Consider the following 55,320-nt stretch of genomic DNA (forward strand, 5'->3'; position numbering starts at 1 on the left):
TTGAGCTGGGTTTTTTGTTTGTTCAAGAACGATAAAATCAAACAAATACAAACACCGACAGCTTATATAGCCCATATACTGATTTCAAGTTTCAAAAAGATCTAAATAGTGTATACAATATACGATTTAAGGGAAGGCTAATTGTACGGAGGTGGGAACGATTGGACGAAACACGTAAACCTAATCATACATGTGTGATTTGTGATCAAGAGAAGAATAGAGGCATTCATCTTTATACGAAATTCATATGCTTAGATTGTGAGAGAAAAGTAATTTCTACATCAACTTCCGATCCTGACTATGCCTTTTATGTAAAAAAATTAAAAAGCATTCATACACCGCCATTATATTCTTAAGACCTGAAAAGGTCTTTTTTTATACTCTTTCATAAAGATATTGGTAATAAAGAGAAGATGAAACTTGTTTAGGGATTGAACGTAGTAGATAATAATATTAAAACTGAGAATATACACAGGAGTCGATGATCTCATGCAGAGATTTTTTCACTTTTTAATATGGAGTTTAACGAGCAGTGCGACTTTTGTTTTCATAGGGATATTGAGCTTTTTCGGTTTAAATCAGCCGCTTTTTTTATCTTTTGTTTATGGGTTCGCTTCAGGAGCAGTCGTATATACAGCTGGCATTTGGAATTCGAGACGGTTATTTCTTAAAAAGCATGCGCTGACAGGAAGAGAATATGCCTATATTAAGAAAAACCTAGAGGAAGCAAGGCAGAAAATCATACGCCTTCGAAAAGCTTTATTTCAAGCAAAAAGCATTCAAATGTTTAAACAAAATGCAGAAATACTGAGGCTTGTCAGAAGGATTTATATCCTCACCAACAAAGAGCCGAAGCGGTTTTATCAGGCTGAGCGATTTTTTTACCAAACGCTCGATTCAGTTGTTGAACTGACGGAGAAGTATGCCTTTTTATCATCTCATCCGAAAAAAAGCAAAGAGCTGTCGATGTCACTGAGTGAGGCGCGTATCACACTTGCTGAATTGACAAAGCGTTTAGAGGAAGATTTAACTCAATTAATGGGTGATGATATTGACGAACTGCAATTTGAATTAGATGCGGCGAAACATTCATTAAAGAAATAATGGAAGGAGGGTAAGAGCGATGAACAGAGATCAGAGCGACCTTCATATCGATGAGTTGTTGGCGGACCCTTTTGGAGAAATAGAGGCGGAGGCTGTAAAAGCAGAGAAGCAGCAAGTACGCCTTGTTGATGTTCTTCCTGAGGAAAACAAGGAAAAAGCAATTCAGCTCGCTGAACAGATTGATCATAAAAATATGCAGAGCATTGTCTTATACGGTTCACAAGCTCAGTCGAAACTGCTGAATTTTTCTCACACTATGATTGATCATGTTCAAAAGAAGGATGTCGGGGAGATTGGCGAAATACTTGGAGAGCTGATGAAAAAGCTGGAGCAAGTAAATCCTGATGACCTTCAGTCTAGGAAAAAGGGTTTTTTGGCGCGTGTGTTTGGAAGAGTATCGAATTCTCTTCAGGAGGTGCTTTCTAAATATCAAAAGACCAGCGTACAGATAGACAGAATCAGTTTGAAGCTGGAACACTCTAAAAATGCTTTAATCAGTGACAATAAGCTGTTAGAGCAGCTATACGAAAAAAATAAAGAGTATTTCACCGCCCTGAATGTTTATATTGCTGCAGGGGAACTGAAGCTGGAGGAATTAAAAACAAAAACAATCCCTGAACTGAAGCAACAGGCTGAATCAGGCGAGCACAATCAAATGGCTGTTCAAGAAGTAAACGATTTGGTTCAATTTGCTGACCGTTTAGATAAAAGGATGCACGATTTGCTGCTGAGCAGGCAAATTACAATTCAAAGTGCTCCGCAAATCAGACTGATCCAGAATACAAACCAAGCGTTAGCTGAAAAAATCCAGTCATCCATTGTGACAGCAATCCCGCTTTGGAAAAACCAAGTTGCGATTGCGCTGACGCTTTTAAGGCAGCGCAATGCAGTGGATGCCCAACAGAAAGTAACTGATACAACCAACGAGCTTTTGCTGAAAAATGCGGAGCTTTTGAAGACCAATACAATTGAAACTGTGCGGGCGAATGAACGAGGCCTAGTTGATATCGATACTTTAAAAAAGGTGCAGGAAAGCTTAATCAGCACGCTTGAAGAAACGCTGACCATACAAGAAGAAGGACGAGTCAAACGCCGTCAGGCAGAAGAAGAACTCATGGTGATGGAAGACGATCTGAAGCACAAGCTGCTTACGATGAAGGAAAGGTAGTTACCAGTAAGTCTTATCTTTAAGTTCTGTCAGAGGAACGATATAATAAAGTGTAAGAAAACATATTCAAAGGATTGTTTTAATGAACACACCTTTATATACAGCATTGATTCAGCACGCGAGAAGAAATTCTCATTCATTTCATGTTCCGGGACATCACAATGGAGATGTCTTTTTTGATGACGCTAAGTCGATATTCAATCCGCTGCTCACTATTGATGTAACTGAACTGACAGGGCTGGATGACCTCCATCATCCTTCTGGGGTGATTAAGGAAGCACAAGAGCTTGTCAGTCAATTATATGGATCGGCGGAAAGTTTTTTCTTGGTGAATGGAACAACTGTCGGAAACTTAGCGATGATTTTATCTGTTTGTGAACCGGGTGATATAATTCTGATTCAAAGAAACTGCCATAAATCTGTCTTTCATGCTGTTGATATGGCTGGTGCTGAACCGGTTTATCTCGCACCTGACATTGATGCAGCGATGCATGTGCCTACGCATGTTCCGCTAAATACAATTCAAGAAGCCTTGGCAGCGTATCCAGATGCGAAAGGCTTGGTGCTGACCAATCCGACATATTACGGGCATAGTGCTGATTTGACCGAAGTCATTTCAGAAGCTCATCATTACGGGATTCCTGTTTTAGTGGATGAAGCGCATGGCGCACATTTTGTTTTAGGGGAGCCTTTTCCGCCCTCAGCTTTAAAAATGGGGGCAGATATCGTTGTTCAGTCCGCTCATAAAACGCTGCCTGCCATGACGATGGGTTCTTATTTGCACCTTAACAGCAGCAGAGTTGACAGGAATCGGGTGGCAGAGTTTTTAAACCGATTACAAAGCAGCAGTCCGTCTTATCCGATCATGGCTTCATTAGACATTGCACGCGCTTATGTACAGCGTATGATAGAAGAACATAAGCTTTCTGACATTCTGCAACGTATACAATCATTTAAACAAACGTTTGATTCACTTAGAAATGCAGAAGCAGTCAAACCGGCAGATCCACGTACGATAACGGATCCGCTGAAACTCACAATTCGATCAAAGCGGGGGCATTCTGGGTATACGCTGCAAAACATATTAGAGCGTGCTAACATATTCACTGAGCTTGCGGATGAAAATCAAGTCTTGTTCGTTCTTCCATTGGGAGGAAATCGCAGAATAAACGCTGAAATAATGAAAACCATTGATGCAGAGGTTGAAAACACGCCTCCAGATCAGAGGTTTGCCTCTGCAGAATGGGGATTGCGGCCTGTTACTGTCTTGCCTTATCAAAAAAAGGTCTTACAAACGTTTAAGAAAGAATATGTGGACTTTAATGAAGCGGCAGGCCGGCTGAACGCTGAGGATATCATACCTTATCCTCCAGGTATACCGATGATCATGGCGGGAGAAAGAATAACGAAAGAAAGTGTGCAAAAGCTCAGCCGCTTGATCAGCATGAAAACGCATGTTCAAGGGAATACGAAAATCAAAGAGAAACAACTACTTGTTTATATAGAAGAGGAGAAATCATGAGCGGTTTATTTATTACATTCGAAGGTCCTGAAGGTGCGGGGAAAACGACTGTTCTGCAGGAAATCAAAAACATACTGACAGCAGAAGGCCTTCAAGTTACAGCAACTCGAGAGCCGGGCGGCATAGATATTGCAGAACAAATACGAGAGGTTATTCTGAATGAAAACAACACATTAATGGACCCAAAAACAGAAGCTCTCTTATATGCGGCTGCAAGACGCCAGCATTTAGTTGAAAAAGTAAAACCAGCATTAGAACAAGGGCAGGTTGTTCTTTGTGACAGATTCATAGACAGTTCGCTCGCGTACCAAGGATACGCAAGAGGGCTTGGGATTGATGAGGTTCTGTCGATTAATGAGTTTGCCATCGGCGATATGATGCCCCATGTAACGGTTTATTTTTCAATTGATCCGGAAGAAGGGCTGAAGCGAATTCATGCAAACGGCTTACGGGAGAAAAACAGGCTTGATTTAGAAAAATTAAGCTTCCATACAAAGGTACAGGAAGGTTATCAAGAGCTGATGAAGCGATTCTCAGAAAGATTTAACTCAGTTGATGCCAGCCAATCCAAAGATCTTGTTGTTCAGGACGTCATGAAGGTAATCAATGAAGCGTTGAAAAAAATTCAATTGTGACCTGTTTCCCGATAGTTGATATAATAATGTAAACGAGATCATTGTTGTTTCTAATCTAAAGGAGGCCTTCACAGATGAAATTGATAGTGGCAGTTGTACAAGATCAGGACAGCAACCGGCTTTTGAAAACCTTAACGGATCACAACTTTAGAGTTACAAAGCTTGCAACGACGGGAGGATTTCTTAAATCAGGCAATACAACGTTTATGATTGGTGTCGAGGATATACGCGTCGATAAAGCATTGAGTCTCATTAAGGAAAACGGACAGAAACGTGATCAGATGATTGCCCCTGTATCTCCGATGGGCGGGAATGCTGATTCATATGTCCCTTATCCAGTCGAAGTTGAAGTTGGCGGAGCGACAGTATTTGTCCTTCCAGTCGATGAATTTTATCAATTTTAAGGATTTGAAACTGTGAAAATTAATAAAGATATACGTACATTTATAGATAATAAGCAGCTTCCTTCTGTGAAAACATCTGAGATCACAGCGTCGTTTAAAACATCAATGGAAAATCAAAGCAGCAAATTGAAATTTGATCAGCTCACCAGGCTGTTATCGGATATAGAGGCGTTTGGAAAAAGGCTGACAAAATCCCGGAATTTTAAAGACTTAGCGAGATTCAAAGGACTTGTGAAACGTTTTGTCAAAGAAGCCGTAGACAGCGGCCTTTCACATGAAACGTCGCAAAGCTTTGACCTGTACGGAAACAGCAGAACGCTAGGACTTGTAAAAGAAATAGATGACAAATTGATACAGCTTACGGAAGAGATGATGGATCAGGAAAAACCGGCAATTGATTTGCTGGAGCGTATTGGCGAAATAAAAGGTTTATTAATTAACCTTTACACATAGAGAGTGATACAATGGCAATATCTTGGAACGAAATGAACGAGCTTCAGCCCAGAGTGATGAAGCTTTTATATAATAGTATTGAGAAGGACAGACTATCACACGCTTATTTGTTTGAGGGAAAAAAAGGAACAGGAAAGCTTGATGCCGCGCTGCTTCTTGCGAAAAGCTTTTTTTGCCTGGAGGACGGCGCGGAGCCTTGTGAGAGCTGCCGAAATTGTAAACGGATAGAGTCAGGGAACCACCCTGATCTCCATCTTGTTCAGCCTGATGGTTTATCGATCAAAAAGGCGCAAATTCAAGCGTTGCAAGAAGAGTTTTCGAAGACAGGGCTTGAATCGCATAAAAAGCTGTATATTATTTCGCACGCAGATCAAATGACAGCTAATGCGGCGAACAGTCTGCTGAAATTTTTAGAAGAACCGAATAAAGATACAATGGCCATCCTCATCACTGAGCAGCCCCAAAGGTTATTGGATACCATCATCTCAAGATGCCAAACCCTTCCTTTTCAGCCTTTGCAGCCCAAAGCAATTGAAGATAGACTAATCGAACAGGAAGTCTCGCCTCATATGGCAAGGCTTCTCGCCAACATGACCAACAATGTAGCAGAAGCAGTCGAATTAAGTCGAAATGATGAGTTTGCAGAGTCTAGAGCGAAAGTGATAAAATTGTATGAAGTCCTACACCAGCGGAAAGGACATGCTTTTTTCTTTATTCAAGATCAATGGATGCCCTTTTTCAAAGAAAAAACCCATCAAGAAATGGGTCTTGATATGCTCTTATTGATATATCGCGATGTGTTGTCCATCCAAATAGGAAATGAAGATAAATTGATTTATCAAGACTTATTCCAATCAATAAAACAGCATGCGCTACAATCAACACAACAAAGCGTTACGAATCAGATTCTTGCTGTTTTAGAAGCAAAGAAACGGCTTCATTCCAATGTGAATGTACAAGGATTAATGGAGCACTTGGTGTTAATGTTGCAGGAGGGATAAGCTTGTACAATGTAATTGGAGTCCGCTTTAAGAAAGCGGGTAAAATATATTATTTTGATCCGAATGGATTTCATATAGAACATGACAGTTGCGTAATTGTAGAAACTGTCAGAGGCGTTGAGTACGGTCAGGTCGTGATTGCAAATAAACAGGTGGATGAGCATGATGTCGTGCTGCCCCTTCGAAAAGTGATACGTGTGGCTGACGAGCGTGACCTTCTCATCGTAGAAGAAAATAAACAGGAAGCTTTATCAGCATTTGACATCTGCCAAAAGAAAGTGGTTGAACATGGCTTGGATATGAAGCTGGTCGATGTTGAATTCACGTTTGACCGCAATAAAGTCATTTTTTACTTCACTGCTGACGGCCGAGTAGATTTTAGAGAGCTTGTAAAAGATTTGGCTTCTATCTTTAAAACAAGAATTGAGCTGCGCCAAATCGGAGTAAGGGATGAGGCGAAAATGCTTGGAGGAATCGGTCCTTGCGGAAGAATGCTTTGCTGTTCAACGTTCCTTGGAGATTTTGAACCTGTTTCCATTAAAATGGCCAAGGATCAGAACTTATCTTTAAATCCTACGAAGATTTCAGGTCTTTGCGGACGCTTGATGTGCTGTCTAAAATACGAGAATGATGAATATGAGACGGCAAAAGAGCAGCTTCCTGATATAGGAGAAATGATTACGACAGCAAACGGCCCTGCGAAGGTCGTCGGACTTAATATTCTGGAACGGGTGCTTCAGGTGGAACTGATAAACCGTGAAAAAGTGATAGAATATACTTGGGAAGAGCTCTTGGAAGAGGGCGTCGTATCCGCACAAACCACAGATTAACGAGGTGTGGAACCTTGGATAAAAAAGAGTTATTTGATACCGTCATTAACTTAGAAGAACAAATTGGCTCACTGTACCGACAGCTGGGGGATTTAAAGCAGCATATTGGTGAGATGATAGAAGAGAATCATCATTTGCAGCTTGAAAATAAGCATTTGCGCAAACGGCTGGACGATACGACGCAGCAGATTGAAAAGTTCAAAGCTGATAAAAAAGAATCAAAAACACAGAAGACAGAGCAATCTGATATAGGCGAAGGGTATGATAATCTGGCACGTCTGTATCAAGAAGGGTTTCATATCTGCAATGTCCACTATGGAAGTGTTCGAAAAGAAGATTGTCTGTTCTGTTTGTCATTCTTAAATAAAAAATAAGGAAAAGGCTTCCGCATAAGACGGGAGCCTTTTTCAAAGGTACTGAAAGGATAAGAAGATGGTTTCATTACGTGATGATGAAAGATTAGATTATTTGCTGGCAGAGGACATGAAAATCATACAAAGTCCAACAGTTTTTGCCTTTTCATTGGACGCTGTGCTTCTCTCCAAATTCGCATACGTTCCGATTCAAAAAGGAAAAATCGTTGATTTATGCACGGGGAATGGCATTGTGCCACTTCTGCTCAGCACAAGATCAAAAGCAGACATTATTGGAGTTGAAATTCAAGAAAGGCTTCATGATATGGCTGTTCGCAGTGTGGAATACAATAAGCTTCAGGAACAAATTCAGATGATACATGATGATCTGAAAAACATGCCGGAGAAGCTGGGACATAATCGATATGATGTTGTCACCTGCAATCCGCCATATTTTAAAACACCGAAACAAACTGAACAAAACATGAATGAGCATCTCCGGATCGCAAGACATGAAATCCACTGCACACTGGAGGATGTCATTTCAGTCAGCAGCAAGTTGCTTAAGCAAGGAGGAAAGGCAGCCCTTGTTCATCGGCCGGGCAGGCTTTTAGAGATTTTTGAGTTGATGAAGGCTTACCAAATCGAGCCGAAGCGTGTGCAATTTGTCTACCCGAAACAAGGGAAAGAAGCAAATACCATTTTGGTTGAAGGAACCAAAGGCGGACGTCCGGATTTAAAAATTCTTCCCCCTTTGTTCGTTTATGACGAGCAAAATGAATATACAAAAGAAATCAGGACCATTTTATATGGAGACAAATAACCATTTTTTCTACGTCGTGAAATGTAGAGACAATAGCTGGTATGCCGGGTACACCAACAATCTGCAGAAACGGGTAAACACACATAATGATGGAAAGGGCGCAAAGTATACAAAAGTAAGACGTCCGGTTGAATTGATTTTTGCCGAAGCTTTCACAACGAAGCGGGAAGCCATGCAGGCGGAATATTATTTCAAAAAACTGACTCGAAAGAAAAAAAAGCTTTATATAGAAGAAAAGCGGAACAGCAAGGAGGCTGTATATGTTAAGGCGCCAAATGAGCTTTAATGGAAAGTCAGACATGGGAATTCTTTATTTGGTCCCAACACCAATCGGAAATTTAGAGGATATGACATTCCGGGCGATCGACACGCTAAAATCAGTGGATGCGATTGCTGCGGAAGATACGAGACAAACGAAAAAGCTTTGTCATGTATACGAAATTGAAACACAGCTTGTCAGTTATCATGAACATAATAAAGAAAGCAGCGGCCACAAAATCATTGAATGGCTGAAATCCGGAAAAAACATTGCCCTTGTCAGTGACGCTGGGCTGCCGACGATTTCTGATCCGGGAGCGGAAATCGTGAAGGATTTTAGCGAGATAGGCGGTTATGTTGTTCCGCTGCCGGGAGCGAATGCTGCATTAACGGCTCTAATCGCTTCAGGTATTGTACCGCAGCCTTTCTTCTTTTACGGTTTTCTGAACAGGCAGAAAAAAGAAAAGAAGAAGGAGCTTGAAAGTCTTAAAAAACGGCAGGAAACGATTATCTTCTATGAAGCGCCCCACAGACTTAAGGAAACCTTGTCGGCGATGGCCGAGATTTTGGGAGATCGGGAAATTGCTGTAACGCGCGAGCTTACTAAGAAATATGAAGAGTTTATCAGAGGCACGATATCTGAGGTCATCGAATGGGCAAACGAGGATCAGATACGCGGTGAGTTTTGTCTTGTAGTAGAAGGCAATAAAAATGAAGAATCAGATGAGGAAGCACAATGGTGGGAAACCCTCACGCCTAAAGAACATGTCGAGCATTACATTGCGAAAGGTGCTACTTCTAAAGAAGCCATTAAAAAAGCTGCAGTCGATCGCAATATTCCAAAGCGTGAAGTGTACGATGCTTACCATATTCAGCAATAAAAAAAACGTTCTTGTGTCGTAACAAGAACGTTTTTTGTAAAAAGTATTATTTTTGGTTTTGAAGCTGCTTTTGGATTTCGCTGATGATTTGCTCAGCGCCTTCTTGGCTAAGAACCAATTTACCGCCAGCAAGTTTAAGGTTATCATCAGAAACTTCACCAGTTACTTGGCAAGTCATGTTTGGTTTATATTTTTTAAGGATGATTTTTTCATCATCAACATAAATTTCAAGAGCATCTTTTTCTGCGATTCCAAGAGTACGACGCAATTCGATAGGAATAACTACACGTCCTAATTCATCAACTTTACGCACAATACCAGTAGATTTCATAAACTTTCTCCTCCCAAGAGATGATTATTTGTTTAAATTATATTTTTCTTCGTCATTATTCGACAAAATACTTACCTTCATAGCATAACAAGGTTTCCAATAATCGTCAATCATTTTGTTTACTATTGATTGTAAGAATTAGTTCTTATAGTCAGTAATGTAACAGAAACTACTGAAATAACAGCTTTTTATAAATTTATAATAAAGCTATTATCCTACTAAAAATCCTTTTAAATCAAGACTTTTGAACCAAGGTTTTTTGTTTCATTTGATTATATACGACAAAATTCGACATGAACAGACTTTTTTTATTTTCATTAAAGATTTTTAATTTTAATTATTCTTTTTCAAGGCATACGTATATATTCTTGATCTTAAAGGCTAAGATGGTATCATAGATAAAGGATAAATATAAATAATAATCATTTTTGATTTGCACTTATCGCCGCTCTCGTCCTTTGGGCGGGAGCTTTTTGACATTCTGATTGGGAGGTTTCAAGATGCCGCAAGAAAACAATACATTTTATATTACAACACCGATTTATTATCCGAGCGGAAAATTACATATCGGCCATGCATATACGACAGTCGCAGGAGATGCAATGGCACGTTACAAAAGATTAAAAGGGTTCGATGTTCGCTATTTAACGGGAACGGACGAGCATGGACAAAAGATCCAGCAAAAAGCTGAGCAGGAAAACATTACACCTCAGGAGTATGTGGATCGCGCAGCGGCAGATATTCAGAAACTATGGAAACAGCTTGAAATCTCAAACGACGACTTTATCCGTACAACAGAAAAACGGCATAAAGTTGTGATTGAAAAGGTATTTCAAAAGCTTCTTGATAACGGGGACATCTATCTTGATGAATATGAAGGCTGGTATAGTATCCCTGATGAAACATTCTACACGGAAACTCAGCTGGATGATATCGAGCGGAATGAAAAGGGAGAGGTCATCGGCGGAAAAAGTCCTGACAGCGGACACCCAGTTGAATTAATCAAAGAGGAATCTTATTTCTTCCGTATGGGAAAATATGCGGATCGTCTTCTGAAATATTATGAAGAAAACCCGACATTCATCCAGCCGGAATCACGCAAAAACGAAATGATTAACAACTTTATCAAGCCTGGACTTGAGGATTTAGCTGTATCACGTACCACTTTTGATTGGGGCGTGAAGGTGCCGGAAAATCCAAAACACGTAGTATATGTTTGGATCGACGCGCTATTTAACTATTTAACAGCACTCGGCTATGATACAGAAAATGATGAGCTTTATCAAAAATATTGGCCTGCCGATGTTCATTTAGTCGGTAAAGAGATTGTGCGATTCCATACCATTTATTGGCCAATTATGCTGATGGCACTCGATCTGCCGCTGCCGAAGCAAGTATTTGCGCATGGCTGGCTTTTGATGAAAGATGGAAAAATGTCGAAATCAAAAGGGAACGTTGTAGATCCGGTTACATTAATTGAACGCTATGGTTTAGATGAGCTTCGTTATTACCTGCTTCGCGAAGTACCGTTCGGGTCTGACGGTGTCTTTACACCGGAAGGCTTTGTTGAGCGGATTAACTATGATTTGGCGAATGATTTAGGCAATCTATTGAATCGTACTGTTGCGATGATCAATAAGTATTTCGACGGACAAATCGGTTCTTACAAAGGTGATGTAACGGAATTTGACAAAACGCTTGCTTCAGTCGCTAATGAAACAGTGAAGTCTTACGAGAAAGCAATGGAAAACATGGAGTTCTCAGTAGCTCTTTCAACATTATGGCAGCTAATCAGCCGTACTAACAAATATATTGATGAGACAGCTCCATGGGTGCTTGCGAAGGATCCAGAAAAAGAAGAAGAACTGAAGTCGGTCATGTACCATCTGGCTGAGTCATTGCGTATTTCAGCAGTACTGCTTCAGCCGTTCCTAACAAAAACACCGGAAAAAATGTTTGAGCAGCTGGGCATTACTGATAAAACTTTGAAATCTTGGGATAGCATTACAGCTTTCGGCCAACAGCAGGATGCAAAAGTACAAAAAGGTGAGCCGTTGTTCCCTCGTTTAGAGGCAGAAGAAGAAATTGCTTACATCAAAGGCAAGATGCAGGGCTCAGTGCCAGCTAAAGAAGAGACAAAAGAAGAGGAGCCGCAAGAGGTTGATCGCTTACCCGAAATTACGATTGATCAATTCATGGATGTAGAACTTCGTGTGGCAGAGGTCATTAAGGCTGAGCCGGTAAAAAAAGCAGACCGTTTATTGAAGCTGCAGCTGGATCTTGGTTTTGAAAAACGCCAAGTTGTATCCGGTATTGCGAAGCATTATACGCCTGAAGAGCTTGTTGGGAAAAAACTCGTATGTGTAACAAATCTAAAGCCGGTTAAGCTGAGAGGAGAGCTTTCTCAAGGTATGATCCTTGCGGGGGAAGCTGACGGCGTATTAAAAGCCGTATCTATCGATCAGTCGTTACCGAAAGGCACAAGAATTAAATAATGACAAACAAAAGGTGTTTCACGTGTAACAATTCGTCGAACACCTTTTGTGTTTCGACAAGAAAGGAGTTTTTTACTTATGTTATTTGACACACACGCGCATTTAAATGCAGAACAATATGATACTGATCTAGAAGAAGTTATTGAACGGGCAAAAGCTGAACAAGTGAATCGAATTGTCGTAGTGGGTTTTGACCGTCCGACCATCACACGTGCGATGGAAATGATTGAGGAATATGATTTTATTTATGCAGCCATCGGCTGGCACCCTGTTGATGCAATCGACATGACTGAGGAAGATTTAGCGTGGATAAAAGAGCTTTCTGTTCATGAAAAAGTGGTGGCGATAGGTGAAATGGGGTTGGATTATCATTGGGACAAATCTCCTAAAGAGATCCAAAAAGAGGTATTCAGAAAACAAATCGCCTTAGCGAAAGAGGTCAATCTGCCTATTATCATTCATAACCGTGATGCAACGGAGGATGTCGTGACCATTTTGAAGGAGGAAGGCGCAGAAGCTGTGGGCGGAATCATGCACTGCTTTACAGGAAGTGCGGAAGTGGCGAGAGAGTGCATGAAAATGAATTTTTATTTATCATTTGGGGGACCGGTGACTTTCAAAAATGCGAAGAAGCCTAAGGAAGTCGTGAAGGAAATTCCGAATGACCGTTTGCTGATTGAAACGGATTGCCCGTTTCTCACACCTCATCCTTTTCGCGGAAAAAGAAATGAGCCGAGCTATGTAAAATATGTGGCTGAGCAAATTGCTGAATTAAAAGGAATGACTCTCGAAGAGGTTGCTTCAATTACGACTGAAAATGCAAAAAGACTTTTCCGTATAAACTGACAAAAAACGCTAGCGGGTTTTGTAAGAGCTTGTCCTTTTCAGCGCTTATTCATAAAAGTTCTACATGCTTTCTTCTCCTCATAGGATAGGGTTGTCGACAAGTCTTTCTTCCGTTTCTCAGTGTATTTCAGGATAATGAAGAAGACACTAGGCTTTTGGGAGAAAGAGAGAGGAGGGTTGACAGCCTTTTAGATACTCTATATAATCTCTCCGAGGAGAAGGAGGCGTTTTTCATCACACAAAAAATGAAAAAGCTGTTTTCCGTAAAGCTTAGCAAAAGCAAAGTCATTCTGGTTGCTGCTTGTTTGCTTTTGGCGGGAAGCGGGACTGCGTACGCGGCTCATGAGCTGACGAAACAATCAGTCTCAGTTTCTATCAATGGCAAAAAGAAACATATACGCACACACGCAAAAACAGTCGGTGATCTTTTAGATACGCTTGATATAAAGACAAGAGACGAAGACAAGATCACACCTGCTAAACAGACAAAGATAACAGCAGATATGGCCGTTGTGTATGAGGCTGCAAAACCTGTCAAGCTTACAATAAACGGGGAAGAAAAGACATTATGGTCAACAGCAAAAACGGTCGGTGCATTACTGGACGAACAAGATGTTGATGTGAAAAAACACGATCAAATTGATCCCGCAATAGATACAGATATTTCGAAAGACATGAAGATTAACATAGAACCCGCATTCCAGGTTACTGTAAATGATGCAGGAAAACAAAAGAAGATCTGGACGACTTCGACTACCGTCGCTGACTTTTTAAAACAGCAAAAGATGAACATAAAAGACGAAGATAAAATCAAGCCTGCGTTAGATGCAAAGCTGACGAAAGCAAAGGCTGATATTACAATTACTCGTATCGAAAAGGTCACCGATGTAGTTGAAGAGAAAATCGCGTTTGATGTGAAAAAACAAGAAGACGCTTCTCTTGACAAAGGGAAAGAAAAGGTCGTCCAAAAAGGAAAAGAAGGCAAGCTTAAAAAACACTTCGAAGTCGTTAAAGAAAACGGCAAAGAAGTCTCCAGAGAGCTTGTGAAAGAAGAAACAGCTGAACAAAGCAAAGATAAAGTGATTGCTGTCGGCACAAAGCAAAGCAGTCCAAAGGTTGAAAAGGTCAATGCTTCCGGCGATTCAAAAACGGTTGTTTCCCGTAGCGATGAGTCAACAGGCAAAGTGATGACTGTATCATCTACGGCTTATACGGCAAGTTGCAGCGGTTGTTCAGGACATACAGCTACAGGCGTTAACTTAAAAAATAATCCGAATGCGAAAGTCATCGCTGTAGATCCAAATGTCATTCCGCTAGGCTCCAAAGTTCACGTTGAAGGCTATGGATATGCCATTGCTGCAGATACTGGTTCAGCGATTAAAGGGAGCAAAATAGACGTCTTTTTCCCGGAGAAATCATCGGCGTACCGATGGGGAAATAAAACAGTCAAAATTAAAATCTTAAATTAATATATACTTATGTATTCAGAGGGTTTTGCGCCCTCTGTTTTTTTCGTTATAATAGACAAAGTGTATTTTCTGCTTTATTAGACGCTCGACACAAGAAAAAGTTTCATGAATATACAAAAGTTTTTAATTTGTCTTGGAGGAAATAATGAAAATTAAAGAGATCATTGTGGTCGAGGGGCGTGACGATACGGCCCGCATCAAATTGGCTGTTGATGCAGACACAATTGAAACAAATGGTTCAGCCATCGATGATCATGTGATTGACCAAATCCGTTTGGCCCAGAAGACCAGAGGTGTCATTATTTTAACAGATCCGGATTTCCCGGGTGAGAAGATCCGCAAAACCATTTCAGAAGCTGTATCCGGCTGCAAGCATGCATTTTTGCCAAAACATCTTGCCAAACCTAAAAACAAGCGGGGAATTGGTGTGGAGCACGCATCGATTGAAAGCATTAGGGCATGTTTAGAAAACGTGCACGAAGAGATGGAAGCGCAGCCGAGTGACATTTCAGCTGAGGATTTGATTCATGCCGGGCTGATTGGCGGATCTGCGGCCAAACGCCGCCGCGAACGACTGGGTGATCTATTGAAAATCGGCTATACAAATGGAAAACAGCTTCAAAAACGGCTGCAAATGTTTCAAATTAAAAAAAGTGATTTTATGAGTGCGCTCGATACCGTTATGCGGGAGGAACAGAATGAATAAAGATATTGCGACACCGATAAGAACGAAAGAGATACTGAAAAAATACGGTTTTTCTTTTAAAAAGAGCTTAGGACAGAATTTCTTAATTGATACGAACATTTTAGACAGAATTGTCGATCACGCGGAAGTGACGGAGAAAACGGGTGTCATTGAAATCGGCCCGGGAATCGGGGCTTTGACCGAGCAGCTCGCCAAGCGGGCGAAAAAGGTCGCGGCATTTGAGATTGACCAGCGATTATTACCGATTCTAAAGGACACGCTGTCTCCTTACGACAATGTCACCGTCATTCATCAGGACGTATTAAAGGCTGACGTTAAATCCGTCATTGAAGAACAATTTCAAGACTGTGATGAAATCATGGTTGTAGCCAACCTTCCTTATTACGTGACAACGCCGATTATCATGAAACTGCTTGAAGAACATCTCCCGCTGAAAGGGATTGTGGTCATGCTGCAAAAAGAAGTAGCTGAGCGCATGGCGGCAGACCCTTCATCTAAGGAATACGGTTCACTTTCAATCGCAGTCCAATTTTATACAGAAGCCAAAACGGTGATGACCGTTCCAAAAACCGTGTTTGTTCCTCAGCCTAATGTAGATTCCGCAGTCATTCGGCTGATCCTCCGCGATGGCCCGGCAGTGGACGTGGAAAACGAAGCCTTTTTCTTTCAGTTGATCAAGGCAAGTTTTGCTCAGCGCCGTAAAACGCTGCTCAATAACTTAGTCAACAACCTGCCGGATGGAAAAGCACAAAAATCAAAGATTGAGCAAGTGCTGGAAGAGACAAATATTGACGGCAAGCGCCGTGGTGAATCTCTGTCTATAGAGGAGTTTGCAGCGCTGTCTAACGGATTGTATAAAGCCCTTTTTTAAAAGGGCTTTTTGTTTTGCGCACCACTTGGACTGCCGCTACATAGGCTAGAGAAGGACCTTAAATTCAATGAGAAGAAAAACTTGGACTCAGCGAAAAAAGGCGCTTTCTCAAGGCTCTTTCTTTCATGATGAGGCTTAGTCTATGTGTGGAGTGAGGAACGTGCAATTTCAAATAGGAGATATGGTAGCCAGAAAATCCTATCAAATGGATGTTTTGTTTCGCATTATAGGAATAGAGCAAACAAGCAAAGGAAATTCAATCGCTATTTTGCATGGTGATGAAGTCAGGCTGATTGCTGATGCAGATATTTCTGATCTTGTAGCAGTAAAAAAAGATGAGCAAATGATGCGGAAAAAGAAAGATGAGAGCAGAATGAATGAATCGCTCGAATTGCTCCGCCAAGATTATAAGCTGCTCAGAGAAAAGCAGGAGTACTATGCGACAAGCCAGTATCAGCATCAGGAGCATTATTTCCATATGCCGGGCAAGGTGCTTCATTTGGACGGCGATGAAGCATATCTAAAAAAATGTCTGAATGTCTATAAAAAAATTGGAGTGCCCGTCTATGGCATCCATTGTCATGAAAAGAAAATGTCTGCTTCTATTGAAGAATTACTCGACAAATATCGACCTGACATCTTGGTGATAACAGGGCATGATGCGTACTCAAAGCAAAAGGGCGAGATTGATGATTTGAACGCGTACAGACATTCAAAGCATTTTGTTGAAACGGTTCAAAACGCCCGAAAAAAGATCCCTCACTTAGATCAGCTTGTTATTTTTGCGGGGGCTTGCCAATCCCACTTTGAATCGCTCATAAGAGCGGGGGCAAATTTCGCGAGTTCACCGTCAAGAGTAAACATTCATGCGCTTGATCCGGTGTATATCGTCGCGAAAATCAGCTTTACGCCGTTTATGGAACGAATTAATGTATGGGAAGTGCTCCGTAATACGCTGACAAGAGAGAAAGGGCTTGGAGGTATAGAAACAAGAGGAGTACTGAGAATTGGAATGCCTTATAAGTCCAATTAACAGATGAAAACCTGCATAGGAGAACTATGCGGGTTTTTTATTTTACATAATGATACATAATTTACCGAAACTTGCGGAAAATAATTAAGGAATCATAGAATTTTGTCAAAATAATTTTGTTGACAACGTCTTATCAACGTTGATATAATTTAAATTTTATTTGACAAAAATGGGCTCGTGTTGTACAATAAGTATAGTGAGGTGGATGCAATGGCGAAGACGTTGTCCGACATTAAAAGATCGCTTGATGGGAATTTAGGTAAAAGGCTGACGTTAAAGGCAAACGGTGGCCGCCGAAAAACGATTGAGCGCTCGGGCATTTTAGCTGAGACGTACCCTTCTGTTTTTGTGATACAACTAGATCAAGACGAGAACTCGTTTGAAAGAGTTTCATACAGTTATGCTGATATTTTGACTGAGACTGTTGAGCTGACTTTTAATGATGACGCCGCAAGCTCAGTGGCATTTTAACGGGCAGTGAACCTTTTGTTTACTGCTTTTTGTTTTGCCCTTTTTTTGTTTCCAGTAATTTTAACGAGAGTTTTATCTGTTATTAACAAAAGATAAAAACGGTCACATATTATCGTGACGTGCACGAATGGCTATCACTTCTAAAAAAGGGGTTGTTTCGTTTGGGCAGACGTCGTGGAGTTATGTCAGATGAGTTTAAATATGAGCTGGCTAAAGACCTTGGTTTTTATGACACAGTGAAAAATGGCGGCTGGGGCGAAATTCGCGCCCGCGATGCCGGTAACATGGTAAAGCGCGCCATTGAAATCGCTGAACAGCAAATGGCTCAGAATCAGAATAACCGATAAGGATGTGACCCGGGGGACGTGCAGTTCCCCGGTTTTTATTTTGGATATAAATACATAATAGGCTGCAATATGGATATGTTCATCCTGTACTTCAAATGTGATACAATGTTCATACTTATGTTTAGATGGAGAAGTAGGTGAAAGCTATGCGTATTTTAGAAAAAGCGCCAGCGAAGATCAATCTGTCACTTGATGTCACCCGAAAACGCCCGGATGGCTATCATGAAGTCGAAATGATCATGACGACGATTGATTTAGCGGATCGGATTGAATTGACGGAGCTGGCAGAGGATGAAGTGAGAGTCTCCTCCCACAACCGTTTTGTGCCTGATGATCAAAGAAACTTAGCTTATCAGGCTGCCAAACTGATCAAGGACAGATACAACGTAAAAAAGGGAGTTTCCATCATGATTACGAAGATGATTCCGGTGGCTGCTGGTCTTGCCGGCGGAAGCAGTGATGCGGCGGCGACGCTCAGAGGGCTGAACAGACTGTGGAATTTAAATCTCTCTGCAGAAACGCTTGCCGAGCTTGGAGCGGAAATTGGCTCCGATGTTTCATTTTGTATCTATGGCGGAACTGCACTGGCAACTGGACGCGGCGAGAAAATTAAACACATCAGCACGCCTCCGCACTGCTGGGTCATTTTAGCGAAACCGACAATCGGTGTTTCAACTGCTGAAGTGTACAGACAGCTGAAGCTGGATGATGTTGAGCATCCCGATGTACATGGCATGATTGAAGCTATAGAGGAAAAGAGTTTTCAAAAGATGTGCAGCCGTTTAGGCAATGTGCTCGAATCTGTTACGCTTGATATACATCCTGAAGTTGCGATGATCAAAAACCAGATGAAACGCTTTGGCGCAGACGCCGTGTTAATGAGCGGGAGCGGCCCGACCGTGTTTGGACTGGTTCAGTATGAGTCGAAGGTGCAGAGAATTTATAACGGGTTAAGAGGCTTCTGCGATCAGGTTTATGCGGTGAGAATGATCGGCGAACAGAACGCTCTTGATTAAATCCGTATGTTAAGTTATATTAATCTTAAAATATTCGGATTTTGGGGGTAAGTTCATGAAGTTTCGTCGCAGCGGCAGATTGGTGGACTTAACAAATTACTTGTTAACCCATCCGCACGAGTTAATACCGCTAACCTTTTTTTCTGAGCGGTATGAATCTGCAAAATCATCGATCAGTGAAGATTTAACAATTATTAAGCAAACCTTTGAGCAGCAGGGGATTGGTACTTTGCTTACTGTTCCCGGAGCTGCCGGGGGCGTCAAATACATTCCGAAAATGAAACAGGCTGAAGCTGAAGAGTTTGTGCAGACACTTGGACAGTCGCTGGCAAATCCTGAACGTATCCTTCCGGGCGGTTATGTATATTTAACGGATATCTTAGGAAAGCCATCTGTACTCTCCAAGGTAGGGAAGCTGTTTGCTTCTGTGTTTGCAGAGCGCAAAATTGATGTTGTCATGACCGTTGCCACTAAAGGCATCCCTCTGGCGTACGCGGCTGCGAGCTATCTGAATGTGCCTGTCGTCATTGTTCGCAAAGATAACAAGGTAACAGAAGGCTCTACAGTCAGCATTAATTACGTCTCAGGCTCATCAAACCGCATTCAAACGATGTCACTTGCGAAAAGAAGCATGAAAACGGGTTCAAACGTACTCATTATTGATGACTTTATGAAAGCAGGCGGCACAATTAATGGTATGATTAACCTGTTGGATGAGTTTAACGCAAATGTGGCGGGAATCGGCGTCTTGGTTGAAGCCGAAGGAGTAGATGAACGTCTTGTTGATGAATACATGTCACTTCTTACTCTTTCAACCATCAACATGAAAGAGAAGTCCATTGAAATTCAGAATGGCAATTTTCTGCGTTTTTTTAAAGACAATCTTTTAAAGAATGGAGAGACAGAATCATGACAAAAGCAGTCCACACAAAACATGCCCCAGCGGCAATCGGGCCTTACTCACAAGGGATTATCGTAAATAATATGTTTTACAGCTCAGGCCAAATTCCTTTGACTCCTTCAGGTGAAATGGTGAACGGTGATATTAAAGAGCAGACTCATCAAGTATTCAGCAACTTAAAAGCGGTGCTGGAAGAAGCAGGCGCTTCTTTAGAAACAGTTGTAAAAGCAACTGTATTTATTGCGGATATGGAACAGTTTGCAGAAGTAAACGAAGTGTACGGGCAATATTTTGACACTCACAAACCGGCGAGATCTTGTGTTGAAGTCGCGAGACTGCCGAAGGACGCCCTAGTCGAAATCGAAGTTATTGCATTGGTAAAATAATAATAAAAAGTGATTCTGGGTGACCCTCGGAATCACTTTTTTTATTTACCTTATGCCCGAAATAAAAGCGTTATGACCTAATTGTGTAACTATATCCTATTTTTTCAAAAATTTTTTTAAAAACGAGCAGGATTTCAGAAAAAATCGTGGAATTGATACACTAATGCTTTTATATAGGGAAAAGGTGGTGAACTACTGTGGAAGTTACTGACGTAAGATTACGCCGCGTGAATACCGATGGTCGCATGAGAGCGATTGCATCCATCACGCTGGATCACGAATTTGTTGTTCATGATATTCGTGTGATTGATGGAAACAATGGTCTTTTCGTTGCGATGCCGAGTAAACGCACCCCTGATGGAGAGTTCCGAGATATTGCTCATCCTATTAATTCTAGCACGCGAGGGAAGATTCAAGATGCCGTGTTAAATGAGTATCATCGTATGGGTGACACTGAAGCATTAGAATTCGAAGAAGCTGGAGCTTCTTAAAAAATAACCAAAAAGCAAGGACTGCTGAAAGGGCTGACAAAAGCCTTTGCCGGCAGTCCTTTTTTAATTCTGATTTTTCAAACTTAATTGCACTCAATAGAAAATTCTTGCACTTCATGAAGTCTCCTTGAAATCAGAAGATATTTAGGATATATTTTTCTATGGATAAAAGGGATATTGGAGGCCAATAAATGGATAAGCGGTTTGCAGTTGTTTTAGCGGCTGGACAAGGAACAAGAATGAAATCGAAGCTTTATAAAGTCCTTCATCCAGTTTGCGGTAAGCCTATGGCAGAGCACGTCGTGGATGAAGCCTTAAAGTTATCTTTATCGAAGCTTGTCACGATTGTCGGACATGGTGCGGAAGAAGTGAAAAAGAAGCTTGGTGATAAAAGCGAGTATGCGCTTCAAGCAGAACAGCTTGGCACTGCTCATGCTGTAAAACAGGCACAGCCATTTCTTGCTGACGAAAAAGGCGTCACAATTGTCATTTGCGGAGATACGCCGCTTTTAACAGCTGAGACAATGGAACAGATGCTGAAAGAACATACACAAAGAGAAGCGAAAGCTACGATTTTAACTGCGGTTGCAGAAGATCCAACCGGATATGGACGTATTATTCGCAGCGAAAACGGAGCGGTTCAAAAAATTGTTGAGCATAAGGACGCCTCTGAAGAAGAACGACTTGTAACTGAGATCAATACCGGTACGTATTGTTTTGACAATGAAGCGCTATTCCGGGCCATTGATCAGGTGTCTAATGATAATGCACAAGGTGAGTATTATTTGCCGGATGTCATAGAGATTCTTAAAAACGAAGGCGAAACTGTTGCCGCTTACCAGACTGGTAATTTCCAAGAAACACTCGGAGTTAATGATAGAGTCGCTCTTTCTCAGGCAGAACAATTTATGAAAGAGCGTATTAATAAACGGCATATGCAAAATGGCGTAACGCTGATTGACCCGATGAACACGTATATTTCTCCTGACGCTGTTATCGGAAGCGATACTGTGATTTATCCTGGAACTGTGATTAAAGGTGAGGTGCAAATCGGAGAAGATACGATTATCGGACCTCATACGGAGATTATGAATAGTTCAATTGGCAGCCGTACGGTGATTAAACAATCGGTAGTCAATCACAGTCAAGTGGGGAATGATGTAAACATAGGACCTTTTGCTCACATCAGACCTGATTCTGTCATCGGGAATGAAGTGAAGATCGGAAATTTTGTTGAAATCAAAAAGACTCAATTCGGAGACCGAAGCAAGGTTTCTCATTTAAGCTATGTCGGTGATGCTGAGGTAGGCACAGATGTTAACTTGGGCTGCGGTTCAATAACTGTCAATTATGATGGAAAGAATAAATATTTGACGAAAATTGAAGACGGCGCGTTTATCGGCTGCAATTCCAACTTGGTTGCCCCTGTCACAGTCGGAGAAGGCGCTTATGTTGCTGCGGGTTCAACTGTTACGGAAGATGTACCTGGAAAAGCGCTTGCTATTGCCAGAGCGAGACAAGTAAATAAAGACGATTATGTGAAAAATATTCATAAAAAATAATCCTAAATTCGGAGGTTTATCCATGTCTAATCAATACGGAGATAAGAATTTAAAGATTTTTTCTTTGAATTCGAATCCAGAGCTTGCAAAAGAAATCGCAGATATAGTTGGAGTTCAATTAGGGAAATGTTCTGTCACAAGATTTAGTGACGGGGAAGTCCAAATTAATATCGAAGAAAGTATTCGCGGATGTGACTGTTATATCATCCAGTCTACAAGTGCCCCCGTTAACGAGCATATTATGGAACTGTTAATTATGGTAGATGCGTTAAAACGCGCTTCTGCAAAAACGATTAACATTGTTATTCCTTATTATGGTTATGCGCGTCAAGACAGAAAAGCAAGATCCCGTGAGCCAATCACAGCAAAACTTTTCGCAAATCTGCTTGAAACAGCCGGTGCTACTCGCGTAATTGCGCTAGACTTGCATGCGCCGCAAATTCAAGGATTCTTTGATATACCGATTGACCACTTAATGGGTGTTCCGATTTTAGGAGAATATTTTGAAGGCAAAAACCTTGAAGATATCGTCATTGTTTCACCAGACCACGGCGGTGTGACACGCGCCCGCAAACTGGCTGACCGACTAAAAGCACCGATTGCGATAATCGATAAACGCCGTCCGCGTCCAAACGTGGCGGAAGTCATGAATATTGTAGGTAATATCGAAGGGAAGACCGCTATCCTTATCGATGACATTATCGATACTGCAGGTACCATTACACTTGCTGCTAATGCGCTCGTTGAAAACGGAGCGAAAGAAGTATATGCATGCTGCACACACCCTGTACTATCAGGCCCTGCTGTTGAACGTATTAATAATTCAACAATCAAAGAGCTTGTTGTGACAAACAGCATCAAGCTTCCTGAAGAAAAGAAAATTGAACGGTTTAAGCAGCTTTCAGTCGGACCGCTTTTGGCCGAAGCCATTATTCGTGTTCATGAGCAGCAATCAGTCAGCTATCTGTTCAGCTAAACCGACTTTTGAGGTTTAAATCCTTATCGTTATGGGTATTGTTTGTAGTAGGACAATAAAACGATTATAGGATGGTGCTGAATATGGCAACTTTAACGGCAAAAGAAAGAACGGATTTTACTCGTTCGTCTCTTCGGGATATCCGTACTTCAGGACATGTTCCAGGTATCATATATGGGAATGACATGGGAAACAAACCTGTATCATTAGACAGTGTGGAGCTGATTAAAACGCTGAGGGACGAAGGTAAAAATACAGTCATCACGCTTGACGTCAGCGGAGAAAAACATTCTGTCATGGTGACAGACCTGCAAACGGACCCGCTGAAAAATGAAATCACTCATGCTGACTTTCAAGTGGTTAATATGAGTGAAGACATTGAGGTGGAAGTTCCGATTCATTTGACCGGAGAAGCCATCGGAGTGAAAAACGGAGGCGTATTGCAGCAGCCGCTGCATGCACTTACTGTAAAGGCAAAGCCAAAAGCCATTCCGCAAACGATTGAGGCTGATATTTCAAACCTTGATGTAAATGAGGTACTCACTATTGCGGATTTGGCTGCTGACGGTGACTACGCCTTTAATCAAGAATCAGATGAGGTTGTAGCTTCTATCCTTCCTCCGCAGCAGCAGGAAGCAGCTGAGATAGATGAAGAGGAATCTGCCGATGCTCAGCCTGAAGGTGAAAACAAAGAACAATAATAGCTTAAGGCGTAACCCTCCCGCGGTTACGTCTTTTGTGCTAGAATGAGAAGAATTATAGCCCGCTATGCAGACGGGAGTTTATGTGACTAAGGGAGGATTCGCCATGCTTGTGATTGCCGGTCTCGGAAACCCGGGGAAAAACTATGAAAACACACGGCATAATGTCGGATTTATGGTGATAGATCAGCTTGCGAAGGAATGGAATATTGAGCTGAATCAAAATAAATTTAATGGATTATACGGAACCGGATTTGTTTCCGGCAAAAAGGTTCTACTTGTTAAACCGCTTACATATATGAATTTATCAGGAGAATGTTTGCGGCCTTTAATGGACTATTATGATGTCGAAAACGAAGATTTAACAGTCATTTACGACGATCTTGATCTTCCGGCTGGCAAGATCCGTTTAAGAACAAAAGGAAGCGCCGGAGGGCACAATGGCATCAAATCATTGATCCAGCATCTTGGAACATCCGAGTTTGACCGCATTCGCATCGGAATCGGCCGGCCTGTAAACGGTATGAAGGTCGTTGACTATGTGTTAGGCTCCTTCACCAAGGAGGAGGCACCTGATATAGGTGAAGCGATCGAAAAATCTGTGAAGGCTTGTGAAGCTTCTCTGAGCAAGCCGTTTTTAGAAGTCATGAACGAATTTAACGCAAAGGTATAAAATGAATCAACAAAGCCCATACTACACCAAAATAACTTTTTCATCAGGAGGTCCCTTGTATGGCTTTGCATTATTATTGCCGTCATTGCGGAGTGAAAGTAGGCAGTCTCGAATCTTCCATGGTATCGACTGACTCACTCGGTTTTCAGCACTTAACAAACGAAGAAAGAAACGATATGATTTCTTATAAAGAAAATGGAGATGTTCAAGTTTTGACAATATGTGAAGATTGCCAAGAGGCGCTTGACCGAAATCCGCATTACCACGAACATCACACATTTATTCAATAAAAAGCTTTGGTGTAGATACTAGACCAAAGCGTTTTTCTGTTCTCACAGGAAACAGAGAGGAGGGGCCATATGGACAACATTCAAACCTTTATAAAAGAAAGCGATGACTTTAAATCCATCATCAACGGTTTACACGAGGGGCTGAAGGAACAGCTGCTCGCGGGTCTGTCGGGTTCCGCGCGTTCTGTTTTTACTTCTGCCTTGGCTAATGAAACGAATAAGCCTATCTTTCTAATCACCCATAATTTATATCAAGCCCAGAAAGTAACGGATGATCTGACTGTACTCCTAGGGGATCGATCTGTCCTTTTGTACCCCGTCAATGAACTCATTTCATCAGAAATAGCAGTCGCAAGCCCCGAATTGCGGGCGCAGCGATTAGATGTCATTAATAGATTAACGAATGGAGAAGCGCCAATTGTCGTTGCTCCTGTAGCTGCAATCAGAAGAATGCTGCCGCCTGTAGAGGTGTGGAAAAACAGTCAAATGCTCATTCAAGTTGGCCATGATATCGAACCTGATCAGCTCGCATCACGGCTGGTAGAGGTAGGATATGAGCGGTCTGATATGGTGTCTGCACCCGGGGAATTCAGCATTCGCGGAGGAATCATTGACATATACCCGCTGACTTCAGAGCATCCGGTGAGAATTGAACTTTTTGACACCGAAGTGGATTCAATCCGCAGCTTTAACTCAGATGATCAGCGGTCAATTGAGACCCTTACCTCTATCAATGTTGGCCCTGCTAAGGAACTGATTATCAGATCTGAAGAAAAAGTTCGGGCGATGGAGAAACTTGATAAAGGCCTTGCCGCAAGCCTAAAAAAATTAAAGAACGACAAGCAAAAAGAAATTCTTCATACGAATATTTCTCATGACAAAGAACGCTTGTCTGAAGGTCAGACAGATCAGGAACTGGTGAAGTATCTCTCATACTTCTATGAAAATCCTGCTAGTTTACTAGATTATACACCTGATAACACACTTCTGATTTTAGATGAAGTCAGCCGAATTCATGAGATGGAAGAGCAGCTTCAAAAAGAAGAAGCGGAGTTCATAACAAACCTTCTTGAGGAAGGGAAGATTTTGCATGACATCAGTTTGTCATTCAACTTCCAAAAAATAGTATCTGAGCAAAAACGGTCTCTGCTGTACTATTCTTTATTTTTGCGGCATGTACAGCATACGAGCCCGCAAAATATCGTCAATGTGTCAAGCAGACAAATGCAGAGTTTTCATGGCCAAATGAACGTGCTTGCGGGTGAAATGGAACGCTTTAAAAAATCAAACTTCACCGTTGTATTCTTAGGTGCAAACAAGGAACGTACACAGAGGTTATCTTCTGTGCTGGCTGATTATGAAATCGAAGCCGCCGTGACGGACAGCAAAAAAGCGCTTGTTCAGGGACAGGTCTATATCATGGAAGGTGAGCTGCAATCGGGATTTGAGCTACCGTTAATGAAGCTTGCTGTTATTACAGAAGAAGAACTGTTCAAAAACCGTGTGAAAAAGAAGCCTCGTAAACAGAAGCTTACAAATGCGGAGCGCATCAAGAGCTATTCCGAGCTTCAAATCGGTGATTATGTCGTTCATATTAATCACGGGATCGGAAAGTATTTGGGGATTGAAACCCTTGAAATCAATGGGATCCACAAAGACTATTTAAACATTCATTATCAGGGAAGCGACAAGCTATACGTACCTGTCGAGCAAATTGACCAAGTGCAAAAGTATGTTGGCTCCGAAGGAAAAGAGCCGAAGCTGTATAAATTAGGCGGAAGCGAATGGAAGCGGGTCAAGAAAAAAGTAGAGACATCGGTTCAGGATATTGCGGATGACTTAATTAAGCTTTATGCCGAAAGAGAAGCGAGCAAAGGCTATGCGTTTACTCCTGATCATGAGATGCAGCGGGAATTTGAATCGGCGTTCCCTTATCAAGAGACTGAGGATCAGCTCCGTTCCATTCACGAAATCAAAAAGGACATGGAACGAGAACGTCCGATGGACCGCTTGCTATGCGGAGATGTGGGCTATGGAAAAACAGAGGTTGCTATACGTGCTGCATTTAAGGCGATAAGTGACGGAAAGCAGGTAGCGCTGCTTGTTCCGACAACAATTTTGGCACAGCAGCACTATGAAACCATTACTGAGCGCTTCCAGGACTATCCGATTAATATCGGCCTGCTCAGCAGATTTAGAACGAGGAAAGAAGCGAACGAAACGCTCAAAGGATTGAAAAACGGTACTGTTGATATCGTCATCGGAACGCACCGGCTGCTATCCAAAGATGTCGTTTATAAAGACTTAGGGCTCCTCATCATTGATGAAGAGCAGCGTTTCGGTGTAACCCATAAAGAAAAGATCAAGCAGATCAAAGCCAATGTGGATGTATTAACATTAACCGCGACGCCTATTCCGCGTACGCTGCATATGTCTATGCTTGGCGTAAGGGATCTTTCAGTCATTGAGACTCCGCCGGAAAACCGCTTCCCCGTACAGACGTATGTTGTGGAATACAACGGCGCCCTTGTCAGAGAGGCGATTGAACGTGAGCTTGCGCGTGGAGGCCAGGTCTATTTCTTGTACAACCGGGTAGAGGATATTGAGCGGAAAGCGGATGAGATCTCTATGCTTGTCCCTGACGCTAAGGTAGCGTATGCGCATGGGAAAATGACAGAAAACGAACTAGAAACCGTTATGCTAAGTTTTCTTGAAGGAGAATCAGACGTTCTCGTTAGCACAACCATTATTGAAACCGGCGTAGACATCCCGAACGTCAATACGCTGATTGTATTTGACGCCGACAAAATGGGACTTTCTCAGCTTTATCAGCTGCGGGGGCGTGTCGGCCGTTCTAATCGTGTGGCGTATGCGTACTTTACGTACCGCCGCGATAAAGTACTGACAGAAGTTGCTGAAAAAAGGCTGCAGGCCATTAAAGAATTCACAGAGCTTGGTTCCGGTTTTAAAATCGCAATGCGTGACTTAACGATTCGCGGAGCCGGGAATCTTCTCGGCGCCCAGCAGCACGGCTTCATCGACTCGGTCGGATTTGACCTCTATTCACAAATGCTGAAGGAGGCCATTGAAGAGCGTAAAGGAGACACAGCGAAAACGGAGAAGTTTGAAACAGAAATTGATGTCGAGCTTGATGCCTATATTCCTGAAACTTATATTCAAGACGGAAAACAGAAGATTGATATGTATAAACGCTTCAGGTCTGTGGCTACAATCGAAGAAAAGAATGAACTTCAAGACGAAATGATCGACCGATTTGGAAACTATCCAAAAGAAGTTGAATACTTGTTTACTGTTGCAGAAATGAAGGTTCATGCGAAACATGAACGTGTTGAGCTGATTAAGCAGGATAAAGATGCTGTCAGATTGACGATTTCTGAAGAAGCAAGTGCTGAAATTGACGGACAGAAGCTGTTTGAGCTCGGCAATAAATATGGCAGACAAATCGGACTGGGAATGGAAGGAAAAAAACTCAAAATTTCCATACAGACGAAAGGCCGCAGTGCCGATGAATGGCTCGAAACCGTGCTGGGCATGCTGAAAGGCTTAAAAAATGTGAAAAAGCAAACCATTTCTTCAACGTAAATTTTGTTACTCTCTGGTGTATATTACATTTGATGTGACGGATACTAATTTCAAGCGAGGCGGAAGGTACATAAAGTAACTGCTTTAGGTCTTTCCCACATGTATATACCATCAAATGAAAGAGAGGCACCAGAGATGAAAGCAACCGGTATCGTACGTCGTATTGATGACTTAGGTCGGGTCGTGATTCCTAAAGAAATTCGCAGAACTCTGAGAATCAGGGAAGGCGATCCGCTTGAGATTTTTGTAGATCGTGACGGAGAAGTCATTTTGAAAAAGTACTCTCCGATCAGTGAGCTTGGAGACTTTGCAAAGGAGTATGCAGACGCGCTTTATGACAGTCTCGGACATTCAGTACTGATTTGTGACCGTGATGTCTATATTTCCGTGTCCGGCAGCTCGAAAAAAGACTACTTAAACAAGCCGATCAGTGAAATGCTGGAAAAAATAATGGATCAGCGCAGTTCCGTGCTTGAGAGTGATGCTAAAACAGTACAGCTTGTTAATGGCATAGATGAGGAAATGAATTCTTACACTGTCTGCCCGATTGTGGCGAATGGTGATCCGATAGGCGCCGTGATTATTTTTTCAAAGGATCAGACAATGGGCGAAGTAGAGCATAAAGCCGTTGAGACAGCAGCTGGATTTTTGGCGCGACAAATGGAACAGTAGGTCTTATTCCTTTTATCGAAAATAGGTATGAAAAGAACAGCTCTCCTGGGGACGCTGTTCTTTTTTCGTGCATGCCCAGAAAGGATTCCGAGGGTTGGGATGTGGTATAATAACCTCGTTTTTATTTGTGCCGCGGCAATACGTGAACCGTATTGTCCCTGACGTTGGGAAGGAGCTTTTGGATGGACGATTCAATAGGCGTCAAACGGCATTGGATTTGGCAGGGGGCTGTTGTTTTAATTCTGGCAGGCGTCATCTCAAAAATATTAAGCGCCGTTTACAGAGTCCCGTTTCAAAACATTGTCGGCGATGTTGGATTTTATATATATCAGCAGGTATATCCCTTTCTTGGTATTGCGGTCATGCTGTCAACATCAGGATTTCCGGTCATTATTTCGAAACTGATGAATGATTATAGTGAAAAAAGCCATCACACCATATTAAAAATATCAGCGTTGTTTTTATCTTTAATCGGTATTTTATTATTTCTTTGCTTATATATGGGTGCTGCTCCAATCGCACTTTTTATGGGAGATTCACATCTCGCCGTGTTAATTCAAGTGACTGCGTTTTCATTTTTGCTGTTCCCGTTTGTCGCGTTGCTTAGAGGCGGTTTTCAAGGGCGGCACGACATGCTCCCTTCAGCCTTATCGCAGATGACAGAGCAGTTACTGCGGGTTGCGGTGCTTCTGGGCTTATCATTTTGGCTCGTCAAAAAGGGAGCCTCGCTTTATACTGTCGGAGCGGCAGCCGCTTCCGGGTCTCTTGCCGGAAGTTTAGTTGCATTGATCATACTTGGATTTTTTTGGTTCAAAATGAAAAGAGGCAAACAAACGGGTAGCCAAAATGAAAATGTCATAACAACAAAAGAATTGGTAAAAAAACTGCTTTTATATTCTATTACCATTTGTATAAGCAGTTTGCTCCTTTTGTTGATCCAGCTTGTCGATGCGTTGAATTTATATGCTTTGCTTTCGGGCGGTGAGGCAAGCGAAGAAGCAAAACGCCTAAAGGGGATTTATGATCGGGGGCAGCCTTTGCTGCAGCTCGGTTCGGTTTTCGCGGTGAGCATAGCGACATCACTCGTTCCGTATATTTCCAAGGCCGTAAAGAACAAAGAGCTTAAGATCATGAAAGAAAAAGCCGCGTCATCTTTAAAATTGTGTCTTGTGCTGGGTACAGGCGCGTCGGTTGGATTGATTTGCATTCTTAAGCCGGTCAACATCATGCTGTTTCAAAATGGTGAAGGGACAGCTGCGTTACAAGTATTTAGCTGCTCCATTTTGTTTGCATCCTTGGCGGTCACGGCAGCCGCAGTTTTGCAAGGCGCGGGATACACAGTTTTTCCTGCGATAGCGGTGGGCGCAGGTGTGGCAGTGAAATGGGTGTTAAATACTCTTTTGGTTCCGCGCTATGGGATTGAAGGTGCATCACTTGCTACAGCGGCTTCCTTTGCGGCTGTCGCCGCTCTTAACTTGTATCTGCTTCGGCAAAAGGAATGGCTCGGTAAGCTCAGAGGCGTTATGATTCCGATCATTGGATCCGCCCTTTTGATGTCGGCTGTCTTGCTTGTATATATGCGTCTCTGGACTTTCTTGATTCCTGCAGCAGGCAGAGGAGCGGCTGCGATTGAAAGTCTGTCTGCTGTCGCCATTGGTGGCGCGGCGTTTATTTGTTGTATGATGAAGTTGGGAATATTTACAGATGAAGAGCTGAACAGTGTGCCTTTTGGCAGTAAGTTAAGCAAAATCAGGAGAAGGAGAGAACAAAATGGCGGGTAATATTACAGTTGTCGGACTTGGTGCCGGAGACATGGACCAATTGACAATTGGCATACATAAGCTGCTGACGAAGGCAGATACGCTGTATGTCAGAACCAAGGATCATCCCTTAATTCAGGAGCTTGAAAAAGATACGAAGAACATCCTTTTTTTTGACGATATATATGAGAAACACGACCAATTCGATGCCGTATATGAAGAAATTGCTGATATCCTCTTTGAAGCGGCGCAGGAAGAGGACGTGGTTTATGCTGTGCCGGGACACCCTTTTGTTGCTGAAAAAACAGTACAGCTGCTGACGGATCGGCAGGAAGAGAAAAACGTGCAAGTAAAAGTCGCAGGAGGACAAAGTTTTCTTGATGCCACATTTAACGCCCTGCAAATTGACCCGATTGAAGGCTTTCAATTTGTGGATGCCGGCACATTGTCTGCGGATGAGCTTGAGCTCAGACATCACCTGATCATTTGTCAGGTTTACGACCAAATGACGGCTTCTGAAGTCAAGCTGACATTGATGGAGAAGCTGCCTGATGATTATGAGGTTGTGATTGTGACTGCAGCAGGAAGCCGTGACGAGGAGATCCAGACAGTGCCTTTATTTGAGCTGGACCGCAATGTCGCCTTGAATAACTTAACAAGTGTGTATATTCCGCCGATTAAAGAAGAGAAGCTGCTTTATCACGAATTCTCCGCGTTCCGAAGCATCATTAGAGAGCTTCGCGGGCCTAATGGATGTCCGTGGGATAAAAAGCAGACTCATCAGTCATTAAAACAGTACATGATTGAAGAGTGTTATGAACTTCTCGAAGCAATTGACGAAGAAGACACAGACCATATGATCGAAGAGCTTGGCGACGTTTTGCTTCAGGTCTTACTTCACGCGCAAATCGGTGAAGACGAAGGTTACTTCACAATTGATGATGTCATAAAAGGAATCAGTGAAAAAATGGTCCGAAGGCATCCCCATGTGTTTAAAGATGTTAAGGTTCAGGATGAAAACGATGTTTTGGCAAATTGGGAAGACATAAAAAAAGCCGAAAAAAATACATCGGAAGCATCCTTATTAGACAGCGTGCCGAAGACCCTTCCAGCTCTTTCGAAAGCCGCTAAACTGCAGAAAAAAGCAGCAAAAGCAGGTTTTGACTGGGAAGACGTCAGTGATATTTGGGAAAAGGTAAGCGAGGAAATGAAGGAATTTTCTGCTGAGATTTCTGAAGAGCCTCATGAACACAATCTCAAGGCCGAGTTTGGCGACGTGTTGTTCGCACTGGTGAATGCAGCCCGCTTCTACAAAATAGAACCGGAGGAAGCACTGGCGATGACCAATGACAAATTCAGGAGACGGTTCTCGTATATTGAGAAAACAGCGAAGGAACAAGAAATCGAGCTGGCCGATATGTCTCTTGAGGACATGGATAAACTGTGGAATGAAGCAAAAGAAACTGAGAGGAGATCATAAATATGAGATTAGATAAATTTTTGAAAGTATCACGGCTGATTAAGCGACGTACACTAGCAAAGGAAGTAGCTGACCAAGGACGAATCTCTATTAACGGAAACCAGGCAAAAGCAAGCTCTGACGTGAAAGCCGGAGATGAATTAAAGGTCCGCTTCGGCCAAAAGCTTGTAACGGTTCAAGTAAATGAGTTGAAGGACACGACGAAAAAAGAAGAAGCTGCAAACATGTATACGATTCTAAAAGAAGAAAAACTCGGCGAATAGGCTTGTTCTAAAAATATCCCCCGCCTCATACAATGCAGTAATAATGCTAAAAGTATCGAGGATATGGGGGCTGAATAGATGAATTCATATTATGATCAAAACGGTTCTTCGTCTGTTCCGGAACAGCACGATGTGACAATGAAAGGCCGGAAGCATTTAGATATTTCAGGGGTTAAGCATGTGGAGAGCTTTGACAATGAAGAGTTCCTGCTGGAAACGGTGATGGGAATGCTCTCAGTCAGAGGCCAAAACCTGCAGATGAAAAATTTAGATGTGGAAAAAGGGATTGTATCTATTAAAGGCAGGGTATTTGATTTAGTGTACTTAGACGAACAACAAGGGGATAAAGCTAAAGGGTTTTTTAGCAAGTTGTTTAAATGACGCTGACGACACAATTCTATACAATGCTGGCGATGTCCGGTATGGGTCTCTGGCTTGGCGCGTCGCTTGATACATACCGGCTCTTTGTCATTCGTGCCAAAACTGCCAGATGGCTATTATTTATTCATGATATTCTTTTCTGGATTGTGCAGGGGCTGCTTTTCTTTTATGTCTTGCTTAGTGTAAATGAGGGAGAATTCAGGCTGTATATCTTTTTAGCGGTTCTGCTGGGCATTGCGACGTATCAGAGCCTTTGCAAGCGAATCTATATAAAAACACTGAAATTCGTCATTTACCTTGCAGTTTCTGTTTATCAATTCTTCAAAAAACTTATTCAGCACGTGTTATTTCGTCCTATTTTGTGGACATGCGGAGCGATTATTTGGCTAGCGGCGTTTTTATTAAAGAAAACATACCGCCTGATCGTTTTTCTTTTGTTGTGTCTATATAAAATATTTATGGTTCTGTGTTTTCCGATCCGTTTTATCGCAAAACAATGTTTGAAACTTCTTCCTGAAAAAATACGTCTAACTATGAGACGTTATTTAGAAAAAGGTGCAGGATTTCTCAAAAAGAAGAAGAAACTATTGATAACCATAAGAACGACCATTACACGTTTTTTGAAGAGATGAAAGGAGGACCGTCTGGTTTGAATTTTTCCAGGGAACGAACGATAACTGAAATACAAAATGACTATAAAGAACAGGTAGAGCGGCAAAATCAGCTGAAGAAAAGAAGACGCAAAGGGCTGTACAGGCGGTTGACTGTATTCGGCGCCCTAGTATTTCTGACGGCAATAGTGCTGGCGAGCTCTGTATGGTCCCAAACATCTTCCCTTAGCGCAAAAGAAGAAAAGAAAGAACAGCTTGAAAAAGAACTAAAAAGTTTAAAGACAAAACAAGAGGATTTAAAAGAAGAAATATCCAAATTGAAGGATGAGGATTACGTCACAGAGCTTGCCAGACGGGACTTATTCATGTCCGGAGACGGAGAAATTATCTTCAATGTGGAGAAGAAGAGCAAGTAGCCTTGTTGACACTTAAATTTTTATTTAGGTATAATTAAGCAAACGATCTTTTTATAAGCCTAAGGAGGAGCACTTTTTTTATGTCGATTGAAGTTGGCAGCAAGTTGCAAGGGAAAATTACAGGTATTACAAATTTTGGAGCATTTGTTGAATTGCCTGGAGGCTCAACCGGTCTCGTTCACATCAGTGAGGTAGCTGATAACTATGTCAAAGACATTAACGATCACTTAAAAGTCGGCGACCAAGTTGAAGTGAAAGTCATCAACGTTGAAAAAGACGGGAAAATTGGTTTATCTATTAAAAAAGCTAAAGACCGTCCGCAAGCCAGACCTAGAAATGATTTCCGTCCGAAAGAATCTTTTGAACAGAAAATGAATAAGTTTTTAAAAGACAGCGAAGATCGCTTGTCATCTTTAAAACGCAATACGGAATCAAAACGTGGAGGGCGCGGAGCAAGAAGAGGATAACTTGCTGCTTTCTATAAATAAATGAAGCATCCGTTCATCCCGACGGATGCTTTTTTATAATTCGCCCCTGCTTTAAAAATCAGAAAATTATAACATTGAAGTTTCTGTTGACGAAAAGGACAAACCTTTGTATTATATAACTTGTGCTTAGAAGCATAAAACAATATGGCGGTGTAGCTCAGCTGGCTAGAGCGTACGGTTCATACCCGTGAGGTCGGGGGTTCGATCCCCTCCGCCGCTACCATATTTGTTTGGCCCGTTGGTCAAGCGGTTAAGACACCGCCCTTTCACGGCGGTAACACGGGTTCGAATCCCGTACGGGTCATCCTAAGGAAACCGGTTTCTGATACAGAAACCGGTTTTTTTCATTTTTAGACAACATTCCGGATATTCTTTTGATAAACGAATATCTAGGCAGAAACCGTCGAAGACTTCTTTGGCCTTGTTCCCTTCTTTTGACAAAATCCTATCTGTGCTTTCGCTATAATGACAGGCAACGAATATAACAGGTGGGAGATGAGAGGAATGGAAAAAGCAGAAAGAAGAGTGAACGGGCCAATGGCGGGACAAGCTTTGGAAAAACTCCAATCGTTTTTTAACAGGGGCGCGAAGCTAGTGACTCATCATATGCATTCACTGTTTTTCTATAAAGGGTTCATTTATGTCGTCATCGGATTTTTGCTTGGACGTGCTTTCATATTATCCGAGGTGCTTCCTTTCGCACTTCCTTTCTTTGGAGCGATGCTTCTTATCAGAAGAGACAAGGCGCTTTATGCGGTGCTGGCTGTGCTTGCGGGTGCGCTGACCATTTCTCCGAAGCACTCATTGCTCATACTAGCAGCTTTGCTGGCATTCTTCGTATGTTCTAAAGTGGCCGCCTTCATCACCGACGATCGCGTGAAAGCACTCCCGATTGTTGTGTTTTTCTCCATGGCTGCAGCAAGAGCTGGATTTGTGTACGCTCAAAATGGCGTGTTTACAACCTATGATTATGTAATGGCTGTGGTTGAAGCTGGACTGTCCTTTATTTTGACGCTGATTTTCCTTCAGAGCCTTCCGATTTTCACCATGAAAAAAGTGAAACAATCATTGAAAATAGAAGAAATTATTTGCTTTATGATCCTAATTGCTTCCGTTCTGACAGGGCTTGCCGGCTTGTCCTACCAAGGTATGCAGGCAGAACATATATTGGCACGTTATGTTGTGTTGAGTTTTTCCTTTATTGGCGGTGCAAGCATTGGCTGTACGGTTGGTGTCGTGACAGGTCTGATTCTTGGTTTGGCGAATATCGGAAATCTCTATCAAATGAGTCTGCTCGCTTTTTCCGGTTTATTAGGCGGTTTGCTGAAGGAAGGGAAAAAAGCGGGCGCAGCAATCGGGCTGATCGTTGGATCACTTCTTATTTCTTTATATGGTGAAGGCTCTGCCGGTCTGATGACAACACTCTATGAGTCATTAATCGCAGTCGGCCTGTTTTTGCTTACACCTCAATCAATTACAAAGAAAGTGGCGAGATATATTCCGGGAACTGTAGAGCATCTTCAGGAGCAGCAGCAATATGCTAGGAAAATCAGAGATGTCACTGCCCAAAAGGTAGACCAGTTCTCCAATGTATTCCATGCGCTGTCTGAAAGCTTTGCCACCTTTTATCAAGCATCAGACGAACCGGAAGATGACAGCGAAGTTGATCTGTTTTTAAGCAAAATCACAGAGCATTCCTGCCAGACGTGTTACAAGAAAAACAGGTGCTGGGTACAGAACTTTGATAAAACATATGACTTAATGAAACAAGTTATGCTTGAAACAGAAGAAAAAGAATATGCATCAAACCGAAGGCTGAAAAAAGAGTTTCATCAGTATTGTTCTAAATCAAAGCAGGTTGAAGAGCTGATTGAGGACGAACTCGCACATCACCATGCCCATTTGACACTCAAGAAAAAAGTGCAGGACAGCAGACGTTTAGTTGCTGAACAGCTTTTAGGTGTTTCTGAAGTCATGGCAGACTTTTCTCGGGAAATAAAAAGAGAGCGAGAACAGCACTTTCTGCAGGAAGAACAAATCATAGAGGCTCTTCAGCATTTCGGAATCGAGATTCAGCATGTGGAGATCTATAGTCTTGAACAAGGAAACATCGATATTGAAATGACCATTCCGTTCAGCGGACATGGAGAAAGTGAAAAAATTATTGCCCCTATGCTTTCTGATATTTTGGAAGAACAAATTCTTGTGAAAGCCGAACAGCACTCCCCGCATCCGAATGGGTACAGTCATGTCGCCTTTGGATCAACAAAATCATACAGGGTATCTACAGGTGCTGCTCACGCTGCGAAGGGCGGCGGCCTTGTCTCCGGCGACAGCTACAGCATGATAGAGCTTGGAGCCAGAAAATATGCTGCGGCAATTAGTGATGGTATGGGCAATGGTGCAAGGGCGCACTTCGAAAGCAATGAAACGATCAAGCTTCTTGAGAAAATCCTTGAATCCGGCATTGATGAAAAAATAGCAATTAAAACGATCAACAGCATACTGTCCCTAAGGACAACTGACGAGATATACTCCACGCTTGACCTATCTATTATCGATCTTCAAGATGCCAGCTGTAAATTTTTGAAGGTCGGTTCGACGCCTAGCTTTATCAAACGGGGCGACCAGGTAATGAAAGTTCAAGCGAGCAATCTGCCAATCGGTATTATTAATGAATTCGATGTGGAGGTTGTGAGTGAGCAGCTGAAAGCGGGCGACCTCTTGATTATGATGAGTGACGGCATTTTTGAGGGCCCTAAGCATGTGGAAAATCATGATTTATGGATGAAACGCAAAATGAAGGGATTAAAAACAGATGACCCGCAGGAGATTGCCGATTTGCTCATGGAGGAAGTCATTCGCACGAGATCCGGCCAAATTGAGGATGATATGACAGTTGTTGTCGTCCGGATTGACCACAATACACCGAAGTGGGCATCCATTCCTGTTCCGGCCATTTTTCAAAACAAACAAGAAATTTCATAACGCTTTCGTATAAATCAAATTTCTTCTGGCGAAGATGGGAATATATGAATCTGAGAATCCTCGTATTCTCCATGGAGGAATGAATGTGAATAACGGACATTTAAATCAAATTTTGCTGATAACGGATGGCTGCTCGAATCATGGGGAAGACCCGCTTGCAATGGCTGCTTATGCTAAAGAACAGGGGATTACGGTAAACGTCATTGGTATAATGGAAGAAAACCAAATTGATCCTGAAGCGATGAAGGAAGTCGAAGGGATTGCGCTTGCCGGAGGCGGCGTGCATCAAGTCGTTTATGCATCTCAGCTTTCACAAACCGTGCAAATGGTAACAAAAAAAGCGATGACGCAAACCTTACAAGGTGTAGTCAATCAAGAGCTGAAACAAATCCTCGGAAAGAATGTGGAGATGGAGGAGCTTTCACCGGAAAAACGCGGTGAAGTCATGGAAGTGGTAGACGAGCTTGGAGAAACGGTTCATCTTCAGGTTTTGGTTCTTGTTGATACAAGTGCAAGTATGGCGCCTAAGCTTCCAACTGTAAAAGAGGCGTTGATTGATTTGTCTGTCAGCCTGAATTCCCGAATCGGGAATAACGAATTTGCGATGTGTATATTTCCCGGGAAAAAACAAGAGGTTGAGCTTGTGCTGAACTGGACACCGAAGCTGCAATCTCTTTCCACGCTCTTTGCAAAGCTGTCTACAGGCGGTATCACCCCAACAGGTCCGGCGATACGCGAAGCGACACTGCAGTTTGAAAAAATTCGCTCAAGAAGGAGCATGCTGGCAGATGATGAACGACGCTTTGACGAGTTTGGCATGTAGCCTCAAGCCGGGGATGACAATCAAAGGCAAGTGGAACGGAAACGCTTATACATTGCGTAAACAGCTTGGAAAAGGGGCCAATGGAATTGTGTATTTGGCAGAAGCATCAGATGGACATGTTGCCTTAAAGGTGAGTGATGACAGCTTGTCTATTACTTCTGAAGTGAATGTCTTGAAATCTTTCTCAAAGGCCCAGTCCGTTACGATGGGGCCTTCTTTTTTTGATACAGATGATGCCTATGTCCTCAGTACCAATACAAAGGTTTCGTTTTATGCAATGGAATACATAAAAGGGCCGCTGCTTTTGAATTATATCAGTGATAAAGGAGCAGAATGGATACCGGTATTGATGATTCAGCTGTTATCCAGCTTATCGGTGCTTCACCAGCAAGGATGGATATTCGGCGATCTTAAACCTGATAATCTGATCGTAACCGGTCCGCCCGCAAGAATCCGCTGCATTGATGTAGGCGGCACAACAAAGGAAGGCCGGGCGATAAAAGAGTATACCGAGTTTTACGACAGGGGCTATTGGGGGTATGGAACAAGAAAAGCTGAGCCCTCCTACGATCTGTTCGCAGTTGCCATGATTATGATCAACAGCGTGCATAAAAAAGAATTCAAGAAAACAAACCAGCCTAAGGAACAGCTTAGGTCTCTAATCGAAGGAAACACATTGCTGCAAAAGTACAAAAAAGTGCTTTTTTCAGCATTGAACGGAGATTACCAATCCGCAGAAGAAATGAAGAAGGATATGCTCGATGCAGGGCAAAAGGCAGTACAGGGAAAACAAGCTGCAAAAGCACCGCCGCAGCCTGTCACAAGACAAAGACAGCAAAAACCGCGTCAAGGGAAAGTAACGAAGACGCGATATACCCCTAAACAGAAAGCGGCTAAGTCGGGAGGGTTATTTGAAACAACGCTTATCGTGATCAGTGTTTTAGCGTTTTATTTCGCCTACATTATCTTTTTCTTAATCTGAATGGAACAATCTGCAAAGCCTATGCTTCTTCTTTGCTTGGAAGGATTGAAAGTGATAGGATATGAATATCTTTAAAATACCTGCTCATTGCGAGGAGGACATTGTGAAAAGTGTCAAAGATTTTTTTAACAAACACAATCTTGCGTTAAAAGGGGCGACAATCATTGTAGGCGTTTCTGGCGGTCCGGACTCAATGGCTCTTCTTCACGCGCTGCATACGTTATACGGCCGTTCAGTGAATATGATTGCGGCCCACGTTGACCATCGGTTCAGGGGCGCTGAATCCGAGGAGGACATGCGTTTTGTCCAAGCTTATTGCAAGGCTGAACAGCTCGCGTGCGAAACAGCCCAAATCAATGTAACTGCCTATGCACAGGAAAAAGCTCTTAATAAGCAGGCTGCAGCACGTGATTGCCGCTATCAGTTTTTTGAGGACATCATGTCGAAGTATCAAGCGGACTATCTGGCGCTTGCGCATCATGGTGATGACCAGATTGAAACGATGCTTATGAGACTGGCTAAGGGCACGCTTGGAGCGGGACTTGCGGGAATGCAGCCGGTCAGACGTTTTGCGACGGGGCGGATCATCAGGCCGTTCTTAACCATTACAAAGGAAGAGATCCTTCAATATTGCCGTGAAAACGGCTTGAGCTATCGGACGGATGAAAGCAACGCCAAAGATGACTACACAAGAAACAGATTTAGAAAAACAGTGCTCCCGTTTTTGAAACAGGAGTCCCCGGATGTGCATAAAAGATTTCAGAAAGTAAGCGAGGCACTGACGGAAGATGAGCATTTCTTACAGTCATTAACGAAAGACGAAATGAATAAAGTAATCACAAGCCAGTCTAATACATCAGTTGAAATCAATACCTCTCTATTGCTTGCCCTCCCGATGCCTTTACAAAGAAGAGGAGTTCAACTAATATTAAACTATCTTTATGAAAACGTTCCATCATCCTTTTCAGCTCATCACATTCAGCAATTTCTCGATTGGGCGGAAAAGGGCAGTCCTTCAGGAGTATTGGATTTTCCGAAAGGATTGAGGGTGGTCAAATCTTATCAGACATGTTTGTTTACATTTGAACAATGGCAGTGCAAAAATGTTCCCTTTGAATACCAAATAAGCGGAGCTGCTGATGAAACGGCAGTGCTCCCCAATGGATTTCTGATAGAGGCAAAGCGTTATGCGGAATCGCCTGAAGAACATGGGAATGCTGTTTTTATTACAAGTGAAAAAAAGGTGCGATTTCCCTTAACGATTCGGACAAGAAAAGCTGGAGACCGGATCAAACTAAAAGGGATGAACGGCTCGAAAAAGGTAAAGGATATATTTATTGATAAGAAATTGCCTCTCCGAGAAAGAGACAACTGGCCGATTGTGACAGATGCAAGCGGTGAAATTATCTGGATACCGGGCTTGAAAAAATCAATTTTTGAAGATCTTGTGATTCCAAACAGCAACCGCATTGTATTACAATATAGACAGCATGAAAAGTGTAGGGGGCAAGCAAAATCATGATGAAACATGATATCGAGAAAGTACTGATCTCAGAGGAAGAGATACAAGAGAAAGTAAAAGAGTTAGGCGCAGGCTTAACGAGCGAGTATCAAGATACATTTCCGCTGGCAATCGGTGTGTTAAAAGGAGCGCTTCCTTTTATGGCGGATCTTATCAAGCATATTGATACATATTTGGAAATGGATTTCATGGATGTATCAAGCTACGGAAATTCCACGGTTTCTTCTGGAGAAGTAAAAATCATCAAAGATTTGGATACATCTGTAGAGGGCCGGGACATCTTAATTATTGAAGATATCATCGACAGTGGGTTAACCTTAAGTTATCTAGTAGAGCTCTTCCGATACCGTAAAGCAAAATCAATTAAGATTGTTACCCTTTTGGATAAACCGAGTGGAAGAAAAGCGGACATTAAAGCAGACTTTGTAGGCTTTGAAGTCCCCGACGCGTTTGTAGTGGGTTACGGACTTGATTATGCTGAGCGCTATCGCAATCTGCCTTATATCGGAGTGTTAAAACCGGCAGTTTATGAAAGCTGATCGGCATCCTGCTTCCGAGGTGGTTATTGTTTGTATTGGAATGTTTTTCTATGGTACTATTGAACATAGTTGTGCTTACTGTGGGAGGAGGTAAGGAATGAATCGGGTCTTCCGTAATACCATTTTTTATTTACTTATTTTATTAGTAGTAATCGGGGTTGTGAGCTACTTCCAGACCTCAAATCCGAAAACAGAAAATATGTCGTACAGTACGTTTATCAAAAATCTGGATGACGGGAAAGTTGATAGCGTATCGGTTCAGCCTGTCAGAGGTGTTTATGAGGTAAAAGGACAGCTAAAAAACTACGACAAAGATCAATACTTCTTGAGTCATGTTCCTGAAGGAAAGGGAGCAGACCAGATATTTAATGCTTTGAAAAAGACAGACGTAAAGGTTGAGCCCGCTCAAGAAACAAGCGGATGGGTGACGTTCCTGACGACCATCATCCCGTTTGTCATTATCTTTATCCTGTTTTTCTTCCTGCTCAATCAGGCTCAAGGCGGCGGCAGCCGTGTCATGAACTTTGGAAAGAGTAAGGCGAAGCTGTATACAGAGGAAAAGAAACGCGTCAAATTTAAAGACGTTGCAGGGGCGGACGAGGAAAAACAAGAACTCGTTGAAGTTGTTGATTTTCTGAAAGATCCCCGCAAGTTTGCCGAGGTTGGCGCAAGAATACCAAAAGGCGTGCTTTTAGTCGGACCTCCGGGTACCGGTAAAACATTGCTTGCCAAAGCTTGTGCAGGTGAAGCTGGCGTACCTTTCTTCAGCATCAGCGGATCTGATTTCGTTGAAATGTTTGTAGGTGTCGGTGCTTCCCGTGTGCGTGACTTGTTTGAAAATGCGAAAAAGAATGCGCCTTGTTTGATCTTCATTGATGAAATCGACGCAGTTGGACGCCAGCGTGGAGCGGGTCTCGGCGGCGGACACGATGAACGTGAACAGACGCTAAACCAATTGCTTGTTGAAATGGACGGATTCAGCGCCAATGAAGGCATCATCATCATTGCTGCGACGAACCGTGCGGACATCTTGGACCCAGCTTTACTTCGTCCGGGACGTTTTGACCGTCAAATCACAGTGGACCGCCCAGATGTCATTGGCCGTGAAGCTGTATTGAAAGTCCATGCGAGAAACAAACCACTGGATGAAACGGTTAACCTGAAGTCAATTGCCATGAGAACACCTGGCTTCTCAGGCGCTGACTTGGAAAATCTCTTGAATGAAGCTGCTCTTGTGGCTGCTCGTCAAAACAAGAAAAAAATCGATGCGCGTGATATTGACGAAGCGACGGACCGTGTGATTGCCGGACCTGCTAAGAAAAGCCGCGTCATCTCCAAGAAAGAACGCAACATCGTGGCTTATCACGAAGGCGGACACACCGTTATCGGACTCGTTTTAGATGAGGCTGACATGGTTCATAAAGTAACGATTGTTCCCCGCGGCCAGGCTGGCGGTTATGCGGTTATGCTTCCAAGAGAAGACCGTTACTTCCAGACAAAGCCGGAGCTGCTTGATAAAATTGTCGGCCTCTTGGGCGGACGTGTAGCTGAAGAAATTATCTTCGGTGAAGTCAGCACAGGAGCGCACAATGACTTCCAGCGTGCGACGAATATTGCAAGAAAAATGGTTACAGAATTCGGTATGTCAGAAAAACTGGGTCCGTTGCAATTTGGACAGTCTCAGGGCGGCCAGGTATTCTTAGGCCGTGATTTCAACAACGAACAAAACTATAGTGATCAAATCGCTTACGAAATTGATCAGGAAATTCAGCGCATTATCAAAGAATGTTATGAGCGCGCCAAACAAATCCTGACTGAAAATCGTGACAAGCTTGAATTGATTGCTCAAACGCTTCTGAAAGTTGAAACACTCGATGCTGAACAAATCAAACACCTTGTCGATCATGGATCATTGCCTGAACGCAATTTCTCTGATGATGAGAAGACCGATGACGTGAAAGTAAACATTCTGACAAAAACAGACGAAAAGAAAGACGATACAAAAGAGTAATTCGCTTTCTTTCTAAAAACTGCCGGCTGACGCTGGCAGTTTTTTTATGTAAATCCCGCCTCAGCAGCTGCTTTTACAATCATCCAATTCTGGTTTCGATTTGTTTACAAATGAGCCGCTGATCGTGTAAGGTATTGTAGAATGTTTGTAAAAGTAATGCAGAGAAACTATTCAAAAGTGGTGATAGAGGTTGTTACTGGTTATTGATGTGGGGAACACCAATACTGTACTTGGTGTATACCATAATGGAGAATTAGAATATCACTGGCGTATAGAAACAAGCAGGCATAAAACAGAAGATGAGTTTGGGATGATTTTGCGCTCCTTATTCGAGCATTCCGGGCTCATGTTTGAACAGATAGATGGCATTATTATTTCATCAGTAGTGCCGCCGATCATGTTTGCATTAGAAAGAATGTGCACAAAATACTTTCATATCGAACCGCAAATTGTCGGTCCGGGTATGAAGACAGGTTTAAATATAAAATATGACAATCCGAAAGAAGTGGGAGCAGACAGAATCGTAAATGCTGTCGCTGCAATACACTTATACGGCAATCCGTTAATTGTTGTTGATTTTGGAACTGCTACAACGTATTGCTATATTGATGAAAACAAACAATACATGGGCGGGGCGATTGCTCCTGGGATTACGATTTCAACAGAGGCGCTTTACTCGCGTGCGGCAAAGCTCCCACGTATCGAAATCACCCGGCCTGACAATATTATCGGAAAAAACACTGTTAGCGCGATGCAATCTGGAATTTTATTTGGCTATGTCGGTCAAGTGGAAGGAATCGTCAAGCGAATAAAATGGCAGGCAAAACAGGAACCAAAGGTCATTGCGACAGGAGGCCTTGCGTCGCTCATTGCAAATGAATCAGATTGCATAGATATCGTTGATCCATTCTTGACCTTAAAAGGGCTGGAATTGATTTATGAACGAAACCGCGTAGGAAGTGTATAGGAGGTTTTGTAATGGATTATTTAATAAAAGCACTTGCGTATGACGGAAAAGTGCGCGCTTATGCAGCGAGAACAACTGATATGGTAAACGAGGGACAAAGACGACATGGCACGTGGCCGACAGCATCCGCTGCACTGGGCCGAACAATGACAGCTTCTCTTATGCTCGGGGCTATGCTGAAGGGCGATGATAAGCTGACTGTGAAAGTCGAGGGCGGAGGTCCAATCGGAGCAATTGTGGCTGATGCCAATGCAAAAGGAGAAGTCAGAGCATATGTCTCTAACCCGCAAGTTCATTTTGATTTAAATGAACAAGGCAAGCTTGATGTTAGACGTGCTGTTGGAACAAGCGGAACGTTAAGTGTCGTAAAAGATTTAGGGTTGCGTGAGTTTTTCACAGGACAAGTAGAAATTGTTTCAGGAGAATTGGGAGATGATTTCACCTACTATCTTGTGTCGTCGGAGCAGGTTCCTTCATCTGTGGGTGTCGGTGTGCTCGTGAATCCTGACAACACCATTCTTGCGGCAGGCGGCTTTATTATTCAGCTTATGCCGGGAACCGATGATGAAACCATCACAAAAATTGAACAGCGTCTATCCCAAGTAGAGCCGATTTCTAAGCTCATCCAAAAAGGCCTTACACCAGAAGAAATATTAGAAGAAGTCCTAGGTGAGAAGCATGAGATTTTGGAAACGATGCCTGTTAGATTCCATTGTCCTTGTTCAAAAGAACGTTTCGAAACAGCCATTTTAGGACTAGGCAAAAAAGAAATACAAGATATGATAGAAGAAGATGGACAAGCCGAAGCAGTATGCCATTTTTGTAATGAAAAGTACTTATTTACAAAAGAAGAGCTGGAAGGGCTTCGTGACCAAACTACCCGCTAAGCTCTTTAGCGGGTTTTTTGAATTTGAGAAAAGGGGCTGAAAGCAGGTTTGAAATCAAGAACAATCTGGACCATTATTTTAGGGGCGCTGTTGGCTTGTTGTATTGCCGTTGCATATACGCTGACAAAATCCCAAGCCGGTGCATCGCCATCCGATGAGTCTATTGCGACTGTCGGAGGCAAAAGTGTGACAAGACAAGAATGGCTGAAAGAAATGGAAGATCAATATGGGAAATCGACACTTGAAGATATGATCAATGTCCAAGTCGTTGAGCAGCTCGCCAAAAAGAACAATCTCAAAGTGTCTAAAAGTGAAATTGATGGGGAGTTTTTGCTGATTAAAGCGGTCAACAATTCCTTTTACGAAGACGAACGTACAACAGAGAAAGAGTGGAAAGACCAAATTCGTTATAATATCCTCCTTGAAGACTTGTTAACAAAGGATATTGATATCTCAAACAAAGAAAAGAAATCATTCTATAATAAAAATAAAGAACTGTATCAGTTTGATGATTCGTATCGAATTCGGCACATTGTTGTAAAAGATGAAGAAGAAGCGAAAGAAGTCCTGAAGGAACTGAAAGGCGGCTCAAGCTTTGAAGCTGTTGCGGCGGAAAGGTCTACAGACAGATACACATCACCATACGGCGGAGATTTAGGTTTTGTCACAGAAGCATCAGACAACATTCCGTCAGCATACATTGAAGAAGCAAAAACACTCAAAGAGGATGAATGGTCTGACGAACCGATAAAGGTCAGTAATGGATATGCCGTTATTCAGCTGAAAGAAAAACTAAAGGCGAGAACATTCTCATATGATGAAGTGAAGGATCAGATCAGACGGCAAATCGCAATGGATCAGTTAGGTGATAAAGCGACAGTCAAAACGCTTTGGAAAGAAGCCGATGTATCTTGGTTTTATGGGGAAAAAAGTACTAAATGATTGACAAAAAATTTTGAAATTGATAGATTATATACATAATACCAATACAAATAGTCGGAAATTGAGGTGTCGAGAATGGTACGTGTAGCAAACTCCATTACTGAATTAATCGGGAATACGCCAATCGTTAAATTAAATCGCCTTGCAGATGAAAACAGTGCAGATGTATATCTAAAGCTTGAATACATGAACCCTGGAAGCAGTGTAAAAGACCGTATCGGTTTAGCTATGATTGAAGCTGCTGAAAAAGAAGGGAAATTAAAAGCTGGTGACACAATCATTGAACCGACAAGCGGAAATACTGGAATCGGGCTTGCGATGGTTGCTGCGGCTAAAGGATTAAAAGCCATTTTGGTTATGCCTGATACAATGAGCATGGAGCGCCGCAACCTTCTTCGCGCATACGGTGCTGAGCTTGTGCTGACTCCTGGCGCGGAAGGCATGAAAGGCGCGATTAAGAAAGCTGAAGAGCTTGCTGAAAAGAACGGATACTTTGTGCCGCAACAGTTCAATAATCCTTCTAACCCAGAAATTCACCGCCAAACAACGGGTAAAGAAATCGTTGAGCAATTTGGTGATGATCAGCTTGATGCATTTGTAGCCGGTATCGGTACAGGTGGAACGATTACAGGGGCTGGCGAAGTTCTGAAGGAAGCATACCCTTCCGTCAAAATTTACGCTGTTGAACCGTCAGACTCTCCCGTGCTTTCAGGAGGAAAACCAGGCCCTCATAAAATTCAGGGAATCGGAGCTGGATTTGTGCCTGACATCTTAAATACAGAAGTATACGATGAAATCTTCCCTGTGAAGAATGAAGAAGCATTCGAATATGCGCGCAGAGCTGCACGTGAAGAAGGAATTCTCGGAGGCATCTCATCAGGCGCGGCAATTTATGCTGCTCTTCAAGTAGCGAAAAAACTCGGAAAAGGCAAAAAAGTATTGGCCGTCATTCCAAGTAACGGTGAACGTTATCTGAGCACGCCGCTGTATCAATTCGATTAAAAAAGCCAAACTCCCGGTCCGCCGGGAGTTTTTTTATATTCGTGCATCAAATATGCCGTGTCTGTGACGAATGTTATTCTTGGAAGAGAAATTCACTTTTTTCACTAACAAGATTGCTTTACAATAAAAAACAAGCAAAAAAGAAAATAGAGGAATGATATAAATGGCACAACGCAGACCGGCAGGCAAAAAAGTACCTTTTCAAAAAGATTCATTCTTACAACAATTTGAGAAACTTGCGCGATCCAAAAAACAGCATGTGCTGCTTGAAAGTGCAAGAGGCGGCAGATACAGTATAGCCGGTCTTGATCCAATTGCGACAGTAAAAGGAAAAGACGGGATTACCACGATTAAGCATGGAGATGAAATTCTGTTTAAAGAAGGCGATCCATTACGCGCCTTCCATAGCTGGTTTAAAACGCTGGAAACAGAAACAAATCACGAGCTTCCAGATTTTCAAGGCGGGGCAATCGGGTTTCTCAGCTATGATTACGCACGTTACATTGAAAACTTTAAAATGCTCTCACTAGATGACTTGGAAACGCCAGATATTTATTTTCTTGTTTTTGATGATATAGCAGTTTATGACCATCAAGAAGAGTCTCTGTGGCTGATTACTCATGTTAATGGTTCTGATCACGAATCTGCGGACGTAAAGTTATCTGAGCTGGAGCGAATGTGGCTGGCTGAGCTTCCTGCTGTCCCTTCGCGAGAGATGAAGCATGAAACAGACGGTTCCTTCGCGGCGCCATTTACCGAGGATGGATTCTCGCAAGCTGTAGAGAAAATTAAACAATACATTGCCAGCGGAGATGTGTTTCAAGTCAATCTATCAATTAGGCAGTCACAGTCAATGTCGGCCCACCCATATCAAATTTACAAAGCCCTGAGAGAAGTAAATCCTTCTCCTTATATGTCATATTTAGAAACACCTGATTTTCAAATCATTTGCGGATCACCTGAACTGCTTGTCAGCAAAAAGGGCAAATTATTAGAGACGAGACCGATTGCAGGCACTCGTTCCAGAGGGGAAACCGATGAAGAAGACAAGGCGCTCGTAAACGAATTGATCCACAATGAAAAAGAACGCGCTGAACATGTCATGCTGGTTGATCTTGAGCGAAATGACTTGGGGAGAGTATCACGGTACGGCTCCGTGCGCGTAAATGAATTCATGGCCATTGAAAAATACTCGCATGTAATGCACATTGTGTCTAACGTCCAAGGTGAACTGCAGGATGGATATGATGCTGTGGATATTATTCATGCTGTATTTCCCGGGGGAACCATTACAGGTGCTCCCAAAGTAAGAACGATGGAAATTATAGAAGAGCTTGAGCCGACACGCCGCGGGCTTTATACTGGATCTATAGGGTGGTTTGGATATAACAACGATCTGCAGTTTAATATCGTCATTCGAACCATTTATGCAACCGGAGGGCAGGCATTCATGCAGTCCGGCGCAGGAGTTGTGATTGATTCTGTTCCAAAGCACGAATACAGAGAATCATTCAAAAAAGCTTTTGCGATGCAAAAGGCGTTAGAGCTGAGCAAAGCAGAGACAAAAATCAGATGAGGTGAGCGGAGAAATGATTTTAATGATTGATAACTACGATTCATTCACGTACAACTTGGTGCAGTATTTGGGCGAGCTTGGGGAAGAACTGATTGTGAAACGCAATGACGACATCACGATCGAAGAAATTGACGAACTGTCTCCGGATTTTCTGATGATTTCACCCGGACCGTGCAGCCCCGATGAGGCAGGAATCAGCCTTGAAGCAATTAAACATTTTGCAGGGGAAATTCCCATTTTCGGTGTATGCCTCGGACATCAGTCCATCGCACAAGTGTTTGGCGGTGACGTGGTGAGGGCAGAGCGGCTTATGCACGGAAAAACCTCGGATATCGAGCATGACGGCAAGACAATCTTTGGAGGTTTGAAAAACCCCCTTGTCGCGACTCGTTATCACTCGCTGATCGTAAAACCTGAGACGCTGCCAAGCTGTTTTACAGTAACAGCCCGAACGAAAGAAGGAGAAATCATGGCGATTCGCCACAATGATCTCCCGATAGAGGGTGTGCAATTTCATCCGGAGTCTATTATGACCTCCTTTGGGAAAGAAATGCTCAGAAATTTCATTGAGACATACCGCAAGGAAGTTATTGCGTGATGATATATGTTAACGGCCGGTATATAGAGGAGAAAGATGCAGTTCTTTCTCCTTTTGACCATGGATTTTTATATGGGATCGGTGTTTTCGAAACCTTCAGGCTCTACGAAGGCTGCCCATTTTTGTTTGATTGGCATATAGAAAGGCTTGAGCGTGCGCTTCAGGATCTGCAAATCGAATATACTGTTTCAAAGCATGAGATTCTTGAGATGCTGGACAAGCTGCTTTGGCTGAATGATATCAGGGATGGCAATGCCCGCGTCAGATTGAACATATCAGCCGGAATCAGCGATAAAGGCTTTGTTGCCCAGACTTACGATAACCCAACCGTTTTATGCATTGTGAACCAGCTGAAACCAGAAAGCCTTCCATTCCAAAAAGAAGGCAAGGTTTTATCGATACGCAGAAACACACCAGAAGGGCCGTTCCGGTTAAAATCTCATCATTATTTAAATAATATGTATGCGAAAAGGGAAATCGGAAATGATCCGCGTATCGAAGGGATTTTCTTAACGGAGGATGGAGCTGTCGCGGAGGGCATCATATCGAATGTTTTCTGGAGAAAAGGGAGCTGCATCTACACTCCGTCAATTGACACAGGTATTCTGGACGGCGTCACGAGACGTTTTGTCATTGAAAATGCAAAGAAAATAGGACTGGAGCTTAAAACGGGCCGATACGAGCTGGAAGCTCTTTTGACAGCTGACGAAGCGTGGATGACAAACTCGATTCTGGAAATCATCCCGTTTACTAAAATAGAAGAAGTAAACTATGCGGGCCAAAACGGAGAAGCTGCCTCTGCTCTTCAAACGCTTTACAAAAAAGAAATAAAGAACATGATTCATGAAAAGGGAGGAAGAGAATGGCGCGGCAAACGATAGACCAAACACAAGTAATCCACACTAAGCCCAGCGCTTTATCATATAAAGAGAAGACACTGGTAATGGGTATTTTAAACGTAACGCCTGACTCTTTCTCGGACGGCGGAAAATATGACAGCTTGGACAAGGCGTTGATGCACGCGAAAGAGATGATCGAGGACGGTGCCCATATCATTGATATCGGAGGAGAATCCACAAGGCCCGGCGCCGAGTATGTGTCAGAGGATGAGGAGATGTCCAGAGTGATTCCTGTGATTGAGCGGATCACAAAAGAACTGGGCGTGCCGATTTCTGTAGATACGTACAAGGCTTCTGTCGCAGATGAAGCTGTTAAAGCCGGCGCATCCATCATCAATGATATTTGGGGAGCGAAACATGATCCGAAGATGGCTTCTGTTGCAGCTGAACACAATGTTCCGATTGTCCTCATGCATAACCGACCAGAGAAAAATTACAATGACTTATTACCGGATATGCTATCGGACTTATTGGAGAGTGTGAAAATCGCTGTTGAGGCCGGTGTGGAGGAGAAGAACATCATTCTTGATCCGGGAATCGGTTTCGCGAAAACCTATCACGATAATTTGGCAGTGATGAACAAACTCGAAATTTTCAGCGGACTGGGGTATCCGGTGCTTTTGGCAACCTCCCGAAAAAGATTCATCGGACGTGTTCTGGATCTTCCGCCTGAGGAGCGGACTGAGGGCACAGGTGCGACTGTGTGTCTCGGCATTCAAAAAGGCTGTGACATTGTCAGGGTCCATGACGTAAAACAAATTGCCAGAATGGCGAAAATGATGGACGCGATGCTGAATAAGGGAGGGGAGCACCATGGATAAGGTCTATGTAGAAGGCATGGAGTTTTATGGATATCACGGTGTGTTCAAAGAAGAAAATAAGCTTGGTCAGCGGTTTAAAGTTGATTTAACCGCTGAGCTGGATTTAAGCAAAGCAGGACAAACAGACGACCTTGAACAAACGATCAACTATGCTGAGCTCTATCACGTATGTAAAGATATCGTAGAAGGGGAGCCTGTCAAATTGGTGGAAACGCTGGCGGAACGTATTGCTGAAACTGTTCTTGAGAAATTTCAGCCGGTGCAGCAATGTACTGTGAAAGTCATTAAACCCGATCCGCCAATTCCCGGACACTATAAATCAGTAGCGGTTGAAATCACGAGAAAAAAATCATGAACAACATAGCTTATATTGCGCTTGGGTCTAATATTGGAGATAGAGAAACGTATTTAAGGCAAGCGGTGGCATTGCTTCACCAGCATGATGCGGTGACAGTGACTAAAGTATCCTCTATTTACGAAACTGACCCGGTCGGATACGAAGATCAAGATGAATTTTTGAATATGGCTGTTGAAATCAAGACGTCGCTGAACCCTTTTGAACTTCTTGAACTGACGCAGCATATAGAAAATGAGTTAGGCAGAACAAGGGAAGTGAGATGGGGACCGCGGACGGCAGACCTTGACATTTTGCTGTTTAATCGTGAAAATATTGAAACAGAGCGACTAATTGTTCCGCACCCGAGAATGTATGAGCGTATGTTTGTCCTTGCTCCGCTTGCGGAAATTTGCCCGCAGGTTGAAAAAGAGGCAACAAGCGCGGAAACAGACCAAGAAGGTGTAAGAGTATGGAAGCAGAAATCTGGGGTAGACGAATTCGTGCATTCAGAAAGCTGAAAGGTTATACTCAAGAAGGATTTGCAAAAGCGTTAGGTATATCAGTTTCTATTCTCGGCGAAATTGAACGCGGAAACCGATTGCCGTCAGCTGCCATCATTCAAGGTGCAGCAGATGTTTTAAATATAAGCGCGGACGAATTAGCGCCGCCAGAAAAAGATAACAAATGAAGGGAGGTTAAAAATGTTTAAAATCGGTGATATTGAATTGAAAAACCGTGTTGTGCTTGCCCCGATGGCTGGTGTCTGCAACTCGGCATTCAGATTGACTGTAAAGGAATTCGGTGCTGGATTGGTATGCGCTGAAATGGTCAGTGACAAAGCGATCCTTTACAACAATGCAAGAACCATGGGTATGCTTTACATTGATGAACGTGAAAAACCGCTCAGCCTTCAAATTTTCGGAGGAAAAAAGGAAAACCTTGTGGAAGCGGCAAAGTTTGTAGACCAAAACACAACTGCTGATATTATTGATATTAATATGGGATGTCCTGTACCAAAGATTACAAAATGTGATGCGGGAGCGAAATGGCTTCTCGATCCTGATAAGATTTATGAAATGGTTTCTGCAGTAGTGAATGCGGTTGATAAACCAGTTACAGTGAAAATGAGAATGGGCTGGGATGAAGACCACATTTACGCAATAAAAAACGCACAAGCTGTAGAACGTGCGGGCGGAAAAGCAGTTGCGCTTCACGGCCGGACAAGGGTGCAGATGTACGAAGGAACGGCAAACTGGGACATCATCAAAGAAGTAAAACAATCAGTATCGATTCCGGTTATCGGAAACGGAGATGTCAAAACGCCGCAAGATGCTAAGCGTATGCTTGAGGAAACAGGAGTAGACGGTGTCATGATTGGACGCGCCGCACTGGGCAATCCGTGGATGATTTACCGTACGGTTCAATACCTTGAAACAGGTGAATTAAAAGAAGAGCCGCAAGTACGCGAAAAAATGGCGGTATGCAAACTACACCTTGACCGCCTGATTAACTTAAAAGGTGAAAACGTAGCGGTAAGAGAAATGAGAAAACACGCTGCTTGGTATCTAAAAGGTGTAAAAGGCAATGCAAAGGTTCGTAATGAAATCAATCATTGCGAGACAAGAGAAGAGCTTGTACAGCTTTTAGATGCATTTACTGTTGAAGTTGAGGCAAAAGAGCTTCAAGACGCAAAAGTAGGATAATACTCACCTCTATTTGCTGCTCACTGCCAGTTTTGTGCTGGCAGTTTTTCTGCTTCTTTCATGAAACAATATCTGTAATGGAGTGATAACAATGAGTCAAGAAGAGCAAAACCATGAAGAATTGAACGACCAGCTGCAAGTCAGACGCGATAAAATGAATCAGCTGAGAGATAACGGCATTGATCCGTTCGGTGAGCGTTTTGAGAGAACTCATCAGTCTCAGGAAGTTATTTCGGCATATCAAGATCTAACAAAAGAAGAGTTGGAAGAAAAAGCGATTGAAGTTACAATCGCAGGCCGTATGATGACAAAACGCGGCAAAGGAAAAGCCGGCTTTGCGCATCTTCAGGACTTAGAAGGCCAAATCCAAATCTACGTAAGAAAAGACAGTGTTGGTGACGAGCAATACGAAGTCTTCAAGTCTTCTGACCTCGGTGATCTTATCGGCGTGACCGGAAAAGTCTTCAAAACAAATGTAGGCGAATTGTCTGTTAAAGCAACTTCTTTTGAATTGCTGACAAAAGCGCTTCGTCCGCTTCCTGACAAATACCATGGTTTGAAAGATGTTGAGCAGCGCTATCGTCAGCGCTACCTGGACCTTATCGTAAATCCAGACAGCAAACATACGTTCATCGCACGAAGCAAGATCATTCAAGCTATGAGAAGATACCTTGATGATCACGGATACTTAGAAGTAGAAACACCAACAATGCACAGCATTCCTGGGGGCGCTTCTGCACGTCCGTTTATCACCCATCACAATGCGTTAGATATTCCGCTCTATATGCGCATCGCAATCGAATTGCACCTAAAACGTCTGATTGTCGGCGGATTAGAAAAAGTATATGAAATCGGCCGTGTTTTCCGTAATGAAGGTGTCTCTACACGTCATAACCCTGAATTCACGATGATTGAGTTATATGAAGCATATGCGGACTATAAAGATATCATGAGCTTAACTGAAAACCTCGTTGCTCATATCGCCCAAGAAGTGCTTGGAACAACTACGATCCAATACGGGGAAGAACAAATCGACCTTAAACCGGAATGGAAAAGAATCCACATGGTTGATGCGGTCAAAGAAGCGACTGGCGTTGATTTCTGGGAAGAGGTTTCTGTTGAACAAGCGCGTGAATATGCAAAAGAACATGGCGTAGAGATTAAAGATTCTATGACAGTAGGCCATATCATTAACGAGTTCTTCGAACAAAAAATTGAAGAAACGCTTATTCAGCCAACGTTTATCTACGGACACCCTGTAGAAATCTCTCCTCTTGCTAAGAAAAATCCTGAGGACCCGCGTTTCACAGACCGTTTTGAACTGTTTATCGTTGGCCGTGAACATGCAAACGCGTTTACTGAGCTGAACGATCCTATTGATCAAAGAGAGCGCTTTGAAGCGCAATTAAAAGAACGTGAAGCCGGTAACGATGAAGCTCATTTAATGGATGAAGACTTTGTTGAAGCTCTGGAATACGGTATGCCGCCAACAGGAGGTTTAGGCATCGGTATTGACCGTCTGGTTATGCTGCTGACCAATGCACCTTCTATTCGCGATGTGCTGTTATTCCCGCAAATGAGACAGCGTTAATAAAGAAGAGCGGCATCTCTATTTAAGGGATGCCGCTCTTTTTAAATTCTTAAGTATTTCTTCAAAAAAACTATTGCACTATTATTTACAAGGTGGTATATTATTATTCGTTGCCGCTAAACAAGGCGATAACGAAAAAAACTTTGAAAAAAAGTTATTGACTTCACTGAGATAATGAGATATAATAATAAAGTCGCTTAAACGAAGTGAACAAAATGATCTTTGAAAACTAAACAAGACAAAACGTACCTGTTAATTCATTTTTTTATAAATCGCACAGCGATGTGCGTAGTCAGTCAAACTAGGCCTGCACAACGCAGGTCACGCAGGTGTCACCGCAGGATGCGGTGGACTTAACCTGTGATCCATTTTATCGGAGAGTTTGATCCTGGCTCAGGACGAACGCTGGCGGCGTGCCTAATACATGCAAGTCGAGCGGACAGATGGGAGCTTGCTCCCTA

59 protein-coding genes, 2 tRNA genes and 1 rRNA gene are annotated in these 55,320 nt (G+C 42.7%); 61 read left to right on the plus strand and 1 reads right to left on the minus strand.

Annotation, left to right across the window (positions count from 1 at the left end; all coding sequences use genetic code 11):
• Positions 1–161: 161 nt before the first annotated feature.
• The 13 genes from csfB (at position 162) to rsmI (ending at position 9,432) form a co-directional block, all read left to right on the plus strand.
• Positions 162–356: an anti-sigma-G factor gene (gene csfB / locus V6D44_RS20450; RefSeq protein WP_148964443.1), complete on the plus strand. Its 195-nt coding sequence runs from the start codon at positions 162–164 to the stop codon at positions 354–356.
• Between the two features lie 133 nt (positions 357–489).
• Positions 490–1,104: a 5-bromo-4-chloroindolyl phosphate hydrolysis family protein gene (locus V6D44_RS20455; protein ID WP_148964444.1), complete on the plus strand. Its 615-nt coding sequence runs from the start codon at positions 490–492 to the stop codon at positions 1,102–1,104.
• A 19-nt stretch (positions 1,105–1,123) separates the two neighbouring features.
• Positions 1,124–2,272 (plus strand): toxic anion resistance protein, encoded by a 1,149-nt coding sequence (locus tag V6D44_RS20460; protein ID WP_202329174.1) that lies wholly within the window; start codon positions 1,124–1,126, stop codon positions 2,270–2,272.
• A gap of 82 nt (positions 2,273–2,354) precedes the next feature.
• Positions 2,355–3,794 carry an aminotransferase class I/II-fold pyridoxal phosphate-dependent enzyme gene (locus V6D44_RS20465; protein WP_087993949.1) on the plus strand — a complete coding sequence of 480 codons (1,440 nt, stop codon included), beginning with the start codon at positions 2,355–2,357 and terminating at the stop codon, positions 3,792–3,794.
• A complete protein-coding gene (gene tmk / locus V6D44_RS20470) occupies positions 3,791–4,429 on the plus strand; it encodes a dTMP kinase (protein WP_087993950.1) in 639 nt (212 codons plus the stop codon). The genes V6D44_RS20465 and tmk overlap by 4 nt, the downstream gene beginning before the upstream one ends.
• A 74-nt stretch (positions 4,430–4,503) precedes the next feature.
• The gene (gene darA, locus V6D44_RS20475) at positions 4,504–4,833 is read left to right on the plus strand and encodes a cyclic di-AMP receptor DarA (protein WP_148964448.1); all 330 of its coding nucleotides are present in this window, start codon (positions 4,504–4,506) and stop codon (positions 4,831–4,833) included.
• A gap of 12 nt (positions 4,834–4,845) precedes the next feature.
• Positions 4,846–5,286 carry a YaaR family protein gene (locus V6D44_RS20480; RefSeq protein WP_087993952.1) on the plus strand — a complete coding sequence of 147 codons (441 nt, stop codon included), beginning with the start codon at positions 4,846–4,848 and terminating at the stop codon, positions 5,284–5,286.
• An 11-nt stretch (positions 5,287–5,297) separates the two neighbouring features.
• Positions 5,298–6,287, plus strand: coding sequence for a DNA polymerase III subunit delta' (holB, locus tag V6D44_RS20485; RefSeq protein WP_087993953.1), 990 nt, complete (start codon positions 5,298–5,300; stop codon positions 6,285–6,287).
• Positions 6,288–6,289: 2 nt separating this feature from the next.
• Positions 6,290–7,117, plus strand: a complete 828-nt coding sequence (gene ricT / locus V6D44_RS20490) for a competence/sporulation regulator complex protein RicT (protein WP_060397760.1) — start codon at positions 6,290–6,292, stop codon at positions 7,115–7,117.
• A gap of 14 nt (positions 7,118–7,131) precedes the next feature.
• On the plus strand, positions 7,132–7,491 hold the full coding sequence (yabA, locus tag V6D44_RS20495; protein ID WP_087993954.1) for a replication initiation-control protein YabA: 360 nt from the start codon (positions 7,132–7,134) through the stop codon (positions 7,489–7,491).
• 58 nt (positions 7,492–7,549) lie between these two features.
• On the plus strand, positions 7,550–8,293 hold the full coding sequence (locus V6D44_RS20500; protein WP_087993955.1) for a tRNA1(Val) (adenine(37)-N6)-methyltransferase: 744 nt from the start codon (positions 7,550–7,552) through the stop codon (positions 8,291–8,293).
• Positions 8,280–8,579: a GIY-YIG nuclease family protein gene (locus V6D44_RS20505; RefSeq protein ID WP_087993956.1), complete on the plus strand. Its 300-nt coding sequence runs from the start codon at positions 8,280–8,282 to the stop codon at positions 8,577–8,579. The genes V6D44_RS20500 and V6D44_RS20505 overlap by 14 nt, the downstream gene beginning before the upstream one ends.
• Positions 8,554–9,432, plus strand: coding sequence for a 16S rRNA (cytidine(1402)-2'-O)-methyltransferase (gene rsmI, locus V6D44_RS20510; protein WP_087993957.1), 879 nt, complete (start codon positions 8,554–8,556; stop codon positions 9,430–9,432). Before V6D44_RS20505 ends, rsmI begins: the two co-directional genes overlap by 26 nt.
• 46 nt (positions 9,433–9,478) lie before the next feature.
• Here the strand turns inward: rsmI and abrB are convergent, their stop codons facing one another.
• Complete coding sequence (gene abrB, locus V6D44_RS20515; RefSeq protein WP_087993958.1) at positions 9,479–9,763, minus strand: transition state genes transcriptional regulator AbrB; 285 nt, start codon at positions 9,761–9,763, stop codon at positions 9,479–9,481.
• A 500-nt stretch (positions 9,764–10,263) separates the two neighbouring features.
• On the opposite strand from abrB, the gene metG reads away from it, so the two are divergent.
• The 48 genes from metG to V6D44_RS20755 form a co-directional block, all read left to right on the plus strand.
• Positions 10,264–12,258, plus strand: a complete 1,995-nt coding sequence (gene metG, locus V6D44_RS20520) for a methionine--tRNA ligase (protein WP_202329173.1) — start codon at positions 10,264–10,266, stop codon at positions 12,256–12,258.
• A gap of 78 nt (positions 12,259–12,336) precedes the next feature.
• Positions 12,337–13,104 carry a TatD family hydrolase gene (locus tag V6D44_RS20525; RefSeq protein WP_087991884.1) on the plus strand — a complete coding sequence of 256 codons (768 nt, stop codon included), beginning with the start codon at positions 12,337–12,339 and terminating at the stop codon, positions 13,102–13,104.
• A gap of 155 nt (positions 13,105–13,259) precedes the next feature.
• On the plus strand, positions 13,260–14,573 hold the full coding sequence (locus V6D44_RS20530) for a ubiquitin-like domain-containing protein (RefSeq protein ID WP_087991883.1): 1,314 nt from the start codon (positions 13,260–13,262) through the stop codon (positions 14,571–14,573).
• Between the two features lie 145 nt (positions 14,574–14,718).
• Positions 14,719–15,279, plus strand: coding sequence for a ribonuclease M5 (gene rnmV / locus V6D44_RS20535; protein ID WP_148964455.1), 561 nt, complete (start codon positions 14,719–14,721; stop codon positions 15,277–15,279).
• Positions 15,272–16,150 carry a 16S rRNA (adenine(1518)-N(6)/adenine(1519)-N(6))-dimethyltransferase RsmA gene (gene rsmA, locus V6D44_RS20540; RefSeq protein WP_087991881.1) on the plus strand — a complete coding sequence of 293 codons (879 nt, stop codon included), beginning with the start codon at positions 15,272–15,274 and terminating at the stop codon, positions 16,148–16,150. The genes rnmV and rsmA overlap by 8 nt, the downstream gene beginning before the upstream one ends.
• A gap of 160 nt (positions 16,151–16,310) precedes the next feature.
• Complete coding sequence (gene prtG, locus V6D44_RS20545) at positions 16,311–17,183, plus strand: sporulation-specific protease PrtG (RefSeq protein ID WP_087991880.1); 873 nt, start codon at positions 16,311–16,313, stop codon at positions 17,181–17,183.
• 210 nt (positions 17,184–17,393) lie between these two features.
• Positions 17,394–17,654 (plus strand): biofilm formation stimulator Veg, encoded by a 261-nt coding sequence (gene veg, locus V6D44_RS20550; protein WP_003218330.1) that lies wholly within the window; start codon positions 17,394–17,396, stop codon positions 17,652–17,654.
• A gap of 161 nt (positions 17,655–17,815) precedes the next feature.
• Positions 17,816–18,001 (plus strand): small, acid-soluble spore protein, alpha/beta type, encoded by a 186-nt coding sequence (locus V6D44_RS20555; RefSeq protein ID WP_003218333.1) that lies wholly within the window; start codon positions 17,816–17,818, stop codon positions 17,999–18,001.
• Between the two features lie 146 nt (positions 18,002–18,147).
• The gene (gene ispE, locus V6D44_RS20560) at positions 18,148–19,017 is read left to right on the plus strand and encodes a 4-(cytidine 5'-diphospho)-2-C-methyl-D-erythritol kinase (protein WP_087991879.1); all 870 of its coding nucleotides are present in this window, start codon (positions 18,148–18,150) and stop codon (positions 19,015–19,017) included.
• A 55-nt stretch (positions 19,018–19,072) separates the two neighbouring features.
• Entirely contained in the window at positions 19,073–19,930 is an 858-nt protein-coding gene (purR, locus tag V6D44_RS20565) for a pur operon repressor (protein ID WP_087991878.1), read from the plus strand.
• The gene (ridA, locus tag V6D44_RS20570; protein ID WP_003218344.1) at positions 19,927–20,304 is read left to right on the plus strand and encodes a 2-iminobutanoate/2-iminopropanoate deaminase; all 378 of its coding nucleotides are present in this window, start codon (positions 19,927–19,929) and stop codon (positions 20,302–20,304) included. The genes purR and ridA overlap by 4 nt, the downstream gene beginning before the upstream one ends.
• 197 nt (positions 20,305–20,501) lie before the next feature.
• Positions 20,502–20,795 carry a septation regulator SpoVG gene (gene spoVG, locus V6D44_RS20575; RefSeq protein WP_087991877.1) on the plus strand — a complete coding sequence of 98 codons (294 nt, stop codon included), beginning with the start codon at positions 20,502–20,504 and terminating at the stop codon, positions 20,793–20,795.
• Between the two features lie 191 nt (positions 20,796–20,986).
• Positions 20,987–22,357: a bifunctional UDP-N-acetylglucosamine diphosphorylase/glucosamine-1-phosphate N-acetyltransferase GlmU gene (glmU, locus tag V6D44_RS20580; RefSeq protein ID WP_087991876.1), complete on the plus strand. Its 1,371-nt coding sequence runs from the start codon at positions 20,987–20,989 to the stop codon at positions 22,355–22,357.
• Between the two features lie 22 nt (positions 22,358–22,379).
• On the plus strand, positions 22,380–23,333 hold the full coding sequence (locus V6D44_RS20585; protein ID WP_064814082.1) for a ribose-phosphate diphosphokinase: 954 nt from the start codon (positions 22,380–22,382) through the stop codon (positions 23,331–23,333).
• Between the two features lie 83 nt (positions 23,334–23,416).
• Complete coding sequence (locus V6D44_RS20590; RefSeq protein ID WP_333516846.1) at positions 23,417–24,034, plus strand: 50S ribosomal protein L25/general stress protein Ctc; 618 nt, start codon at positions 23,417–23,419, stop codon at positions 24,032–24,034.
• A gap of 106 nt (positions 24,035–24,140) precedes the next feature.
• Positions 24,141–24,707, plus strand: a complete 567-nt coding sequence (pth, locus tag V6D44_RS20595) for an aminoacyl-tRNA hydrolase (protein ID WP_087991874.1) — start codon at positions 24,141–24,143, stop codon at positions 24,705–24,707.
• Between the two features lie 59 nt (positions 24,708–24,766).
• Positions 24,767–24,997, plus strand: coding sequence for an anti-sigma-F factor Fin (gene fin, locus V6D44_RS20600; protein ID WP_087991873.1), 231 nt, complete (start codon positions 24,767–24,769; stop codon positions 24,995–24,997).
• Positions 24,998–25,066: 69 nt separating this feature from the next.
• Positions 25,067–28,600, plus strand: coding sequence for a transcription-repair coupling factor (gene mfd / locus V6D44_RS20605; RefSeq protein WP_333516847.1), 3,534 nt, complete (start codon positions 25,067–25,069; stop codon positions 28,598–28,600).
• A 135-nt stretch (positions 28,601–28,735) separates the two neighbouring features.
• Complete coding sequence (gene spoVT, locus V6D44_RS20610) at positions 28,736–29,272, plus strand: stage V sporulation protein T (RefSeq protein ID WP_333516848.1); 537 nt, start codon at positions 28,736–28,738, stop codon at positions 29,270–29,272.
• Positions 29,273–29,454: 182 nt separating this feature from the next.
• Complete coding sequence (locus tag V6D44_RS20615) at positions 29,455–31,053, plus strand: putative polysaccharide biosynthesis protein (protein WP_202329170.1); 1,599 nt, start codon at positions 29,455–29,457, stop codon at positions 31,051–31,053.
• Positions 31,043–32,512 (plus strand): nucleoside triphosphate pyrophosphohydrolase, encoded by a 1,470-nt coding sequence (gene mazG, locus V6D44_RS20620; RefSeq protein ID WP_333516849.1) that lies wholly within the window; start codon positions 31,043–31,045, stop codon positions 32,510–32,512. The genes V6D44_RS20615 and mazG overlap by 11 nt, the downstream gene beginning before the upstream one ends.
• Before the next feature lie 2 nt (positions 32,513–32,514).
• A complete protein-coding gene (locus V6D44_RS20625; protein WP_087991869.1) occupies positions 32,515–32,775 on the plus strand; it encodes an RNA-binding S4 domain-containing protein in 261 nt (86 codons plus the stop codon).
• A gap of 78 nt (positions 32,776–32,853) precedes the next feature.
• A complete protein-coding gene (yabP, locus tag V6D44_RS20630; RefSeq protein ID WP_087991868.1) occupies positions 32,854–33,156 on the plus strand; it encodes a sporulation protein YabP in 303 nt (100 codons plus the stop codon).
• On the plus strand, positions 33,153–33,788 hold the full coding sequence (gene yabQ, locus V6D44_RS20635) for a spore cortex biosynthesis protein YabQ (RefSeq protein WP_087991867.1): 636 nt from the start codon (positions 33,153–33,155) through the stop codon (positions 33,786–33,788). The genes yabP and yabQ overlap by 4 nt, the downstream gene beginning before the upstream one ends.
• A gap of 17 nt (positions 33,789–33,805) precedes the next feature.
• Entirely contained in the window at positions 33,806–34,183 is a 378-nt protein-coding gene (gene divIC, locus V6D44_RS20640; protein ID WP_087991866.1) for a cell division protein DivIC, read from the plus strand.
• 80 nt (positions 34,184–34,263) lie between these two features.
• Complete coding sequence (locus V6D44_RS20645) at positions 34,264–34,650, plus strand: S1 domain-containing RNA-binding protein (RefSeq protein WP_003218379.1); 387 nt, start codon at positions 34,264–34,266, stop codon at positions 34,648–34,650.
• Positions 34,651–34,817: 167 nt separating this feature from the next.
• Positions 34,818–34,894: transfer RNA gene (locus V6D44_RS20650), tRNA-Met, on the plus strand.
• 9 nt (positions 34,895–34,903) lie between these two features.
• A tRNA-Glu gene (locus V6D44_RS20655) sits at positions 34,904–34,975 on the plus strand.
• A gap of 200 nt (positions 34,976–35,175) precedes the next feature.
• The gene (gene spoIIE, locus V6D44_RS20660; protein ID WP_333516850.1) at positions 35,176–37,659 is read left to right on the plus strand and encodes a stage II sporulation protein E; all 2,484 of its coding nucleotides are present in this window, start codon (positions 35,176–35,178) and stop codon (positions 37,657–37,659) included.
• A gap of 85 nt (positions 37,660–37,744) precedes the next feature.
• Positions 37,745–38,482, plus strand: coding sequence for a VWA domain-containing protein (locus tag V6D44_RS20665; RefSeq protein WP_148964466.1), 738 nt, complete (start codon positions 37,745–37,747; stop codon positions 38,480–38,482).
• The gene (gene prkT, locus V6D44_RS20670; RefSeq protein WP_202329167.1) at positions 38,448–39,464 is read left to right on the plus strand and encodes a protein kinase domain-containing protein; all 1,017 of its coding nucleotides are present in this window, start codon (positions 38,448–38,450) and stop codon (positions 39,462–39,464) included. Before V6D44_RS20665 ends, prkT begins: the two co-directional genes overlap by 35 nt.
• Positions 39,465–39,567: 103 nt before the next feature.
• Positions 39,568–40,986 carry a tRNA lysidine(34) synthetase TilS gene (tilS, locus tag V6D44_RS20675; RefSeq protein WP_333516851.1) on the plus strand — a complete coding sequence of 473 codons (1,419 nt, stop codon included), beginning with the start codon at positions 39,568–39,570 and terminating at the stop codon, positions 40,984–40,986.
• Complete coding sequence (gene hpt / locus V6D44_RS20680) at positions 40,983–41,525, plus strand: hypoxanthine phosphoribosyltransferase (protein ID WP_202329165.1); 543 nt, start codon at positions 40,983–40,985, stop codon at positions 41,523–41,525. Before tilS ends, hpt begins: the two co-directional genes overlap by 4 nt.
• 97 nt (positions 41,526–41,622) lie before the next feature.
• A complete protein-coding gene (ftsH, locus tag V6D44_RS20685; protein WP_087991861.1) occupies positions 41,623–43,536 on the plus strand; it encodes an ATP-dependent zinc metalloprotease FtsH in 1,914 nt (637 codons plus the stop codon).
• Positions 43,537–43,726: 190 nt separating this feature from the next.
• Positions 43,727–44,503, plus strand: coding sequence for a type III pantothenate kinase (locus tag V6D44_RS20690; RefSeq protein WP_202329164.1), 777 nt, complete (start codon positions 43,727–43,729; stop codon positions 44,501–44,503).
• A gap of 11 nt (positions 44,504–44,514) precedes the next feature.
• Positions 44,515–45,390 carry a redox-regulated molecular chaperone HslO gene (gene hslO / locus V6D44_RS20695; protein ID WP_202329163.1) on the plus strand — a complete coding sequence of 292 codons (876 nt, stop codon included), beginning with the start codon at positions 44,515–44,517 and terminating at the stop codon, positions 45,388–45,390.
• A 48-nt stretch (positions 45,391–45,438) separates the two neighbouring features.
• Complete coding sequence (locus tag V6D44_RS20700; protein WP_087991858.1) at positions 45,439–46,332, plus strand: peptidyl-prolyl cis-trans isomerase; 894 nt, start codon at positions 45,439–45,441, stop codon at positions 46,330–46,332.
• A gap of 75 nt (positions 46,333–46,407) precedes the next feature.
• A complete protein-coding gene (cysK, locus tag V6D44_RS20705) occupies positions 46,408–47,334 on the plus strand; it encodes a cysteine synthase A (protein ID WP_087991857.1) in 927 nt (308 codons plus the stop codon).
• 163 nt (positions 47,335–47,497) lie between these two features.
• Positions 47,498–48,910 (plus strand): anthranilate synthase component I family protein, encoded by a 1,413-nt coding sequence (locus V6D44_RS20710; RefSeq protein ID WP_087991856.1) that lies wholly within the window; start codon positions 47,498–47,500, stop codon positions 48,908–48,910.
• A gap of 13 nt (positions 48,911–48,923) precedes the next feature.
• The gene (gene pabA / locus V6D44_RS20715) at positions 48,924–49,508 is read left to right on the plus strand and encodes an aminodeoxychorismate/anthranilate synthase component II (protein WP_087991855.1); all 585 of its coding nucleotides are present in this window, start codon (positions 48,924–48,926) and stop codon (positions 49,506–49,508) included.
• On the plus strand, positions 49,508–50,389 hold the full coding sequence (gene pabC, locus V6D44_RS20720; protein ID WP_087991854.1) for an aminodeoxychorismate lyase: 882 nt from the start codon (positions 49,508–49,510) through the stop codon (positions 50,387–50,389). Before pabA ends, pabC begins: the two co-directional genes overlap by 1 nt.
• Complete coding sequence (folP, locus tag V6D44_RS20725) at positions 50,371–51,228, plus strand: dihydropteroate synthase (protein ID WP_253268765.1); 858 nt, start codon at positions 50,371–50,373, stop codon at positions 51,226–51,228. The genes pabC and folP overlap by 19 nt, the downstream gene beginning before the upstream one ends.
• Positions 51,221–51,583 carry a dihydroneopterin aldolase gene (gene folB, locus V6D44_RS20730; protein WP_087991852.1) on the plus strand — a complete coding sequence of 121 codons (363 nt, stop codon included), beginning with the start codon at positions 51,221–51,223 and terminating at the stop codon, positions 51,581–51,583. The genes folP and folB overlap by 8 nt, the downstream gene beginning before the upstream one ends.
• Positions 51,580–52,083, plus strand: coding sequence for a 2-amino-4-hydroxy-6-hydroxymethyldihydropteridine diphosphokinase (folK, locus tag V6D44_RS20735; protein WP_253268766.1), 504 nt, complete (start codon positions 51,580–51,582; stop codon positions 52,081–52,083). Before folB ends, folK begins: the two co-directional genes overlap by 4 nt.
• Entirely contained in the window at positions 52,035–52,253 is a 219-nt protein-coding gene (locus tag V6D44_RS20740) for a helix-turn-helix domain-containing protein (protein WP_014112324.1), read from the plus strand. The genes folK and V6D44_RS20740 overlap by 49 nt, the downstream gene beginning before the upstream one ends.
• A 13-nt stretch (positions 52,254–52,266) precedes the next feature.
• The gene (dusB, locus tag V6D44_RS20745) at positions 52,267–53,268 is read left to right on the plus strand and encodes a tRNA dihydrouridine synthase DusB (RefSeq protein WP_253268767.1); all 1,002 of its coding nucleotides are present in this window, start codon (positions 52,267–52,269) and stop codon (positions 53,266–53,268) included.
• 91 nt (positions 53,269–53,359) lie between these two features.
• Positions 53,360–54,859 carry a lysine--tRNA ligase gene (gene lysS, locus V6D44_RS20750; protein ID WP_087991848.1) on the plus strand — a complete coding sequence of 500 codons (1,500 nt, stop codon included), beginning with the start codon at positions 53,360–53,362 and terminating at the stop codon, positions 54,857–54,859.
• 370 nt (positions 54,860–55,229) lie between these two features.
• A 16S ribosomal RNA gene (locus tag V6D44_RS20755) occupies positions 55,230–55,320 on the plus strand; the annotation flags it as partial.

Source organism: Bacillus sp. 0209A (assembly GCF_036765095.1).
Lineage (GTDB): Bacteria > Bacillota > Bacilli > Bacillales > Bacillaceae > Bacillus > Bacillus subtilis_G.

What these genes read in the sequence shown, in the direction of transcription:
- V6D44_RS20455 (WP_148964444.1), top strand. Translation starts at nt 490, where the DNA reads ATGCAGAGATTTTTTCACTTTTTAATATGGAGTTTAACGAGCAGTGCG.
- V6D44_RS20460 (WP_202329174.1), top strand. Translation starts at nt 1,124, where the DNA reads ATGAACAGAGATCAGAGCGACCTTCATATCGATGAGTTGTTGGCGGAC.
- V6D44_RS20465 (WP_087993949.1), top strand. Translation starts at nt 2,355, where the DNA reads ATGAACACACCTTTATATACAGCATTGATTCAGCACGCGAGAAGAAAT.
- tmk (WP_087993950.1), top strand. Translation starts at nt 3,791, where the DNA reads ATGAGCGGTTTATTTATTACATTCGAAGGTCCTGAAGGTGCGGGGAAA.
- darA (WP_148964448.1), top strand. Translation starts at nt 4,504, where the DNA reads ATGAAATTGATAGTGGCAGTTGTACAAGATCAGGACAGCAACCGGCTT.
- holB (WP_087993953.1), top strand. Translation starts at nt 5,298, where the DNA reads ATGGCAATATCTTGGAACGAAATGAACGAGCTTCAGCCCAGAGTGATG.
- V6D44_RS20500 (WP_087993955.1), top strand. Translation starts at nt 7,550, where the DNA reads ATGGTTTCATTACGTGATGATGAAAGATTAGATTATTTGCTGGCAGAG.
- V6D44_RS20505 (WP_087993956.1), top strand. Translation starts at nt 8,280, where the DNA reads ATGGAGACAAATAACCATTTTTTCTACGTCGTGAAATGTAGAGACAAT.
- rsmI (WP_087993957.1), top strand. Translation starts at nt 8,554, where the DNA reads ATGTTAAGGCGCCAAATGAGCTTTAATGGAAAGTCAGACATGGGAATT.
- abrB (WP_087993958.1), bottom strand. Translation starts at nt 9,763, where the DNA reads ATGAAATCTACTGGTATTGTGCGTAAAGTTGATGAATTAGGACGTGTA.
- metG (WP_202329173.1), top strand. Translation starts at nt 10,264, where the DNA reads ATGCCGCAAGAAAACAATACATTTTATATTACAACACCGATTTATTAT.
- V6D44_RS20525 (WP_087991884.1), top strand. Translation starts at nt 12,337, where the DNA reads ATGTTATTTGACACACACGCGCATTTAAATGCAGAACAATATGATACT.
- rnmV (WP_148964455.1), top strand. Translation starts at nt 14,719, where the DNA reads ATGAAAATTAAAGAGATCATTGTGGTCGAGGGGCGTGACGATACGGCC.
- rsmA (WP_087991881.1), top strand. Translation starts at nt 15,272, where the DNA reads ATGAATAAAGATATTGCGACACCGATAAGAACGAAAGAGATACTGAAA.
- veg (WP_003218330.1), top strand. Translation starts at nt 17,394, where the DNA reads ATGGCGAAGACGTTGTCCGACATTAAAAGATCGCTTGATGGGAATTTA.
- ispE (WP_087991879.1), top strand. Translation starts at nt 18,148, where the DNA reads ATGCGTATTTTAGAAAAAGCGCCAGCGAAGATCAATCTGTCACTTGAT.
- purR (WP_087991878.1), top strand. Translation starts at nt 19,073, where the DNA reads ATGAAGTTTCGTCGCAGCGGCAGATTGGTGGACTTAACAAATTACTTG.
- ridA (WP_003218344.1), top strand. Translation starts at nt 19,927, where the DNA reads ATGACAAAAGCAGTCCACACAAAACATGCCCCAGCGGCAATCGGGCCT.
- glmU (WP_087991876.1), top strand. Translation starts at nt 20,987, where the DNA reads ATGGATAAGCGGTTTGCAGTTGTTTTAGCGGCTGGACAAGGAACAAGA.
- V6D44_RS20585 (WP_064814082.1), top strand. Translation starts at nt 22,380, where the DNA reads ATGTCTAATCAATACGGAGATAAGAATTTAAAGATTTTTTCTTTGAAT.
- V6D44_RS20590 (WP_333516846.1), top strand. Translation starts at nt 23,417, where the DNA reads ATGGCAACTTTAACGGCAAAAGAAAGAACGGATTTTACTCGTTCGTCT.
- pth (WP_087991874.1), top strand. Translation starts at nt 24,141, where the DNA reads ATGCTTGTGATTGCCGGTCTCGGAAACCCGGGGAAAAACTATGAAAAC.
- fin (WP_087991873.1), top strand. Translation starts at nt 24,767, where the DNA reads ATGGCTTTGCATTATTATTGCCGTCATTGCGGAGTGAAAGTAGGCAGT.
- mfd (WP_333516847.1), top strand. Translation starts at nt 25,067, where the DNA reads ATGGACAACATTCAAACCTTTATAAAAGAAAGCGATGACTTTAAATCC.
- spoVT (WP_333516848.1), top strand. Translation starts at nt 28,736, where the DNA reads ATGAAAGCAACCGGTATCGTACGTCGTATTGATGACTTAGGTCGGGTC.
- V6D44_RS20615 (WP_202329170.1), top strand. Translation starts at nt 29,455, where the DNA reads ATGGACGATTCAATAGGCGTCAAACGGCATTGGATTTGGCAGGGGGCT.
- mazG (WP_333516849.1), top strand. Translation starts at nt 31,043, where the DNA reads ATGGCGGGTAATATTACAGTTGTCGGACTTGGTGCCGGAGACATGGAC.
- V6D44_RS20625 (WP_087991869.1), top strand. Translation starts at nt 32,515, where the DNA reads ATGAGATTAGATAAATTTTTGAAAGTATCACGGCTGATTAAGCGACGT.
- yabP (WP_087991868.1), top strand. Translation starts at nt 32,854, where the DNA reads ATGAATTCATATTATGATCAAAACGGTTCTTCGTCTGTTCCGGAACAG.
- yabQ (WP_087991867.1), top strand. Translation starts at nt 33,153, where the DNA reads ATGACGCTGACGACACAATTCTATACAATGCTGGCGATGTCCGGTATG.
- V6D44_RS20645 (WP_003218379.1), top strand. Translation starts at nt 34,264, where the DNA reads ATGTCGATTGAAGTTGGCAGCAAGTTGCAAGGGAAAATTACAGGTATT.
- spoIIE (WP_333516850.1), top strand. Translation starts at nt 35,176, where the DNA reads ATGGAAAAAGCAGAAAGAAGAGTGAACGGGCCAATGGCGGGACAAGCT.
- prkT (WP_202329167.1), top strand. Translation starts at nt 38,448, where the DNA reads ATGATGAACGACGCTTTGACGAGTTTGGCATGTAGCCTCAAGCCGGGG.
- hpt (WP_202329165.1), top strand. Translation starts at nt 40,983, where the DNA reads ATGATGAAACATGATATCGAGAAAGTACTGATCTCAGAGGAAGAGATA.
- ftsH (WP_087991861.1), top strand. Translation starts at nt 41,623, where the DNA reads ATGAATCGGGTCTTCCGTAATACCATTTTTTATTTACTTATTTTATTA.
- hslO (WP_202329163.1), top strand. Translation starts at nt 44,515, where the DNA reads ATGGATTATTTAATAAAAGCACTTGCGTATGACGGAAAAGTGCGCGCT.
- cysK (WP_087991857.1), top strand. Translation starts at nt 46,408, where the DNA reads ATGGTACGTGTAGCAAACTCCATTACTGAATTAATCGGGAATACGCCA.
- V6D44_RS20710 (WP_087991856.1), top strand. Translation starts at nt 47,498, where the DNA reads ATGGCACAACGCAGACCGGCAGGCAAAAAAGTACCTTTTCAAAAAGAT.
- pabA (WP_087991855.1), top strand. Translation starts at nt 48,924, where the DNA reads ATGATTTTAATGATTGATAACTACGATTCATTCACGTACAACTTGGTG.
- pabC (WP_087991854.1), top strand. Translation starts at nt 49,508, where the DNA reads ATGATATATGTTAACGGCCGGTATATAGAGGAGAAAGATGCAGTTCTT.
- folP (WP_253268765.1), top strand. Translation starts at nt 50,371, where the DNA reads ATGGCGCGGCAAACGATAGACCAAACACAAGTAATCCACACTAAGCCC.
- folB (WP_087991852.1), top strand. Translation starts at nt 51,221, where the DNA reads ATGGATAAGGTCTATGTAGAAGGCATGGAGTTTTATGGATATCACGGT.
- folK (WP_253268766.1), top strand. Translation starts at nt 51,580, where the DNA reads ATGAACAACATAGCTTATATTGCGCTTGGGTCTAATATTGGAGATAGA.
- V6D44_RS20740 (WP_014112324.1), top strand. Translation starts at nt 52,035, where the DNA reads ATGGAAGCAGAAATCTGGGGTAGACGAATTCGTGCATTCAGAAAGCTG.
- dusB (WP_253268767.1), top strand. Translation starts at nt 52,267, where the DNA reads ATGTTTAAAATCGGTGATATTGAATTGAAAAACCGTGTTGTGCTTGCC.
- lysS (WP_087991848.1), top strand. Translation starts at nt 53,360, where the DNA reads ATGAGTCAAGAAGAGCAAAACCATGAAGAATTGAACGACCAGCTGCAA.